This is a genomic window from Pseudomonas alkylphenolica (assembly GCF_016009175.1).
In the GTDB taxonomy this organism is placed as follows: Bacteria; Pseudomonadota; Gammaproteobacteria; order Pseudomonadales; family Pseudomonadaceae; genus Aquipseudomonas; species Aquipseudomonas alkylphenolica_B.
Map to the genome: position 1 here is coordinate 1 of NZ_JADUCM010000016.1, position 56868 is coordinate 56868.

49 protein-coding genes and 1 riboswitch (1 of these 50 only partly in view) are annotated in these 56868 nt (G+C 63.1%); of the genes, 21 read left to right on the top strand and 28 right to left on the bottom strand.

What is annotated here, in order from left to right; all coding sequences use genetic code 11:
- The first annotated feature begins 329 nt into the window (after positions 1-329).
- The 7 genes from I5S59_RS14965 (at position 330) to I5S59_RS14995 (ending at position 7141) form a co-directional block, all read left to right on the top strand.
- Positions 330-1115, top strand: a complete 786-nt coding sequence (locus tag I5S59_RS14965) for an SDR family oxidoreductase (protein WP_128326368.1) — start codon at positions 330-332, stop codon at positions 1113-1115.
- Between the two features lie 10 nt (positions 1116-1125).
- The gene (locus I5S59_RS14970; protein ID WP_197877319.1) at positions 1126-1596 is read left to right on the top strand and encodes a MaoC family dehydratase; all 471 of its coding nucleotides are present in this window, start codon (positions 1126-1128) and stop codon (positions 1594-1596) included.
- A gap of 7 nt (positions 1597-1603) precedes the next feature.
- Positions 1604-2812, top strand: a complete 1209-nt coding sequence (locus tag I5S59_RS14975; protein ID WP_197877320.1) for an acetyl-CoA C-acyltransferase — start codon at positions 1604-1606, stop codon at positions 2810-2812.
- An 89-nt stretch (positions 2813-2901) separates the two neighbouring features.
- Positions 2902-4110, top strand: coding sequence for a helix-turn-helix transcriptional regulator (locus tag I5S59_RS14980; RefSeq protein ID WP_197877321.1), 1209 nt, complete (start codon positions 2902-2904; stop codon positions 4108-4110).
- A 97-nt stretch (positions 4111-4207) separates the two neighbouring features.
- Positions 4208-5620: a DUF1329 domain-containing protein gene (locus I5S59_RS14985; protein WP_197877322.1), complete on the top strand. Its 1413-nt coding sequence runs from the start codon at positions 4208-4210 to the stop codon at positions 5618-5620.
- A gap of 181 nt (positions 5621-5801) precedes the next feature.
- A complete protein-coding gene (locus I5S59_RS14990; protein WP_197877323.1) occupies positions 5802-6842 on the top strand; it encodes a Rieske 2Fe-2S domain-containing protein in 1041 nt (346 codons plus the stop codon).
- Positions 6843-6967: 125 nt separating this feature from the next.
- A complete protein-coding gene (locus I5S59_RS14995) occupies positions 6968-7141 on the top strand; it encodes a hypothetical protein (RefSeq protein WP_164897299.1) in 174 nt (57 codons plus the stop codon).
- 269 nt (positions 7142-7410) lie between these two features.
- Here the strand turns inward: I5S59_RS14995 and I5S59_RS15000 are convergent, their stop codons facing one another.
- The 9 genes from I5S59_RS15000 to cysD all read right to left on the bottom strand — a co-directional run bounded on the left by I5S59_RS15000 (position 7411) and on the right by cysD (position 16358).
- Complete coding sequence (locus I5S59_RS15000) at positions 7411-7866, bottom strand: nuclear transport factor 2 family protein (RefSeq protein WP_197877324.1); 456 nt, start codon at positions 7864-7866, stop codon at positions 7411-7413.
- Between the two features lie 84 nt (positions 7867-7950).
- Positions 7951-8742, bottom strand: coding sequence for an SDR family oxidoreductase (locus I5S59_RS15005; protein WP_197877325.1), 792 nt, complete (start codon positions 8740-8742; stop codon positions 7951-7953).
- Between the two features lie 37 nt (positions 8743-8779).
- Entirely contained in the window at positions 8780-9247 is a 468-nt protein-coding gene (locus tag I5S59_RS15010; RefSeq protein WP_197877326.1) for an SRPBCC domain-containing protein, read from the bottom strand.
- 20 nt (positions 9248-9267) lie between these two features.
- Positions 9268-9723: a nuclear transport factor 2 family protein gene (locus tag I5S59_RS15015; RefSeq protein WP_197877327.1), complete on the bottom strand. Its 456-nt coding sequence runs from the start codon at positions 9721-9723 to the stop codon at positions 9268-9270.
- Between the two features lie 21 nt (positions 9724-9744).
- Entirely contained in the window at positions 9745-10461 is a 717-nt protein-coding gene (locus tag I5S59_RS15020; RefSeq protein WP_197877328.1) for an EthD domain-containing protein, read from the bottom strand.
- Between the two features lie 20 nt (positions 10462-10481).
- Positions 10482-11669, bottom strand: a complete 1188-nt coding sequence (locus I5S59_RS15025; protein ID WP_197877329.1) for a sulfotransferase family protein — start codon at positions 11667-11669, stop codon at positions 10482-10484.
- Positions 11666-12778 carry a DUF1214 domain-containing protein gene (locus I5S59_RS15030; protein ID WP_197877330.1) on the bottom strand — a complete coding sequence of 371 codons (1113 nt, stop codon included), beginning with the start codon at positions 12776-12778 and terminating at the stop codon, positions 11666-11668. The genes I5S59_RS15025 and I5S59_RS15030 overlap by 4 nt, the downstream gene beginning before the upstream one ends.
- 74 nt (positions 12779-12852) lie before the next feature.
- On the bottom strand, positions 12853-14766 hold the full coding sequence (cysN, locus tag I5S59_RS15035; RefSeq protein ID WP_197877331.1) for a sulfate adenylyltransferase subunit CysN: 1914 nt from the start codon (positions 14764-14766) through the stop codon (positions 12853-12855).
- Positions 14766-16358 (bottom strand): sulfate adenylyltransferase subunit CysD, encoded by a 1593-nt coding sequence (cysD, locus tag I5S59_RS26585; protein ID WP_332262081.1) that lies wholly within the window; start codon positions 16356-16358, stop codon positions 14766-14768. Before cysD ends, cysN begins: the two co-directional genes overlap by 1 nt.
- A 437-nt stretch (positions 16359-16795) precedes the next feature.
- Here cysD and cysQ point away from each other — a divergent pair, with 437 nt between their 5' ends.
- Positions 16796-17566: a 3'(2'),5'-bisphosphate nucleotidase CysQ gene (gene cysQ / locus I5S59_RS15045; RefSeq protein WP_197877333.1), complete on the top strand. Its 771-nt coding sequence runs from the start codon at positions 16796-16798 to the stop codon at positions 17564-17566.
- Here cysQ and I5S59_RS15050 read toward each other — a convergent pair.
- Positions 17563-18474: a LysR family transcriptional regulator gene (locus I5S59_RS15050; protein ID WP_197877334.1), complete on the bottom strand. Its 912-nt coding sequence runs from the start codon at positions 18472-18474 to the stop codon at positions 17563-17565. The genes cysQ and I5S59_RS15050 overlap by 4 nt on opposite strands.
- Positions 18475-18565: 91 nt before the next feature.
- On the opposite strand from I5S59_RS15050, the gene I5S59_RS15055 reads away from it, so the two are divergent.
- From I5S59_RS15055 to I5S59_RS15085, 7 genes are all read left to right on the top strand, one after another.
- Positions 18566-19381 carry an HpcH/HpaI aldolase family protein gene (locus I5S59_RS15055; protein WP_197877335.1) on the top strand — a complete coding sequence of 272 codons (816 nt, stop codon included), beginning with the start codon at positions 18566-18568 and terminating at the stop codon, positions 19379-19381.
- A gap of 22 nt (positions 19382-19403) precedes the next feature.
- The gene (locus I5S59_RS15060) at positions 19404-20300 is read left to right on the top strand and encodes an amidohydrolase family protein (RefSeq protein WP_197877336.1); all 897 of its coding nucleotides are present in this window, start codon (positions 19404-19406) and stop codon (positions 20298-20300) included.
- A 57-nt stretch (positions 20301-20357) separates the two neighbouring features.
- Entirely contained in the window at positions 20358-21512 is a 1155-nt protein-coding gene (locus I5S59_RS15065) for a DUF5624 domain-containing protein (RefSeq protein WP_197877337.1), read from the top strand.
- Positions 21513-21589: 77 nt separating this feature from the next.
- Complete coding sequence (locus tag I5S59_RS15070; RefSeq protein WP_197877338.1) at positions 21590-22825, top strand: MFS transporter; 1236 nt, start codon at positions 21590-21592, stop codon at positions 22823-22825.
- Positions 22826-22848: 23 nt separating this feature from the next.
- Positions 22849-23943, top strand: a complete 1095-nt coding sequence (locus I5S59_RS15075) for a hypothetical protein (RefSeq protein ID WP_197877339.1) — start codon at positions 22849-22851, stop codon at positions 23941-23943.
- A gap of 83 nt (positions 23944-24026) precedes the next feature.
- Complete coding sequence (locus I5S59_RS15080) at positions 24027-26207, top strand: malate synthase G (RefSeq protein WP_197877340.1); 2181 nt, start codon at positions 24027-24029, stop codon at positions 26205-26207.
- 123 nt (positions 26208-26330) lie between these two features.
- Positions 26331-27584 carry an OprD family porin gene (locus I5S59_RS15085; RefSeq protein WP_197877341.1) on the top strand — a complete coding sequence of 418 codons (1254 nt, stop codon included), beginning with the start codon at positions 26331-26333 and terminating at the stop codon, positions 27582-27584.
- Positions 27585-27652: 68 nt separating this feature from the next.
- On the opposite strand, the gene atzF is transcribed toward I5S59_RS15085, so the two are convergent.
- The 7 genes from atzF to I5S59_RS15120 all read right to left on the bottom strand — a co-directional run bounded on the left by atzF (position 27653) and on the right by I5S59_RS15120 (position 37240).
- Positions 27653-29413 carry an allophanate hydrolase gene (atzF, locus tag I5S59_RS15090; RefSeq protein WP_197877342.1) on the bottom strand — a complete coding sequence of 587 codons (1761 nt, stop codon included), beginning with the start codon at positions 29411-29413 and terminating at the stop codon, positions 27653-27655.
- Entirely contained in the window at positions 29410-33009 is a 3600-nt protein-coding gene (uca, locus tag I5S59_RS15095; RefSeq protein ID WP_197877343.1) for an urea carboxylase, read from the bottom strand. The genes atzF and uca overlap by 4 nt, the downstream gene beginning before the upstream one ends.
- 196 nt (positions 33010-33205) lie before the next feature.
- A complete protein-coding gene (locus I5S59_RS15100) occupies positions 33206-33832 on the bottom strand; it encodes an urea amidolyase associated protein UAAP2 (protein ID WP_197877344.1) in 627 nt (208 codons plus the stop codon).
- Positions 33833-33843: 11 nt separating this feature from the next.
- On the bottom strand, positions 33844-34557 hold the full coding sequence (locus tag I5S59_RS15105) for an urea amidolyase associated protein UAAP1 (RefSeq protein ID WP_197877345.1): 714 nt from the start codon (positions 34555-34557) through the stop codon (positions 33844-33846).
- Between the two features lie 4 nt (positions 34558-34561).
- Entirely contained in the window at positions 34562-35350 is a 789-nt protein-coding gene (locus I5S59_RS15110; protein WP_197877346.1) for an ABC transporter ATP-binding protein, read from the bottom strand.
- Entirely contained in the window at positions 35347-36162 is an 816-nt protein-coding gene (locus I5S59_RS15115; RefSeq protein WP_197877347.1) for an ABC transporter permease, read from the bottom strand. The genes I5S59_RS15110 and I5S59_RS15115 overlap by 4 nt, the downstream gene beginning before the upstream one ends.
- A 13-nt stretch (positions 36163-36175) precedes the next feature.
- On the bottom strand, positions 36176-37240 hold the full coding sequence (locus tag I5S59_RS15120) for a putative urea ABC transporter substrate-binding protein (RefSeq protein WP_197877348.1): 1065 nt from the start codon (positions 37238-37240) through the stop codon (positions 36176-36178).
- A 68-nt stretch (positions 37241-37308) separates the two neighbouring features.
- A riboswitch (guanidine-I (ykkC/yxkD leader) is annotated at positions 37309-37409 on the bottom strand.
- A gap of 320 nt (positions 37410-37729) precedes the next feature.
- On the opposite strand from I5S59_RS15120, the gene I5S59_RS15125 reads away from it, so the two are divergent.
- A complete protein-coding gene (locus I5S59_RS15125; protein ID WP_197877349.1) occupies positions 37730-38020 on the top strand; it encodes a hypothetical protein in 291 nt (96 codons plus the stop codon).
- Positions 38021-38075: 55 nt separating this feature from the next.
- Here I5S59_RS15125 and osmE read toward each other — a convergent pair whose 3' ends face one another.
- The 8 genes from osmE to I5S59_RS15165 all read right to left on the bottom strand — a co-directional run bounded on the left by osmE (position 38076) and on the right by I5S59_RS15165 (position 44927).
- Complete coding sequence (gene osmE / locus I5S59_RS15130; protein WP_197877350.1) at positions 38076-38438, bottom strand: osmotically-inducible lipoprotein OsmE; 363 nt, start codon at positions 38436-38438, stop codon at positions 38076-38078.
- 157 nt (positions 38439-38595) lie between these two features.
- Positions 38596-39438, bottom strand: a complete 843-nt coding sequence (gene yghU / locus I5S59_RS15135) for a glutathione-dependent disulfide-bond oxidoreductase (protein WP_197877351.1) — start codon at positions 39436-39438, stop codon at positions 38596-38598.
- Between the two features lie 36 nt (positions 39439-39474).
- Entirely contained in the window at positions 39475-40149 is a 675-nt protein-coding gene (locus tag I5S59_RS15140; protein WP_197877352.1) for a polysaccharide lyase family 7 protein, read from the bottom strand.
- Positions 40150-40322: 173 nt separating this feature from the next.
- Positions 40323-41675, bottom strand: a complete 1353-nt coding sequence (locus tag I5S59_RS15145) for a glutamine synthetase family protein (protein ID WP_197877353.1) — start codon at positions 41673-41675, stop codon at positions 40323-40325.
- 24 nt (positions 41676-41699) lie between these two features.
- Positions 41700-42257: a helix-turn-helix domain-containing protein gene (locus tag I5S59_RS15150; RefSeq protein ID WP_197877354.1), complete on the bottom strand. Its 558-nt coding sequence runs from the start codon at positions 42255-42257 to the stop codon at positions 41700-41702.
- 12 nt (positions 42258-42269) lie between these two features.
- Positions 42270-43559, bottom strand: coding sequence for an NAD(P)/FAD-dependent oxidoreductase (locus I5S59_RS15155; protein WP_197877355.1), 1290 nt, complete (start codon positions 43557-43559; stop codon positions 42270-42272).
- Positions 43560-43731: 172 nt separating this feature from the next.
- On the bottom strand, positions 43732-44406 hold the full coding sequence (locus tag I5S59_RS15160) for a S24 family peptidase (protein WP_128326402.1): 675 nt from the start codon (positions 44404-44406) through the stop codon (positions 43732-43734).
- 71 nt (positions 44407-44477) lie between these two features.
- Positions 44478-44927, bottom strand: a complete 450-nt coding sequence (locus I5S59_RS15165; protein ID WP_197877356.1) for a multidrug/biocide efflux PACE transporter — start codon at positions 44925-44927, stop codon at positions 44478-44480.
- Positions 44928-45021: 94 nt separating this feature from the next.
- Here I5S59_RS15165 and I5S59_RS15170 point away from each other — a divergent pair, with 94 nt between their 5' ends.
- A complete protein-coding gene (locus I5S59_RS15170) occupies positions 45022-45882 on the top strand; it encodes a LysR family transcriptional regulator (protein WP_197877357.1) in 861 nt (286 codons plus the stop codon).
- Positions 45883-45892: 10 nt separating this feature from the next.
- Here the strand turns inward: I5S59_RS15170 and I5S59_RS15175 are convergent, their stop codons facing one another.
- On the bottom strand, positions 45893-47488 hold the full coding sequence (locus I5S59_RS15175) for a zinc-dependent metalloprotease family protein (protein WP_197877358.1): 1596 nt from the start codon (positions 47486-47488) through the stop codon (positions 45893-45895).
- Positions 47489-47677: 189 nt separating this feature from the next.
- Here I5S59_RS15175 and I5S59_RS15180 point away from each other — a divergent pair, with 189 nt between their 5' ends.
- From I5S59_RS15180 to I5S59_RS15195, 4 genes are all read left to right on the top strand, one after another.
- Positions 47678-49303, top strand: a complete 1626-nt coding sequence (locus I5S59_RS15180; protein WP_197877359.1) for a LuxR C-terminal-related transcriptional regulator — start codon at positions 47678-47680, stop codon at positions 49301-49303.
- An 86-nt stretch (positions 49304-49389) separates the two neighbouring features.
- Positions 49390-50238: a hypothetical protein gene (locus I5S59_RS15185; RefSeq protein WP_197877360.1), complete on the top strand. Its 849-nt coding sequence runs from the start codon at positions 49390-49392 to the stop codon at positions 50236-50238.
- A gap of 59 nt (positions 50239-50297) precedes the next feature.
- Positions 50298-54020, top strand: a complete 3723-nt coding sequence (locus I5S59_RS15190) for a YadA-like family protein (protein ID WP_197877361.1) — start codon at positions 50298-50300, stop codon at positions 54018-54020.
- A 122-nt stretch (positions 54021-54142) separates the two neighbouring features.
- Positions 54143-55006, top strand: coding sequence for a hypothetical protein (locus I5S59_RS15195; protein WP_197877362.1), 864 nt, complete (start codon positions 54143-54145; stop codon positions 55004-55006).
- Positions 55007-55043: 37 nt separating this feature from the next.
- Here the strand turns inward: I5S59_RS15195 and I5S59_RS15200 are convergent, their stop codons facing one another.
- Together I5S59_RS15200 and I5S59_RS15205 are read right to left on the bottom strand one after the other, a co-directional pair.
- Positions 55044-56222 (bottom strand): amidohydrolase family protein, encoded by a 1179-nt coding sequence (locus tag I5S59_RS15200; protein ID WP_197877363.1) that lies wholly within the window; start codon positions 56220-56222, stop codon positions 55044-55046.
- Between the two features lie 99 nt (positions 56223-56321).
- Positions 56322-56868, bottom strand: partial view of a GntR family transcriptional regulator gene (locus I5S59_RS15205; protein ID WP_197877364.1) — the 3' portion only. The gene runs 143 nt beyond the window's last position; the window shows 547 of its 690 coding nt (coding positions 144-690); its start codon lies off the right edge, out of view — the gene reads right to left on this strand; it ends in the stop codon at positions 56322-56324.

The following is a 56868-nucleotide window of genomic DNA, read 5'->3' on the forward strand; positions in this document are numbered from 1 at the left end:
TTCGGGCCAGAGTGAGAGGTGGATGGCGACTATGCTCCTACTCGTGCTCTAGGGCACTGCTGGCTATCAGTCTGCCATCCACCGCTCTCACCTCTGATTTTAAAGGCATGTGAAGACACAAGCTGGCGCAGCCTGCGATCGAGCGCGCAGCGGTCGCAGAATACTGCCGCCAACTCGGGCCAATGGGCTGCTGTGCAGCCATCGCCGGCTACGCCGGCTCCCACAGTCATTCCCAGCGGTCGTGAGGTTTTCTACCCTATTTTGACGATGCGCCCGCGCAACTCCCTCCGTACAACTACAGCGTACTGATACCTTCGGAGGTAAACGCTGTGAAACAAGCTCCCCCCTATGTCCCGGGCCATCAACTGCTCGCCGGCAAATCGGTGCTGATTACCGCCGCCGCGGGCGCCGGTATCGGCTACTCGGCCGCCCGGCGCAGTGCCGAGGAGGGCTGCCGGGCACTGATGATCTCCGACGTGCACCCGCGCCGCCTCGAAGAAGCCGTAGAGCGCCTCAAGGCCGAAACCGGCCTGCAAGCCATTTACGGCCAGCTGTGCAATGTGACCGTCGAAGACGAAGTGCAGGCCCTGGTGGCAAGCGCTGAAAACCTGCTCGGCGGCGTCGATGTGTTGATCAACAACGCCGGCCTCGGTGGCCAGAAGCGTGTAGTCGAGATGAGCGACGAAGAGTGGCTGCGGGTCCTGGATGTGACCCTGACCGGCACCTTCCGCATGACCCGCGCAATGCTCGGGCCGATGCAGCGCCGCGGCGCCGGCACCATCGTCAACAATGCCTCGGTACTCGGCTGGCGTGCGCAGAAGGAGCAGGCGCACTACGCCGCAGCCAAGGCCGGGGTCATGGCCCTGACCCGTTGCAGTGCGCTGGAAGCCGCCGAATACGGCGTGCGCATCAACGCCGTGTCGCCGTCGATTGCCCTGCACGACTTTCTCAAGAAGGCCTCCAGTGAAGAGCTGCTCGCCAGCCTCGCCGGGCGCGAAGCATTCGGGCGTGCGGCCGAAGTCTGGGAGGTCGCCAACGTGATGATGTTCCTGGCCAGCGACTACGCCTCCTACATGGTCGGTGAAGTACTGTCGGTCAGTTCCCAACAAGCCTGAGGAGCGGGTCATGAGTCATGTTTTCAGCAGTGCCCAGGCGCTGCTCGCGGCCGAAGGCCTGGAGCTGGGAAGCACCGAGTGGCTGACCATCAGCCAGGAGCGCATCGACCTGTTTGCCGAAGCCACGGGCGATCACCAGTGGATTCATGTCGACCCGGTACGCGCCGCCAGCGGCCCGTTCGGTGCCTGTATTGCCCACGGCTACCTGACCCAGTCACTGGTCAACCTGTTCCTGCCGCAGTTGATCACCATCGACAACATGGCGATGGGCGTCAATTACGGCAGCGACCGCGTGCGCTTTCCGGCGCCGGTCAAGGTCGGCTCGCGGGTGCGCGGCAGCGCCACCATCGTGCGCGCCGAACAGCTGGCGGACGCCGTGCAACTGGTGGTGCGCGTGAGCGTCGACGTCGAGGGCCAGTCGCGCCCTGGCTGCGTGATCGACACCATCAGCCGTTACACCTTCAACCCTATTGCCGAGTGAGCCTGTCATGGACCTGAATGAAGTTGTCATCGTTGCCACCGCGCGGACCGCGCTGGCCAAGTCGTTTCGTGGCTCGTTCAACGATACCGAAGCCCCGGTACTGGGCGGCCACGTCGTGCGCGCGGTAGTCGAACGCGCCGGTATCGAGCCCGGTGACGTCGACGATGTCATCATGGGCGCGGCCGTGCAGCAGGGCACCCAGGCCTACAACATCGGCCGTCTCTGCGCCTACACCGGCGGCCTGCCGGACAGCGTGCCCGGCATGGCCCTGGACCGCATGTGCGCCTCGGGCCTGATGAGCATCGGCGTCGCCGCCAAAGGCATCATGACCGGCGAATTGAATATCGCCATTGGCGGTGGCGTGGAGTCGCTGTCACTGACCCAGACCAAGCACAAGAACACCTATCGCGCGCAGTCCCAGGCGGTACTGGAGGTGATGCCCGGTGCTTACATCCCGATGCTGGAAACCGCCGAAATCGTCTCGCGCCGCTATGGCATCAGCCGCGCGGCCCAGGACGAGTATTCCCTGCAAAGCCAGTTGCGCACCGCCGCCGCCCAGCGTGACGGTTTGTTCGACGATGAAATCGTCGGCTTGAGCGTCGACAAGCTGCTGTTCGATGCCAACGGTCAAGCCAGCGGTCACCAGCGCGTGCTGGTCGATCGCGACGAATGCAACCGGCCGGGCACGCGTCTAGAAGACCTGGCGGCATTGAAACCGGTGTGGAAAGACGGTAAATGGATCGAGCAGGGCGAGTTCATCACGGCCGGCAACGCCTCGCAGTTCTCCGATGGTGCGTCGGCCAGCCTGCTGATGAGCCGGGCTGAAGCCAAGCGTCGCGGGCTGACGCCGCTGGGCATCTATCGCGGCATTGCCGTCGGTGGCTGCGCACCGGAAGAAATGGGCATTGGCCCGGTGGTGGCGGTGCCGAAACTGCTCAAGCGCTTTGGCCTGAGCGTGGCGGACATCGGCCTGTGGGAAATCAACGAAGCCTTTGCCTGCCAGGTCCTGCATTGCCGCGATGCCCTGCAGATCCCGGCGGAACGCCTGAACGTCAACGGTGGCGCTATCTCCATTGGCCACCCCTTTGGTATGTCTGGCGCACGCATGGTCGGCCACGCACTGCTCGAGGGCCGCCGTCGCGGCGCCCGTTACGTGGTGATTGCCATGTGCATCGGCGGCGGCATGGGCGCGGCGGGGTTGTTCGAACTGCCGTGATGCCGACCTCGCTGCATCGAGTACTGATCACCCATCATCAATGATTGAATGCGGGCCATGCCGTGCGGGCCCGCTGCTGGGGAGTGTCTATGCAAGGTCGCCTGAGCAATACGCAGGTCCTCTCGGAGATGGGCCTGGAACTGGCCGACTACGAACGGCTGATCGGCAACATGTACGATTCGGCCATGGATATTCGCTGCATGGGGGAATCGCTGCGTCAGCTGCGGTCGCTGTTCAAGGCGAATTTCGTCACCCTGATTCTGCGCGTACAGGAAGAGCCGCTGTTGTCGCCAATGATGGTCGCCGGCGACGTCGAGCTGGAAGAGGGCGGCATCAACCATTACGCCTACTACTCGAAATCGACGCTGTTCGACGGCCTGCCCACCGACACGGTCTTCACCGTCGACGAGCTGATGAGCGAGGCCGAGTGGGTCAGCTCGTCTTTTTACCTGCTGTATTGCGAGCCCTATGGCTGTCACCAGATGCTCGGCGCCGATATTCGCATGCCCGATGGCAGCGCCGTGCGTTTTCGCATCAACCGGCCTCGGGACCAGCCGCGGTTCTCCGCCGTCGACCGGGCCATGTGCGAGATGCTCCTGCCACATTTGCGCCGCGCCTTGCACATGCATTCGCAGCTCGATCGCAGTGAGTCGCTGGGCAGCCTGTACTCGCAAACCATCAGCCGTATGGCGGTGGCGACCTTTGTCCTCGATGAAAACGGCAGCGTAGTGCAGCTCAATTCCGTGGCGCGGGAGATTCTCGACAGCCAGGACGGCCTCAAGGTCGTCGGTGGGCGGCTGGAGGCGACCTACCCGAGTGACAACCGTGAGCTGCTGCGCCTGGTACGCAACGCCTTTCAGCGGGCGCGGCCAGGTGAAGGTGGCATACAGGGTGCCGAGGCCATGTCGATTTCCCGGCCTTCAGGGAAAGTCAGCCTGGGCGTGGTGGTGGAATTGATCCCCACGCAGGAGCTGGTCGAGGGCAAGGGCAAGCCGACGGTGGTGGTCTATGTACGCGACGCCGTCAGCAAATCGCTGGTGAGCAACGTGGCCACCTCGCAGCTGTACAACCTGACACCTGCGGAAACCGCACTGGCCCTGGAGCTTGCCAACGGCCTGTCGCTGGAGGAAGCCTCGGAAATGCTGAACATCCGCCGCAACACTGCGCGTGCGCACTTGCGTTCGATCTTTTCCAAAACCGGAGTACGGCGCCAGACCGAACTGGTTCGGATCATGCTCAACAGTGTCGTGGCGCTGGCGCAACCGCGTGCGCCGGCACCGGTCGAGGAAGCGCTGTAGCCTGTCGCCAAAATGCGTTAGTCCGTGCGGACGATGCTGTTCGATCCTTGGGCTGCTGATACTGGGTGACCGCTATCGGTATCCAAGGAGAATAAAAATGACCGGCAGTAACCTGGCGTCCAGTGGTCTTGTCTCGCGAACTGCCAACACCACACCCACCTGGGTGTTGGGGTTGATTCTGGGATGCAGTGCAATCGGCACGGCGACTGCCGCACCGGAAGATGTCGAGCGTCTGGGCAAGGACCTGACCTGCGTCGGTGCCGACAAGAGCGCCAACGCCGACGGCAGTATCCCGGCCTACAGCGGCAAGTGGCTGGGGGTGCCGCCGCATGTGGACTTCAAAGGCACCGGCAACCACCCGGTCGACCCGTATCCGGACGAGAAGCCGTTGTTCGTGATCACCACGGCCAACCTGGCGCAATACAGCGAGTACCTGTCCGACGGACAGAAGGCTTTGTTCAAGCTGTACCCGACCACCTACAAGATGCCGATCTACCCCACGCACCGGGATTTTCGCTTCGACGACGCGGTGTGTAATGCCACCCGCGAAAACGCCAGCATCGCCAAGCTGGTGGATGAGGGTGAAGGGGTCGTGGGTAAAACCGGCGGCACTCCCTTTCCGGTACCGCGCAGTGGCCTGGAGCTGTTGAAGAACGCCTCGACCTTCACCCTGCGGGCCTGGACCGAGGAATACACCTCCGACAACGCCTATGTGCTCAAGGACGGCAACATCAACTGGGGCCGCGTGCATTCGCGCAACCTGGCGCCGTCGCTGGAGCCGGGCAAGAAGGGCGAGACCGTCGGCAACTCGGCGTTCTACCTCAACGAAACCCTGCTGCCACAACGTGACAAGGGCGAGATCAACACCGGCACCGAGTTCTGGAACGACAAGGCCGAGCCTCGCCAGGCCTGGCGTTACGACCCGGGCACCCGCCGTGTACGGCAGTCGCCGGGTTATGGTTTCGACATGTCGTTCCCTGGCAGCGGTGGCTCGATCACCGTCGACGAGGTGCGTCTGTTCAACGGCTCGGGTCAGCGTTACGACTGGAAGATCGTCGGCAAGCGCGAGATGTTCATTCCTTACAACACCTATCGCCTGCACGCGGCCAACCTCACCTACGCCAACCTGCTGACCCCGGGCCACATCAACCAGGATGCCATGCGCTACGAGCGTCATCGGGTCTGGGAGCTGGAAGGCACCCTGAAGCCGGGTTATCGCCACCTGTACGGCAAACGCAAGCTGTACATCGACGAGGACACCTGGTTCCCGATGCTCGCCGACAACTACGACAACCGTGGCGAGCTGTGGCGCACCTCGATGGTCAACTACTTCTACGCCTACGAGTCCCAGCGGCCGCAAGCGGGGGTAGGGCTGTACTACGACCTCAATGCCGGCAGCTACCTGGCGTTCAACCTGATCAACGAACAGCGCAACGGTTATCAACTGAACAAGCCGGGCTTCAGCCCGCGCGACTTCGGCCCGGAAGCTGCCCGTCGCTACGGCCAGTAACCGGCGGCGTTTCTGCACGCCAGAGGCAAACGGGTGAGCCCGTTGAGAGCAGGTCTCGTTTGATCTAGTCCAAGTGAAGGATGAAACCCTTGCCGGGACGCTCAATGATACCTGCCATGGCTTCACCCTGTTTTATTTGGGGGTATTAACCCCCCAGGTTTCCAACCGAGGAACAATAACAATGACGAAACTCGCTGAGATCAGCATCGAAAGCGCCCAGCGTACCCACCGTTACGCGCGTGGCTGGCACTGTCTGGGCGTGGCAAATGATTACCGTGATGGCCAGTTGCACACCCTGAACATCTTTGGCACGCGCCTGGTGGCGTTTGCCGACAGCAAGGGCACGATCAGCATCCTCGACGCTTTCTGCCCGCACATGGGCGCCGACCTGTCCAAGGGCACCATCGAGAACGACCGCGTGGTGTGCCCGTTCCACCACTGGAAATACGACACCAGCGGCAAATGCGTCGAGATTCCCTACTGCAAGCGCATTCCGCCGAAAGCCAAGACCCGCAGCTGGTTGACCTGTGAGGAAAACAACCTGCTGTTCGTCTGGAACAACCCGGAAGGCAACCCGCCGAAAGAAGGCGTGATCATCCCGCACCTGGCCGAGATGGACGACGAGGACTGGATCCACGACTGGAACATCGACACCATGCTGATCGAAACCAACCCACGCGAGCTGGTCGACAACCTGGTGGACGCGATGCACTTTGGTCCTGTGCACGGCACGCCGACCAAGTACTTCGCCAATATCTTCGAAGGGCACATCGGCCACCAGATTTTCCACGGTGACTCCGAGCGCCTGGGCGGTGACCTGATCGCGCCGTCGGCCTACTACGGCCCGGCCACTCACTTCACCCACATCAGTTCGATGTTCGGTGATGTACGGATTCACGCGATCCTGTTAAACAGTCATGTGCCGGTGACGCCAGACAGCTTCGACCTGCGTTTTGGTTGCATGGTCAAGCGAGTGCCCGGCTGGACTGAAGAGCAGAACCTTGAAGTGGCCAAGGCCTACGTCATGGGTAACCGTACCTCGTTCTACCAGGACGTTGATATCTGGAAGCACAAGATCCGTATCGACAAGCCGGTGCTGGCTGAAAACGACGGCCCGGTGTATCAGCTGCGCGAGTGGTACCAGCAGTTCTTTACCGATGAGGACCAGGTGCCGGCGAGCATGGCGGAGCGTCGCGAGATCATTACGGTCGACGAGCGCTGATTGATTGGCTCCCTGCGAGTGGCAAGCCCTGGCTTGTCACTCGCAGGGGGTGTAGTAGCGGGGCAGCCCGTTGTGAAGGTGTTGCGGTACATAGGTTCGACTTAACGGTCACGAGAGCACTAACAATGAAAACAAAAAGTCTTCTTGCCTATTATGTTTGCTTTTCGATTTTGTCCTTGCTGGTGCTGACGGTTCAGCTGTCGCAGCCGGCAGAGACACCAAGCGTCAAGGCCTGTAAAAAGTATTCGGGCTGCGTCGCGTTTACCCAGAATGCGCCGAACTGGCTGAATTTCCGCTAGGTTGGTAGCTGTTCGGGCGATGAGCTTATCCCTTCCGGGCAGGTGCTGCAGGAGAACAGTGATGTACCTGTAGGAGCTGGCGTAGCCTGCGATGAGCTGCGTAGCAGCTCCGAGGGCGCAGTTGGCTGAAAAACCTGCGACCGCTGCGCGCTCGATCGCAGGCTGCGCCAGCTCCCACTGTTAACCGGGTGAAAGGCAGTTGCGCTCCTGCAGAGACGCCACGAATTAAAAAGGCGACATTCCTGTCGCCTTTTTTTATTCAATCCCCTTTAGTTGATCGGCTTCGAAGTGATGTTCCACTCCGTACCCAGCGGCGCAATCATCTCCAGCAGACGCTTGTACCCGGTGCGCAGGATGCGCCACTCGCCATCCACCTTGATGTATGCATCCTCATAGATCGCGCTGCCGTTCAGCAGGGTCTGCGCATCCAGGTTGATGAATACATCGTTGAGGTACCAGCACCCGGTGGCTTCGTCGCCGTTCACCTCAATCTCCGGCGTATGCCCGTTGTGCATGCCGAAACGGCGGTTGGTGAAGCTGGTGCTGTAGAACGACATGGCCTCGTCCAGGCCGTTGAGTTCGAGCTGATAGGTCGGGCTGTCGAAGCGGATCTTTACGTCATCGGCGAAAAGTGTGCGCAGCAGGTCGAGGTTGCAGGTGTCGATACCACGAAAATAACGGGCCTTGAGCTGTTTGATCTGCTCGATGGCTACGAGGTCCAGCATGTCGGTAGTCTCCGGGGGGGAATGGCTGAATGGCCATGAGGCGAGCCTGGGGATGAGGCGACATCGCTGTCGCCTCGGCGGGGCTCAGCAGGGCAGGAAGTGACCGCCGTTGGCGTCCAGTTGCGCGCCGGTAATGACCTTGGCGTAGTCGCTGGCCAGGAACAGGGCGGCCATGGCGCAGTCGCCGTCATCGGGTATCTTGCGCAAGGCAATCTGCCCGGCAACCTGGTCGACCAGCGTCGCCATCGGCACGCCCTGGCGCTTGGCTTCACCCTCGAAGTAGCCGATCACCGGTGCGCCCCACATCCAGCCCATGAACGTGGAGTTGACGCGGATGCCGTAGGGGCCAAGGTCCTGCGCCAGGTACTGCACGGCTGTTTTCAACGCGCCCTTGGAGACGGCATAGCCGGACTCCAGCTGGTTGGGGGTACGGGTGGCCATGGTGTTGATCATGACGATGCTGCCCGACTGCTGCTTTTTCATCTGCCCGAGCACGGCCTGGGTCATCTGCATGGTGCCGAACAGGTTGACGTCCATCGCCTTGCGCCAGTCGTCCATCGATGACTCGGAGGCACTGCCCCAGGCGCCATGGGCATAAGCCGAGTTGATCAGTACGTCGATCTGGCCGAAGTGCTCGACCGTCAGGTCGGCGAGGGTCTGGCACTGGTCGGCCTGGGCAATGTCGGTGGGGACTTTCAGTACCGGGGTGGTGTAGCCGGCGTCGCGGATGGCCTGTTCGGCCTGGTCCAGCTTGGCCGGGGTACGGGTGGCGAGCACGATGGCCTTGGCCTGGAACTCGGCGGCACGCACGGCCAGCTTGATGCCCAGGCCTGGGCCGATTCCGGAAATGATGACGACTTTATCGTTGAGCAACATGGCAATGTCCTTCTTATTGTTATGACGGGAGTGGCGTTCAGGTACGGCTGGCGTGCAGTGCTTCGGCACGGCGTTTCAGGTCCAGGGCCATCTGGTTGAAGCCGGTTTTTACCCAGGCACCGTGCTCGCGCATGATCGTGTCCTGGTTCAGGCCGAGGAAAATGTCCGTGGTGAAGTAGCGGCAGCGGTTGGCATCGATGGCGGTGATGTACTGGTCGCGGCGTGCGGCATCCATGTTCTCCGGGACCGGGCGCTGCTCCCACGACAACAGCCGCTCCGGGTCGCAGGCCACCAGGTATTCGAAGACCGGGACGGTTTCGCCGGTATCGGGGGTCAGTACCTGCATGTGCACTTCGTCGCCGATCTGCAGGCCGCACTTGATGCTTGGGCAGAAGCTGTTCCACAGGTGGTAGTTGTCCAGGTCGATCAGCACTTCCCAGACCACCCGGGCGGGGGCCTCAATTTCCACCGTGTGCGAGGTCACGATGTTTTCTGCTCTGGCCATGACGGTCTCCTGCTAAGCATTCAGTTGATGGGCCTGGAGGTGATCTGCAGGTGTTCGCTCAAGGGCTGGATCGTCTCGAGCAGGGTTTCGTAGCCGGTCGCGGCGATCAGCCAGCGCCCGTCGCGCTTGATGTAGCGATCCTGGTAGATCGCGCTGCCGTGCATGTGGGTGTTGTCTTCGAGGTTGATGAACACGTAGCTCAGGTACCAGAGGGCGGTGGCCTGGTCGCCATTGACGTCGATCTCCGGGGTGTGGCCGTTGTGGGTGGCCAGGCGGGTCTTGGTGAACGAAGTGCGGTAGAACTCCAGCGCATCGCCCAGGCCATTGAGGTGAAACTCATAGGCAGGGCTTTTGAACGACAGGGCGACGTCCTCGGTGAGCATGCCCTGAAGCAGCTCGAGGTTGCAGGTGTCGATGGCGCGAAAGTAACGGGCCTTGAGCTGTTTGATCAGCTCGATGGCTTCTAGGTCCAACATGGGTAGCCTCCTTGGGGCAGCTCAGGCACTGAGCTGGTACTCGCTGGTCTGGATGCAGTCGATCTTGTCGAAGTCGATGAACCTGCTGGTCGACTCGTACATGGCCTGCTGGCGTTGCGCGCAGGTGTCCGGATCGCCCAGGGCGGCATAGAACCCTTGCGGATTGCCAATGGCCTCGGGCGGGAAGTTTTCTTCGACGATGCCGTGCAGCACCGGTGCGCCGAACGACAGCGCGCGCACCACGGTGTTCTGCCGGTAGCCGAAGATCGACTGCAGCGGATAGGCATTCGGGCCGTGGCCGTTGCGCCAGGTGTCGTGCCACTGCGCGTAGCTCAGGCGGTGCGGCTTGTGCAGCAACGCCACCTGGTTCATACCGGGGGTGCGCTGGCCGAGCGGCACCTGGAAGTTGGCGGCGCGCACCTGGCGCTCCTCGGGGTAAGGCTCGGATTCCACCACCAGGTAAGCCTCCAGGCGACTGCTCAATGGCGCCACCAGCGCCTTGATGGCCAGCCATTGCGAGGCACTGTCGAGCCACACCGAGAGCATCCCGTCGAGCGGCACGGCACTGTTGGTAATGCGCTGGGCAGAGGCGGCGGCCACCGCCTCATCGACCAGCATGACGCGGATGTTTTTAGCGCCGGCAGCTGTCAGAGCGTCGCGCAGGCCGAGCAGGTCCGCACGCCATTGCTCGGCGCTGGGTTGCTGTGGCTTCCACAGGGTCAACATGACTTTTTCCATGCTTGCTCCTCCTCGCGTGATCAGTGAGTGGCTTGCAGATGACGGGCGCGATAGTCCGCGTAGTCGCGGGTCATCTGTGCTTCATCGAGACCGAAACGCTCCAGGCTGTAGTCGTGGCTGGCACGTTTTTCCCGGCTGTTCTGTGCCAGCCAGACCTGCGCATCGGCGCGGGCCTTGTCGGTAAACGGCAGGTTGGCGAAGGCGTAGACCTTCTCCAGCACCTGCAGCGGCTGGGTCACGGTGTCGGCGAAGTGGATGTCGAGGAAGCGCTCGGGCGCCTGTTGCTCACGCACCTGCAGGGTGTGGCGGATACCGCGTGCCATGCGCGTGTTCCACTGCGCGCCGGCGGCCTTCGGGTCCGGGTTGTCGCTGTACATCTGCCACAGGGTGTGGGCCATGCTGGCCATCGACGGGATGGTTTGCGCCGGCTCGCGGTGGGTGAGGATCACCTGCGCCCTGGGGAAGACCTCCAGCAGCAGGTCCAGGGTGTGCAGGTGCTGGGGCGCTTTGAGCAGCCAGCGCTGGCCGGCCGGCTCACCGCGTTGCTGCTTCTGCCACTGCAAGAACTGCAGCATCTTTTTCAGCTGGGTGTAGACCGGCCGCTGGTCTTGCTGGTCCAGCCAGCGGGTGTAGCTGGGCACATTGACGTAGGCGTCCATGGCGCACATGAACGAATGCTCCATGAGCATGAACTCTTCGTCGCAGAGCATGGCGTCCAGCGGGTGGATCGCGAGGATCTGCGGAATCACCTCGGCCATCAGCTCGACTTCGGCCTTGGCCTGGGCGATGCGTTTGTCCGGCGCGGCCAGGGTCTCATCGGCCAGGGGGGCCGGAAAGCGGGTTTCCCACCAGGCGGCGGAGTAGAAGCGGGGGTCTACCGCCAGGGTGCGCTGAAGCATGGTGGTGCCGGTGCGCGGCAGGCCGACGATGACCAGCGGATCGTCGATCGCTATCTCGGTGATGTGCGGGTAACGGCGCAGGTAGTCTTCCATCACCAGGCGGTTGACCAGTTGCCCGACCAGCCGTTCTTCAAGCAAGTACAAGCCGGAAGCAGACAGGTCAGCTTCGCTGGCCAGGGCATCGAGCAGTGCCTGCAGGGAGGCGCGGTAGTTGTCGTCGCCAAAGTTGTTCAGGCCATTGGTACGCGCAATGGCGCTGTTCAGCAGCCTGTCGACGGTCAGGTCTTCAATGCGGGTCGGGGCGTTCATAGCACCTCCGCAACGGCAGCCACGTGTACCACGCGGGTAGTCGGGTGGCATTGCTCATCGGCGCCGACCCAGCGCAGGCACATCGTGCCCTGGCGTACGCCCGCGGTTTGCAGCCAGTTGCTGACACCGGGGTCCTGCTCGCTGAGCACCAGCGTGACGCCGCCGTTGTCGTCGTAGCTGGCCTGGTGCTTGTTGATGCAGATCTGGTGGTAGCGGTAGTCCAGCGACTCCATCCAGTAGTTGTTGATCTGCAGGTTCCAGAAGTCGCAGTCCGGCACTTTGTCGATGTGGATGACCAGCGCCTCGTCTGCGGCCAGCGCCCAGTGCGAGTGGTAGTAGAAAATGTTCGGGTCACCGCCCACCGACTGGCACAGGGCCTGGTTGGCCGGGGGCAGCTGGTTGCTGTGCGGCAGGTAGCTTTGGCTCCAGTCGGCGAACAGCCGGGCGGTGTTTTCGACAAAGCTCGATACCCGCGCCAGGCCCTGCTGGAAGGTGGGCGGGTCAAGGGCCTGCGGCGTGCTGTCGGTGCCGATGCGCTCGATGCTGAGCTTGGCCGGTACTTCGCTGCGGCGGTCAAGGAAGGTCTGGCGCACGATCAGGGCGTTGGTGGCGTCTTCCATTTTCAGCCAGTTGCCCGGTTGCGGCTCGCGGCTGAGGAGGATTTCAAAGTTGCCCTGGGCATCGACCTGCAACTGGCTGGCATCGATGAAGCCGGTCTGGACCAGGGTACCGTCGGTTTCATAGCCGCCTTTCTGGGTGCCGAAACTCAGGTAGGCGACACTGCCGCGCTGGCCTTTGATGCGGTACTGCAGGGTGCCGTCGAGGCGTGAGTACTCGTAGAGGTTGTCCGGGTTGTCGGCGCCGATCTTCGCGGTCTCGTGGGAGGTCTTGAAGAAGCTCGGGAACGCCGGGTCGGCAAACTCGATGTGCATCTCCAGGCCGATGCGCAGCAGGCGCGTGAGGTATCGGAAGCCTTCGGCGCGGGTGGCTGCATCGGCCGGTGCTTCGGGGCGCAGGATCTGCTCGCCGCAGCGCTTGAGGTGGTCGCAAAAGTTGGCCCAGGTCAGGCCGTCCAATAGCTGTTGTTCGTCAATAGAGCTGATTGTCATTGTTAGACTCTCTTGATTGGGCGGGCACCGCCGCAGCGGTGCCCGGTTCAAGCCCGGCATGCCGGGCGACGGGGTCAGAAGTCCTTGCCGATGATGCCGCGCTCGATCAGCACGGTGAGGATGCGGTCCACCGCGCCCTCCGGCGTCAGCTTGCTGGTCTCGATATGGATGTCCGGCTTGCTCGGCACCTCGTAAGGCGAGTCGATGCCAGTGAAGTTTTTCAGCTCGCCACGGCGCACTTTCTTGTACAGGCCCTTGGGGTCACGTTCTTCGGCGACGGCCAGCGGCGTGTCGACGAAAATCTCGATGAACTCGCCGTCCTGCAGCAGCCCGCGCGCCATCTCGCGCTCGGAGCGGAACGGCGAGATGAACGCGGTCAACACAATCATTCCGGCGTCCACGAACAGCTTGGACACCTCGGCCACCCGGCGGATGTTTTCCACGCGGTCGGCATCGGTGAAGCCCAGGTCGCGGTTCAGGCCGTGGCGCACGTTGTCGCCATCGAGCAGGTAGGTGTGCCGGCCACGGGCGTACAGGCGGGTTTCCAGAAGGTTGGCGATGGCCGATTTACCGGCACCCGACAACCCGGTGAACCACAGCAGCACCGGTTGCTGGCCCATCTGTTCGGCGCGGGCCTTCTTGTTCACGTCCACGTGCTGCATGTGGATGTTCTGCGAGCGACGCAGCGAGAACTCGATCAGGCCGGCGCCGACGGTGGCGTTGGTCAGGCGGTCGATGAGGATGAAACTGCCGGTTTCGCGGTTGTCTTTGTAGGCATCGAACGCAATCGGCTGGCTGGTGAACAGGTTGCACACACCGATCTCGTTCAGTGCCAGTTCCTTGGCCGCCAGGTGCTCCATGGTGTTGACGTTGATCTTGTACTTGGGTACCGCGAGGGTGACCGACAGGGTCTTGCCGCCGATCTTCATCAGGTAGGGGCGACCGGCGAGCATGGGCTGCTCGTGCATCCAGATCAGGCTGACCTGGAACTGGTCGGCAACGCTGGCCAGGTCGTCGGCAGTGGACAGCACATCGCCACGGCTGCAATCGACTTCGTCGGTCAGGGTCAGGGTGATCGACTGGCCGGCCACCGCCTGTTGCAGGTCACCGTCGAGGGTAACGATGCGCGAGATCCGGCTCTCTTGCCCTGCCGGCAATACCCGCACGCGGTCGCCAGGACGCACCACGCCGCTGGCGATGGTGCCGGTGAAGCCACGGAAATCCAGGTTGGGGCGGTTGACCCACTGCACCGGCATGCGGAACGACAGCTTTTGCTGGTGCGCCTCGTCGATCTCCACGGTTTCCAGGTAGCCCATCAGCGTGGTGCCGCGGTACCAGGGCATGTGCTCGCTTTGCTCGGTGATGTTCTCACCGCGCAGCGCCGACATCGGGATGGCGGTGACATCGTGCAGGTTGATCTGTTTGGCGAAGGCGCGGTAGTCGTCGACGATGGCGTTGAAGACTTTCTCCGAGTAGTCCATCAGGTCCATCTTGTTGACCGCCAGCACCACCTTGCGGATGCCGATCAGCGACGCCAGGTAGCTGTGACGCCGGGACTGGGTGAGCACGCCGCGCCGGGCGTCGATCATCACCACGGCGACGTCGGCGGTGGAGGCGCCGGTGACCATGTTGCGGGTGTACTGCTCATGGCCCGGGGTGTCGGCAACGATGAACTTGCGCCGTTCGGTGGAGAAGAAGCGGTATGCCACGTCGATGGTGATGCCTTGCTCGCGCTCGGCGGCGAGGCCGTCCACCAGCAGCGCAAAGTCCAGCTCGCCGCCCTGGGTGCCGTCCTTTTTCGAGTCCGCCTCCAGCGCTTCCATCTGGTCTTCGAAGAGCATTTTCGAATCGTAGAGCAGGCGCCCGATCAGGGTGCTCTTGCCATCGTCGACACTGCCGCAGGTGATGAAGCGCAGCAGGCTCTTGTGCTCGTGCGCCTTGAGGTATTGGCCGATATCCTCGGCGATCAGGTTGGATACGTGCGCCATCAGAAATACCCCTCTTGTTTTTTCTTCTCCATCGAGGCTGCCGCGTCGTGGTCGATCATGCGTCCCTGGCGCTCGGAGGTGCGGGTCAGGAGCATTTCCTGAATGATTTTCGGCAGGGTGTCGGCCTCGGACTCGACGGCACCGGTGAGCGGGTAGCAGCCGAGGGTGCGAAAGCGCACGTTGCGGATCATCGGCACTTCACCGGGGTTCAGCGGCATGCGCTCGTCATCGACCATGATCAGCATGCCGTCGCGCTCCACCACCGGCCGCGGGGCGGCGAAGTACAGCGGTACGATCGGGATGTTTTCCAGGTGGATGTATTGCCAGATGTCCAGCTCGGTCCAGTTCGACAGCGGGAACACGCGGATCGACTCGCCCTTGTGTTTGCGCGTGTTGTACAGGTGCCAAAGCTCTGGACGCTGGTTCTTCGGGTCCCAGCGGTGCTGGTCGGAACGGAAGGAAAAGATCCGCTCCTTGGCCCGCGACTTCTCCTCGTCACGGCGTGCGCCGCCGAACGCTGCATCGAAACCGTAGTGATCCAGTGCCTGTTTCAGGCCCTCGGTCTTCATGATGTCGGTGTGGATCTGCGAGCCATGCTTGAATGGGCTGATGCCCATTTCAATGCCTTCGGGGTTGGTGTGGGTCAGCAGGTCGACATTGAGCTTGGCCACCATCTGGTCGCGAAAGCGGTACATCTCCTGGAACTTCCAGGTGGTATCGACATGCAGCAACGGGAAGGGTGGTTTGGCCGGGTAGAACGCCTTCATCGCCAGGTGCAGCATGACCGCGCTGTCCTTGCCGATGGAGTAGAGCATGACCGGGTTGTCGGCTTCTGCGACGACCTCGCGCATTGCCTGGATGCTTTCGGCTTCCAGTCGTTGCAGGTGGGTAAGCGTCATGGATTTTCCTCTCGCTTTTTGTTGTTGTCGTTTTTCAACGTACAACCGCTGCGATTCGGACTTATGCGCGAGTTGATGTTTTAACATCAGGCGCAGCATCTGCAGCATGGGGTCGACGCGTTGGGGGGGAACGGCCGGCGCAGGCGCGTCGTCATGGCTGACACGCGCGGCTTGCTGACTGATATGGGTCGCCAGTTCCTGGGCGCCGCTGAGCATTGCGCTGGCCTCGGGCAGGTGGAACAGGTGCAGCTGTTCGGCACGTTCGCGGGCCCAGGTGGTGAAGGTGGCAGCGCGTTGCCAGTGCATGCCCGAGAGCAGGGCAAACACCTTGCGTTCGGCCGAGCGATACAGGCGGTCGAAGAAATCGCCCAGGTGCGGGGCGCGCAAACCGTCTTCGTAAGGCAGCCACAGCACCTTGCCGCGATTGCTGACGGCGCGCAGCACGCCGTGGCTGAGCTTGCCCTGGGCATTGCGTGCGCCGTAGTCGTCGATCCAGTGGATCTCGCCGTTCTGCGTGCGGGCCTGTTCGAGAATGTCCCGGTAGGTGCTGCGGTACCAGCGCTGCACCGCCAGCGATGCCTTGGCAATGCGCTTTGCCGGGCGCTCGGCATTCAGTTGCCAGCGTTGCAGGTAGTGGGCGGCGGTGCGCTCCGGCAGGTCGATAGCGTGCAGACGCTTGACCAGGGCCTGCATCGCTTCCAGTTGCCAGAGCAAAAACGGTAACTGATGGTGCTCCGGCGCTGTGCTGACCAGCAACAGATAGACGTGCTGCTCCTGCTCGGCCGAGAGACTGCGGCCTTCACCTTGCTTGCGCCCGCGTTCGCGTACCGGCACGGCACTCCAGCCGCCGGCTTGCCAGGCCTTGTAGGCGGCGATAATGGTCGGCGATGAAAGACCGGTGTCCAGGCTGATGGCTTTGAGCGTGCTACCGCCGATGCGCAGTTGCACGGCACGCAAGCGGAGCTGGTTGATCTGCGCAACGGATAACGGATTGCCGTGGGGCACAGGAACTCCTGTTAAACATCCAATTGCTGAGTGGCGGAGGCGTGGATGTAGGTACTGTTCCCGGATCGGCAAAACGGCGCATAGGCCGAACGGACCAGATGAAGAACAAAAACAGGAGAAATTCCATGAACGAATCAATGACGGTTCTGCTTGAAGACGTCATCGCCATTGCGCGTGCCGCGGGCGAACAGGTGATGGCGGTGTACCGCTCGGATTTTGAAGTGCGCGGCAAGGTCGATGCCTCGCCAGTGACCGAGGCTGACGAGCGCGCCGAGGCGTTGATCCTGAAAGCCCTGGCGGCGCGCACGGCGCAGATCCCGGTGATTTCCGAAGAGGCCGCTGCTGCCGGCCAGGTGCCGGATGTGGGCCAGCACTTCTGGCTGGTGGACCCGCTGGACGGGACCAAGGAGTTCATCCATCGCAATGGCGAGTTCACCGTCAACATAGCGTTGATCGATCAGGGCGAACCGGTGCTGGGTGTGGTGTTGGCGCCTGCGCTGGGTCGGCTGTTCGCCGGTGCGCGCGGTTGCGGGGCCTTTATCGAAGAGGCGGGCGTACGTCAGCCCATTCGCTGCCGGAGCGTGCCGGAGGAGGGGCTGGACGTGGTCGCCAGCCGCTCCCATGGCGATGCCGAGGCACTGGACAAATTCCTCGGCGGACGCAAGGTGCACTCACTGAAAAGCGCAGGTTCATCGCTGAAGATCTGCCTGGTGGCTGCCGGCGAAGCCGACCTTTATCCACGCCTGGGGCGCACCATGGAATGGGACATCGCTGCGGGGCATGCTGTGTTGGCTGCTGCCGGTGGGCAGATTCGCACCCTTGCGGGCGATGCACTGGGGTATGGCAAGGCCGGTCTGGACAACCCGCACTTCTACGCGTGCGGGCTGCAGGTTTAGCCCGGACCGGATGTGCAGGTCTGCATGACCAACTGGCGGAACTGATGCACCGTCGGTGATGCGTTGCCGTAGCGGTGGGCAAAGTACAGCGCGGAGACGGCGTCTTCGTCGGCGATACGCTTGAACACCACCTCCGGGAGCGAAAAGTTACGCAGGCCCAGCGGCACGAGGGCGATGCCCAGGCCGGCGGCAGCCAGCCCGATGATGGTCGAGGGTTCGCATGCCTCCTGAACGACCCGAGGCATGAACCCTCGTCTGGCGCAAAGCTGGTTAATGGTTTCGTGGAGTACCACCCCGCTGGCACCAGGGTAGGCGATGAACGCTTCATCGCGCAGTTCTTCGATGCGGATTGAAGGCTCGTGGGCGAGTCGATGGCTGCGTTGCATCGCGATCAGCAGCGGTTCGTCCAGCAGGTGGGTGAGCGCGACTTCCGCCGGTGCATCTCCCCGCAGGCGCAACATGCCGGCATCGATCTCACCGCTGATCAGGGCTTGCATCTGCAAGGTGGATGGCAGTTCCCGCAGCGTGACCGCGACATTCGGGCGCTGCGTCCGGTACTGCTGGATCACCGCCGGAAAGAACGGCATCAGGCTGGTGGCCGAGGTGAAGCCGAGCGTCAGGCGCCCGACTTCTCCGGCCACGGTGCGGCGCACATGCGTACGGGCGTTTTCAACCCGCTCGAAGATGGCCGGTGTGGTGGCTTGCAGGGCTTTTCCTGCTTCGGTGAGTTCCACGCTGCGCCGCGTGCGCTGAAACAGGCGGGCGCCGAGATCCTCCTCCAGGGCCTGGATGGCAAGGCTAAGCGGCCCCTGGGTCATTTCCAGGCGCTCGGCGGCACGACGGAAGTGCAGTTCTTGCGCCAACACCATGAAGAAACGCAAGTGGCGCAGGTTTAGTGATTCATTCATTAAATCAATTTTCTATTGATGTTGAATTGGTTGAATCAGTGTAGGTCGGCATAGTCGCAGTCATCAACCTGTCACTGCCAGATCCTCAGCCATGATTACGACTGCAAGCCATCCTGCGCTACCCGACCTGCTGGAACATCTCTACGCCGCACGCCCGGTTCTTGCCTTGGGTATCCGGGCTTCGCGCAGCCCCGACCTGGTGCGCTGGGCCAGGGCTGCAGGCTATGACGCGATCTGGGTGGACCTTGAACACAGCGGTATTTCGCTGGATGACACCGCACAGTTGTGTGCGACTGCCCTCGACCTTGGCATGACGCCTTGGGTGCGGGTGCCGGAGGAGGACTTTGGTGTCATCGGTCGCGTGCTCGATGGCGGTGCCCTGGGCATCATCGCCCCCAGGGTGGAGACTGTCGCCCAGGCCGAGCGCTACCTCACAGCCTGTCGCTTCGCGCCCCGCGGTCAGCGATCGCAGATCGCCACGCTGGTGCAGGTGGGGTTCCGTCGTCTGCCGGTGAAGGAGATGAACACCCTGGTGGATGATGCAGTGACGGTGAAAATGCTCATCGAAAGCCGCCTGGGTGTCGAGAACGCCGACGCCATCGCCGCGCTGCCTGGCGTCGACATTCTAGCCGTCGGTGCCAACGACCTGTCTGCCGACCTGGGCCACGCCGGTGACCCTGGGCATCCCGAGGTCATCCAGGCCTGCCATCGGGTGATCGAAGCCGCCCTGGCCCACGGCAAGCTCGCCGTGATCGGCGGGCTGGCAGACCCCGCGCAGCTGGCCCAACTGCACCGGGCAGGCGCGGCGCCTTACCTGTTCGCCGGTATCGATACCGACCTGTTTCTCACGGCCCTGCAACAGCGGGCCCAGCAAAGCCTGGACGTTTACCAGGCACATTCCCTTTGAACCTCTCTGCGGAGTTGCAACCATGAACAATGCCGTTCAGGAAGAACCCCTGATCTCTCAACCCATGCGCGAGCTGCAAACCAACAGCCGGCCGACCTTTCAGGTGCCAGCCGGTGCCTGTGATGCCCACATGCACGTGTTCGCCGCGCTCGAGCAGTACCCCTGCGTGACGCATCCGCATTACACCTTGCCCGAAGGCGATGTGGAGCACTTCGAACGCCTGATCGGCTACCTCGGTCTGTCGCGCTACGTCATCGTCCAGCCGAGCTTCTATGGCACCGATAACCGTTGCATGGTGGACACCCTGAACCGTCTCGGCGGGCATGTTCGCGGTGTGGCGATGGTGGAGGAAGACGTCAGTGAAACCGCGCTGGATGAGCTGCACCGCGCCGGCGTGCGCGCCCTGCGTCTGGACCTGTTCAAACGCTCGAACCTGTCCACCGAAGCCATCCAGGCCTACATCCTGCGCATGGCCGAGCGTATTGCTGCGCGGGGCTGGCACCTGCAGTTCTACGTTCCGGGTTGGGTGGTGAAGAACCTGATTCCTTTCTTCGCTACGCTGCGCACGCCCTTTGTCATTGACCACATGGGCTACATGCTCGAAGAGGACGGGTTGGGTGCGGACGATTTTGCCCAACTGCTGGAAGTGTTGAAGACCGGTTACTGCTGGCTCAAGCTCAGTGCGCCGTACCGTATTGCGAAAAAACGTAGCCTGGACGTGGTGGCGCCCATGGCCAAGGCGATTATCGCCGCCGCGCCGGACCGTGTGATCTGGGGCTCGGACTGGCCACACATTCCGGACTCCGGGCGTGATACCGGCGAGTTGCTGAACCTGCTCGGGCAGTGGACCGACGACCCGGAAGTGATCAAGGCGATACTGGTAGACAACCCGCAGGTACTGTTCGATTTCGACAAGTGACACCCGACCCAGAACAACAAAGGCACTTGCATCGACAGGTGCCACAAGGATTGCACCATGACCTATATGCCCGATCCTGCGTTCGCTTCACTGTTTCAGGCCTTTACCTCCGACGCCGACAGTACGGGGCAGCACCTGACCGCCTGCATGGCCCGTCAGCGTGCCGGCGATCCGTTGCTGGTGTATGCCGGCTCGGATGTCGCGCTGTTTCCTGGCAGCGGCGCCGCACCCTTGGTGGAAAGCTTCCGGCGCCGTACCCGGGGGTTCATCGAGTTGACCGCAATCTCCCATTTGCCGCTGGCCTTCGCCTACCTTGGCCGCATGTATGCCCTGGAGCCTCATGCGGATGCCTGGCGAGTTGATGCTGAACGCCTGTTGCAACGTACCCTTGAAGTGCGGGCACGCAACAGCAGCGCATTCTGGCGTGACTATGTGGCCGTGGGCAGCTTTGCGGGCCAGGAGGAGCAGGTCGCGCGGATGACCGACTACCTCTGCCGGGTCTCCATCGACTACCTGCAACGGGTATTGCGCGACCCCACGGCACTCGACCCGGAGATTCTGCGCCGGGAGTACCTGGAGCCCACTGCCAATCCGGCAGTCCCGGTGCCGCTGAACCACTTGATGTTCGCCACCTTCTGCCTGGCCTTCATGGATGTCATCGTGCGCATTACCGGCTGGCTGCGGGAGCATGTCAGTCACTGGGAGCAGCTGATGGTGGTGCTCAGCGGCCAGTCCGGGCGGCCGACCGCAGGCCTCACCTGGGGCTCGAACAATGCCTGCCACCTGATCTGGGCGGCCTCCGATGGCGTTGTCGGCCCTGAGCAGGTCTACCTTGCGCCCTACGCACCGGCATTTGAGGCGGGTATGGAGGCCGATCCGGTGAAGATGGCCGAGCTGGAGACGCAGTACCGCAAGCTCTGGCTGAACACCCGTGCCAGCGTCGAAGTCTCGCGTCTGATGTTCCCTGGCCATGGTTCGATGGAGACACGCGCAGAAGCGCTGCGCATGAGCGACATGCCAGCGCTGGCCAACCGTGAGGACTCGGCTGGAATGGCCGCGCGGTTGCGCAGGATCATGGAAGACCCCACCCAGTTGCTCTCGAACTCGGTTGCGGACCTGCTCATCGACCAGTTGCGTGCCAACGGCAACCGCCCGGAGTTGCTGGAGATTCCCGGTTTCACCCACATCGAGTATCCGCCCATCGAGCGCTGAGCCCAGCCGGCTCCGCCGGTCTTCCTTCGACAATAACAATAAGGGCTGCCCCACATGGAGCAGCGCCAGGAGGCAACATGTCCACATCTGCTCTTGATATCTCTGCTACCGAGGCGCTCGGCGCCCAGCAACTGCGCGTGATCATCGTCTGTTTCGTGGTCGCCATGGTCGACGGCTTCGACACCCTGATGCTGGCTTACATTGCACCCTTGCTCAGCCAGACCTGGGACCTGAGCCACGGTGGCATGGGCAAGCTCTTTGGCATCGGCTACCTGGGCGCGGTGTTCGGTGGCTTCTGCATGGGGCCGATTTCCGACCGGATCGGCCGCAAACGCGCGTTGATCGCTTCGCTGCTGATCATTGCAACCTTCACCCTGTTGGGGTCACAGGCCGGATCGCCCGGTGAGCTGATGATCTACCGCCTGTTTGCCGGCCTCGGGCTGGGTGGGGCAATCCCCTGCATCACCGCGCTGACGGCGGAAAACGTGCCGGCCAGTCGCCGCACCTCCATGGTGACCGCGATGTTTCTCGGGTTTCCGATCGGCGCCGTGGTCGGTGGCGGGATCACGGCATTTCTGTTGACCCGCTTCGACTGGCCGGCAATCTTCATCGTCGGTGGCGTAGCCGCCATAGTCTGCATCCTGTTGACCACCTTCCTGGTACCGGCTTCAGAACCCGGCGCCGGCCGGCATGCGCAATCACCGTTCTCGACGCTTGGCAAACAGTTCGCCGATGGCCGCGGCCCGGCCACGGTGATGCTGTGGATCACCGCCTTTTGCGTAATGACGGTGACCTACTTCATGGTCAGCTGGACACCGACCGTGCTGCACCTCACCGGAATGGACCTGCACAAGGCCGACACCGCCAGCCTGTCGGTGAATATCGGCGGCATTGTCGGGGCATTGCTCATCGCTACCCTGGTGGGCCGCCGCAGCCCCTTCACGTGCGCTGCGTGCTTCCTGCTGGTCGGCACCCTGGTGGTGTGCGCCATCGGCGCCAGCCTGCAGAGCACGGCGCTGGCAGTGATCGCGTTCTTCTTTGCCGGCTTCGGTGTCATTGGCGGGCAACTGATCCTGCCGGCCATGGCAGCCCGGTTGTTCCCGGCGTCGGTCCGTGGTGCGGGCGTGGGGGCGTTGATGGGCATCGGCCGGATCGGCTCCATCGCCGGCCCGATGATCGGTGGCCTGCTGCTGAGCATGGAACTGCCCTGGACCTACATGTACCTGATTGCCGCCATTCCGGTGGCTGTGGCCGCCATGGCCGTGGCCAGTGCCGAAGTATTGCGCCCACGGGAGGCGGACGAGGCCCGCTGAGGCATCGCCCAAGGAGCATTGACATGACACGCGAGCCCATCCTTGTACCTGTGCAGCAGCTGCCGACCCATTGCGCCCGGTGCGTACAGCCGTTTCACATGGCCGACCAGCTTTACCTGGCGGTGGCCCAGTTCGCCCGTGACATACCCGGTGAGTCGCCCGGGATGCATGCCGGCGACAGCAACGTAGCCACGCGGCTGTACCAGTGGGCAGCGGCGGGGTTCACGCCAGTGGACGACATACCTTCTTTTGGCGCTGAAGATGCCGAGTATTTCGTCATCGATGGCCGTCAGTTCCTGGCGATTGCCAACATCCGCAGCGGTATCGGCCCTTATCAGCACGATGTCGAGTCGGTGATCTACACGCGTGACGACGATCGTTGGCTGGCATTCCAGCACGTGGAAAGTTTCGGCGCCAAGCAGTGGCGGCACTTCGAGATCGAAGGGCAGCACTACCTGGCTCTGGCCCAGGGCATCCTCGTGCCGGGGCTGGAAACCCACCACCCGGCCACCTCGCGTATCTACCGCTGGAACGGTGAAGACTTCGAGGTGTTCCAGGTGCTTGAAGGGCGCTGGGGCTACAACTGGACCCACGTCGAGCACCGTGGGCGGCATTTTCTCGCCTACGCCGACCACCTGTTGCATTCACCGGTGCTGGAGTGGCGTGATGGCCGTTTCGAGCCCTGGCTGGAAATGGCGGAAGAGGGCGGGCGGGCCTTTGCCTTCTTCGACGTGGAGGGAGAGCTGCTCGGGGTGTTCGCGAGCATTTCCGGCCGGACCGTGCTCGGCACTTTTTCCGACCAGGGCTTCGACCTGCGCCAGGACCTTGGCGGCCCCGGCGGCCGCGAACTGGCCCTGCTGGAACATGAGGGCCAGCGTTACCTTGCCCGTGTCGCGTTCATCACCGGTGGCCGCGAAGCGCCACAGACGGTTCAGGAGTCCGAGCTGTTTCACTGGCGAAAGGACCGCTTTCACAAGGTGGCCGGGTTCACCACCCACGGCGGCACCTCGGCGGCCTGGTTTCTGGCCGATGGTCATCCCCACCTGGTGGTGGCCAACAGCCTGAGCCCGCAGGTGCGCTTCAGCAACGACTGCCAGGTTTACCGCCTGGACGTCTGAGTCGCCCATTTATCACTCACCCTTACAGCCGGTCCCAAGGGGCCGGCCCGGTAAGGTCTTGCCCGAAAAAGGGGAAAGCAGTCATGACCCGTTACCAACAGGTTGGCAATCTCAAGGTCGCCAGCGTGCTGTTCGATTTCATCAACAACGAAGCGATTCCCGGAACCGGTATTGCCACCGACCGCTTCTGGGCCGGTGTAGAAGCTGTCATTCATGACCTGGCGCCGAAAAATAAAGCCCTCCTTGTAAAACGCGACACGCTGCAGGCCAACATCGATGCCTGGCATCAGGCGCGTGCCGGCCAGGTGCATGATGCGCAGGCTTACAAGGCGTTTCTTCAGGACGTCGGTTACCTGCTACCGGAGCCGGCCGACTTCAAGGTGACGACTGCACAGGTCGACGATGAAATTGCTCGTATGGCGGGCCCGCAACTGGTTGTGCCGTTAATGAACGCCCGATTCGCCCTGAACGCGGCCAATGCCCGTTGGGGGTCGTTGTACGATGCCCTGTATGGCACCGACGCTATCAGCGAAGAGGGGGGCGCCGAAAAGGGCGAGGGCTACAACAAGGCCCGTGGCGACAAGGTGATCGCGTTCGCCCGTGCCTTCCTGGACCAGGCGGTGCCGCTGCAAGGCGCTTCTCACGCCGACGCGTGTGCCTACGCGGTGAAGCATGGCCAGCTCGCAGCAAGCCTTAACGATGGCAACGCCGTTGGCCTGAAGAATGCCGCCCAGTTTATTGCGTTTCAGGGCGATGCCTCCCAGCCAACGGCGGTGTTGCTCAAGCACAACGGCCTGCACCTGGACATTCAGGTCGACCCGAGCAGCCTCGTCGGCCAGAACGACGCCGCCGGAGTAAAAGACATACTGATGGAGTCCGCACTGACCACCATCATGGACTGTGAAGACTCGGTTGCTGCCGTCGATGCCGACGACAAAGTGCTGGTTTACCGCAACTGGCTGGGCTTGATGAAGGGGGACCTGGCTGAAACGGTCAGCAAAGGCAGCCTGACCTTCACCCGCACCTTGCACCCGGACCGCGAATACACCCGCGCCGACGGTTCTGTGCTCAGCCTGCATGGCCGCTCGCTGCTGTTTGTGCGTAATGTCGGCCACCTGATGACCAACACCGCGATACTCGATGCGGCGGGCAATGAAGTGCCAGAAGGCATTCAGGATGCACTGTTCACCAGCCTGATCGCGCTGCACAACCGCAATGGCAACACGGGGCGAAAGAACAGCCGCACGGGCTCGGTGTACATCGTGAAACCCAAGCTGCACGGCCCGGAGGAAGTCGCCTTCGCCGTGGAAATTTTCGCCCGGGTCGAAGACGTGCTTGGCCTGCCGCGCAACACCCTGAAGGTCGGCATCATGGACGAGGAACGGCGTACGTCGGTCAACCTCAAAGCCTGCATCAAGGCCGCCAGCGAGCGCGTGGTGTTCATCAACACCGGGTTTCTCGACCGCACCGGCGATGAGATCCACACCTCGATGGAAGCCGGCGTCATGGTACGCAAAGCAGCGATGAAACGTGAGCAATGGCTGGGTGCCTATGAGGACAATAACGTCGATATCGGCCTGGCCGTCGGCCTGCAAGGCAAGGCGCAGATCGGCAAGGGTATGTGGGCCATGCCGGACCTGATGGCCGCCATGCTCGAGCAGAAAATCGCTCACCCGCTGGCGGGCGCCAACACCGCCTGGGTTCCTTCGCCCAGCGCCGCCACCCTGCATGCGTTGCACTATCACCAGGTCGACGTGTTTGCCCGTCAGGCCGAACTGGCCAGGCGCACGCCGGCTTCGCTGGATGACATCCTGAGCATCCCGCTGGCGCCAGATACCCGCTGGAACAGGCAGGAGATCCAGGACGAACTGGACAACAATGCCCAGGGCATTCTCGGCTTTGTGGTGCGCTGGATCGACCAGGGCATCGGTTGCTCCAAAGTACCGGACATCAACGACGTCGGCCTGATGGAAGACCGTGCCACCCTGCGAATCTCCAGCCAGCTGCTGGCCAACTGGCTGCGCCATGGCGTGGTCAGTCAGGCGCAGGTCGTCAACAGCCTGGAACGTATGGCCGTGGTGGTGGACCGTCAGAATGCCAGCGACCCGCTGTACCGCCCGATGGCGACCGGCTTTGCCGACAACCTCGCGTTCCAGGCCGCCCTGGAACTGGTCCTCGACGGCACACGCCAGGCCAATGGTTACACCGAGCCTGTGCTGCACCGAAAGCGCCTTGAGCTCAAGGCCAGATTGAAGGCCGGGTGATCCTCCCAGCCTGATCCGGCCTGCCTGCAGCCGGACTTCATTACCCAAGCCATCCCGCTTACTCCGCGATTTCGCGGAGGGATTTCATGCACCGACAAAAACGACAAGAAGAGGTACATCACCATGAAACAAGGCCAACCATTGCCGCCGCGTTCAACCTTGGTCTTCCTCCTTCCCCTGCTGGGCCTGGGTGGTCATGCCCATGCAGGGGGCTTCATCGAGGATGCCGAGGCACGCCTGTCCCTGCGCAATTACTTCATTACCCGCAACTATGTGAACGACGCGCGCCAGGGCAAGGCCCAGGCGTGGACCCAGGCGTTCATGCTCGACACCAGCTCAGGCTTCACCCCGGGGCCCGTGGGGTTCGGCCTGGATGTGCGCGGGCTGTTCGCCGTCAAACTCGACGGCGGCCGCGGCACCGGGGGCACCAGTTTGTTGCCGATCCACGATGACGGTCGACAGGCCGACAACTTCGGCCGACTGGCCGTGGCCGCCAAGGCCAAGGTATCGAGCACCGAACTCAAGGTCGGTGAATGGGTACCGCAATTGCCGGTTCTCTATGCGGATGAGTACGGCCGGACCTTGCCGCAGACTTTCAAGGGCGCGCAGGTCACCTCCACGGAAGTGGATGGCCTGACCCTGATGGGCGGACGCTTCACACAAACCAGCCAGCGCGACGACGCCAGCATGGAAGACCTGCCTGCCTTCGGCGCCACCAGCGACCAGTTCAATTTCGCCGCTGGCGAATACGCCTTCAATGGCGGCAAGAGCCTGGTCGGGCTCTGGCATGCCCAGCTCAAGGACATCTACAGCCAGGAGTACATTCAGTTCAAACACTTCCAGGATGTTGGCGACTGGGAGTTGGGGGCACGCCTGGGTTTCTACATCGGGCGTGAGGACGGCAGCGCGAAGGCCGGCGACCTGGATAACCGCACGTACTCGGGGTTGCTTTCTGCGCGGCTGAAGACACACACGTTCTACGTCGGATTGCAGAAACTGGAGGGCAGCAGCGACTGGATGACCGTCGACGTGACCTCCTCGGATGGCGAGTACCTCGCCAACCATAGCTACAGCAGCAAGTTCGATGCGGCAGGGCAACGGTCCTGGCAAGTCCGTTATGACTACAACTTTGCCGGACTGGGTGTGCCGGGCGCCTTTTTCATGGGGCGCTACATCAGTGGCGACCACGTCAACGCTGGCGACAACAGCAATGGCAAGGAGTGGGTGCGGGAACTCGAGGTGGGCTACGTCATCCAGAGCGGCCCCCTGAAGAACCTGGGTGTGCGCTGGCGCAACAACACCGCAAGGCGCGACTGGATGGATTACAACTTCGACGAGAACCGCGTCATTGTCACCTACCCGTTGTCGCTGCTCTGAGTTCACAAAAGCATCAGCGCACCCGTCCTGGCGACGGGTGCCACTGAGTCGTCACAGGCAGCCGGGTTCTACACCTGGCTGTTCAGCCAGGCCCGCCAACCACCCCAGGCGCTGATGTCCACGGCCCCTTCAAGGCCGCTGCCCTCACAGATGAAACCGGTTTCCCAGCGTCCATCCGCCAGCTGAACTTTCCCCAGCCCCAGGGGCGCCGGGATACCTTCAAGGAACGAACCCAGTTCGCTACTCGGGATCTCCCACACCTCGACAGCAATCGCCACGCCGTCTTTCACCCGGACCATGCCCGGACGCTTCACGGCGCCGCCGGGCAGGGCGTACAGGCGATAGTGCGGCGCGCTTTCAGTAGCCTCGATCAACCGGCCAGCACGCTGGGTAAGCTGGCCGTTCAGCGGCAGCCCGGCCAGGTGTGCACCACAGACAACGATCCGCGAGCGGTCGTTGCGCGCCGGGCGACCCACAGGCGCACCACCTTGATAGGCATGCGAGACGCTGAGCAGGTACTGATCGGTGAAGGCGCGCCCGAACAGCGTCACGCCCCACGGCAAGCCGTTGGCCATGAGCGCGCTCGGCACAGCCACGGCCGCATAGTCGAGCAGGTTCATGAAGTTGGTGTAGTAGCCAAGCTCGGCGTTGCGCAGTACCGGCTCTGCTTGCAGTTCAGCCAACGTTACCGGCCGCCCGATGGTCGGGGTCAGTACGCAATCGAGGTCGGCCATGATCCGGTCGCATTCGGCCTTGAGCGCCTGCAGACGGTACTGGGCGCGGAAGGTATCCACTCCTGAAACTTCAGGCGCCTTGCGCAGCACCGCGTGGATCACCGGCAACAGTGCCTCGGGCTGGCGCTGGGCCAAGGCGCCCACCACGCTGTAGCGCTCGGCCACCCACGGGCCTTCGTAGAGCAGACGCGCGGCTTCCAGGAAGGGCGACAGATCGATGTTCACGGCCTCGCCGCCCAGGGCTTTGAGCCGTTCGACCGCAGCAGCGAACAACGCCGGGCCTTCGCTGCAGCCGAAGAACTCCAGCTGTTCGGTGGCCGGTACGCCAAACCGGAACGGTCGCAGGTCGCCAAAGCTTGCGCCCTGGTTCCAGCCCGGATTGCCGCGGCTGTAGGCGTCCGCCGTATCAACCTGGGCGATCAGTGCCAGCAGTGCGCTGGCTTCCTCGGCGGTGGCGGTGAAGGTGGTGACGCAATCGAGGGTCCGGCACGCCGGGACCACACCCGCCGTGGACAGCAGCCCTTTGCTGGCCTTGAGGCCCACCAGGTTGTTCAAGGCGGCCGGCACCCGGCCGGAACCGGCGGTGTCGGTACCCAGGGCGAAACTTGCCAGTCCGAGCGCGACGGTTAATGGCGAGCCGGCACTGGAGCCCCCGGACGGGTAGTCGGGGTGCACGCTGTTGCGGCACGCGCCGTAGGGCGAGCGCGTGCCGTTCAGACCCGTTGCAAACTGGTCGAGGTTGGTCTTGCCCAGCGGGATGGCACCCAGGTCGATCAGCCGTTGCACCACCGTGGCGGATTGCTCCGGTACATAGGCAAAGGCGGGGCAGGCTGCGGTGGTCGGGATGCCGGCAAGGTCGATGTTGTCCTTGATGGCGAACGGCACCCCATACAGCGGCAGGTCTTCCGGGCGACGGGTTTCAAGTGCTGCGAGGTAAGGTTCAAGCTGTTCGGCGCTGAGCAGGTGGATGAACATCCGATAGTCCGGGTTCAGCTGCTCGGCGCGTTCGCGCAGGGTCAGGATCAGCTCACGAGCGGTGGTTTCACCGCTGAGGTAGCGGGCTTTCAGCACACTCAGGCGCAGGTCGGTGTTCATGCGGGTTCTCCAATGCTCACAAGCGCTTCTACAACGACAAGGGTCTGCCCGGCACGTACCGGTGAACCCGGCTCCACGCGGACCTCGCGCACGGTACCGGCACAGGTTGCCAGTACCGGGATTTCCATTTTCATCGACTCGAGCACCACCAGCGTGTCACCGGGCGCGACCTGCTCGCCCGGCGCAACCTGCACCTGCCAGAGGTTGCCGGCAATCGGGCTTTCGACCCCGGCATGACCGGCAGGCAGGGGCAGTTCGTCGGCTGCCGGGGCCATCGCCTCGGTGCTTTCGAAGTGGGCCTGGCCGCTGTCGATCCAGCGTTGGCGTTCGGCCTCGAAGGCGCTTTTCTGCTGGCTGCGGAAGGCGTCGATGCCCTGGCTTTCGCGGGCCAGGAATGCCTGGTAATCCGCCAGGCGCAGCTGGCTGTGCTCGATCGCCAACGGATAGCGGCCCAGCGGAAAATCGCGGCGTATGGTCAGCAGTTCTTCGGCGCTGACCGGGTAGAACCTGATCTGATCGAAAAAGCGCAGCAGCCAGGGCTTGCCATCGAAGGCGTCGACCTGACGGTAGCGGTTCCACATCTGCAGGGTGCGGCCAACGAACTGGTAGCCGCCCGGTCCCTCCATGCCATACACGCACATGTAGGCGCCACCAATGCCCACCGAGTTCTCTGCGGTCCAGGTACGGGCAGGGTTGTATTTGGTGGTGACCAGGCGGTGACGCGGGTCCAGCGGCGTTGCCACCGGAGCGCCCAGGTAGACGTCGCCCAGGCCCATCACCAGGTAGCTGGCGTCGAAGACCGTACGCTGTACTTCGTCGAGGTCCGGCAGGTCGTTGATGCGGCGGATGAACTCCAGGTTACTCGGGCACCAGGGGGCGTCCTTGCGCACGGTGGTCATGTACTTCTCGATCGCCAGCTGGCAGGCCGGGTCATCCCAGGACAGCGGCAGGTGCACGATGCGCGAGGGCACCTGCAGGTCCTGCGCAGTGCATACCGCTTGCCAGTGCCCCGAGACTACGGCGAGCAATGCCTCCAGTGGCAAGGTCTCGGGCTGGTAGTGCACCTGCAGCGAGCGAATCCCCGGGGTCAGGTCGATGACGCCTTCGAGTGCGCGGGCTTCGAGGGCCTGCATCAGCGCGTGGCCACGAAAGCGCAACACCAGGTCCAGCTCTGGCGCACCGATTTCCAGCAGCAGGTGGGTGTCGCCGGCCAGGCGGGCGACCAGGCGGGTGTCGTCCTGTCCGATGTCCAGCACGATTGGCGACTGCAACGGGCAGCCGAGCACGGGTGCGCTCAAGGGCGCGGTGACCGGCAGGGTGGCCAGCTGGCGCGCTTCAGCCAGCGGGGTGGGGATGAAGCGGACCTTGTCGCCGGCCTTGAGCTGGCCGAGTTGCCACAGGTCGGCCTCGATGACCGTGACCGGGCACACGAACCCGCCCAGGCTCGGGCCGTCCGGGCCGAGGATCACCGGCATGTCACCAGTAAAGTCCACAGCACCGATGGCGTAGGGGTTGTCGTGAATGTTGGAGGGGTGCAGACCGGCCTCGCCACCATCGGCGCGTACCCACTCGGGTTTCGGCCCGATCAGGCGCACACCGGTGCGGCTCGAGTTGAAATGCACTTCCCAGTCGGTGGCGAAAAACGTCGCGATGTAGGCTTCGGTGAAATACTCCGGTGCCGCGTGCGGCCCATAGATCACCCGGACCTGACGCACCGGCTCGAGCGCGGGCGGGGTGTCGAGTGCGTGGCCGAACGAGAAGTCGGTCAGTGCGTTCAGGTGCAGGATGTCTCCGGCGCGCAGTGCCCGGCCGCCATGGCCGCCGAATTGCCCGAGGGTGAAAGTGCTCTTGCTGCCCAGGTAGTCCGGGAGCTGCAGGCCGCCGCGCACGCACAGGTAGCTGCGCGCGCCGGCACCGCTGACGCTGCCCAGGCTCAGCACCGAACCCGGGCCGACATACAAGGCGGTGTTCAGCGGCGCAGTCTGGCCGTCGATTGCCAGCGGTAATGCCGCACCCGTCACGCAGACCACCGCATCGGTGTTGAATCGCAGGGTGGGGCCGCTCATGGTGATTTCCAGGCCCGCCGCCCCTTCGGGGTTGCCCAGCAACAGATTGCCCTGGCGCAGCGCGCGGCTGTCCATGGGGCCTGACGGCGGTACCCCCACGGCCCAGTAGCCGAGGCGGCCGGGGTAGTCCTGCACGCTGGTTTGCGTGCCGCCGCTGAGTACTTCGAAGGTCTCGGCGCGATAGACCAGGCCTTCCAGGCAGCGGGTCCACGGTGTTCCGGAAGCAAAGGGGGCGTCGGCAATGATCTGGCGCAAGTAGTTGCGGTTGGTCTCGACACCGTACAGCGCGCTGCGGGCGAGGGCATCGTCGAGTTGCTGGCAGGCCTGTTGGCGATCGGCGGCCCAACAGATCACCTTGGCGATCATCGGATCAAAGTACGCGGGGATCTCGCAGCCGGCTTCCACCCAGGTATCGATGCGCAACGCCTTGCCGTCGGCAGGCGGAAAGTCGACATGGGTGAGCAGCCCGGGGCTGGGTTGAAACGCCTTGCCCGGGTCTTCGGCATACAGCCGGGCCTGCACCGCATGGCCGCTGGGTGCAAGCCCGGCGCGCAAGGTGGCGAGGGGCGGCAGGTCGCCGGCCGCGAGCTGGATCATCCAGGCGACCAGGTCGACGCCCCAGACCTGCTCGGTCACGCCATGCTCCACCTGCAGCCGGGTGTTGACCTCGAGGAAGTAAAAGCGCTGTGCGTCACTGTCGAAGACAAACTCGACGGTACCGGCGCTGCGGTAGTTCACCGCTTTGGCCAGTTTTACCGCGGCTGCGCACAGGGCCTCGGCCATGCCTTCCGGCAGGTTGGGCGCGGGTGTTTCTTCCAGCACTTTCTGGTTGCGACGCTGCACCGAGCAGTCGCGAACACCCAGGGCCAGCACCTCACCGGCGCCGTCGCCGAACACCTGCACCTCCAGGTGGCGGGCGCGCTGGATGTACTTTTCGATGAACACCCCGGCATCGCTGAAGTTGTTCTGGCCCAGGCGTTTAACCGTCTCGAAGGCCTCTTGCAGTTCTTCGGCGGTGTAGCACACGCGCATGCCGATACCGCCGCCACCGGCGGTGCTCTTGAGCATGACCGGGTAGCCCACCTGTGCCGCAGCAGCGAGCGCTTCGTCGATGCTGTCCAGCAGGTCGGTGCCTTCCAGCAGCGGCACACCCTGTTGACGTGCCAGGGCGCGGGCAGTGTGCTTCAAACCGAATACCCGCAAGTGCTCGGCGGTCGGGCCGACGAAGGCGATGCCGGCAGCTGCGCAGGCTTCGGCGAAGGCGGCGTTCTCGGACAGAAAGCCATAGCCTGGGTGAATGGCCTGTGCGCCGCTGGCTTTTGCCGCGGCGAGGATCTTGTCGACCATCAGGTAGGTGCTGGCGGCTGCGCCTTCGCCCAGGCTCAGTGCCTGGTCGGCCTCGGCCACGTGGCGGCTGGCAATGTCAGCCTCGGAATAGACGGCGACACCCTTGATGCCAAGGTCGCGCAGCGTGCGCAGTACGCGGCAGGCAATGGCGCCGCGGTTCGCGATCAGTAAGGTATTGAACATGACACGTCCCCTGGAGGCGCTTGAAGGCCCCGACTGGGTTGCGGGCCGTCCCGCAGTTTTGTAAATGTCTCAGGGTCGTCCCCGGACAACAGTCAGGTTCACTCGCTGCGGCGACCCGCAGGGTTTGAAGGGCGCTGGCCACTGCGGAACAGGCAGGCTGCGAACAGGCTCAGGCGCAGCCGGGTGATCAATGCTTTCAGTCCCATATCAGCAACCCCGCTGGCGTCGGGTTGTAGCCGTTGCAGGGGTTGTTGAGTTGCGGGCAGTTGGAGATCAGCACGATGACGTCCATCTCGGCGCGCAGCTGCACGTACTTGCCAGCCTCGGAAATGCCGTCTTCAAAGGTCAGGCCGCCTTCCGGGGTCACCGGCACGTTCATGAAGAAATTGATGTTCGGGCTGATGTCGCGTTTGCCCAGGCGGCCATCGTGGCAGCAGGCGCGCAGGTAGTTGTCGCGGCAGCTGTGCATGTGCCGCGTGTCGAGGGCATAGCGCACGGTGTTGCTTTCCTGCGCACAGGCGCCGCCGAGGGTGTCGTGACGGCCGCAAGTGTCTTCGGTGATGGTCAGCATCGGCCGGCCAAGGTTCGAGTACAGCACGCTGCCGGCACCGAGGTAGACATTGCCCTGGCGGCGCAGGGTGCGCTGGACGTCGTAGCGCTCGCGCGGGTTGGTGGCGCTGTAGAACAAGGTGTCGATCGCCTGGTTGCCCTCAAGGTCGAGGATGCGCAGGGTTTGCCCGGCTTTGACTTCGGTCAGCCAGGGCTCGCCCGCGGGAATGATCGACTGCGACACAGCACTGTCGGCGTGCAGGGTAGGGTTCATGGTCCGGGTCCTCAGGCAAACAGGCGTTGGGTGTTGATGAAACCGCGCACGTTCTCCGGGCGCGAGGTGCGGCAGTGCTCGGCAACCGCTGCGTCGGCTTGGGCGAAGCGCAGGTGCACGGGCTTTGGTGCGTAACCTGTGTCCGGGTCCAGCGGATGCTGCAGCGCGGTGACCACGAACAGGGTGTCCATCGGCGCGTAGAGTTCGATGTAGTCACCGGCCTTGGCGTTGCCGCTGGCAAAGTGCAGCCCGCCATGGGCGTCGACATCCACCCGGCTGAACAGGTTGAGGGGCATGGTCAGGTCGGCCAGCTGCAGGTCCCACTTGCCCATCTCCACCAGCAGGTTGTCGTTGCCGTTGCGTACGAAGGCATTGCGCCGTTCCTGGTAGCGGCCCTGGCCGTACTTTTCCGTCACCTCCTGGGCGTTGAGCACGCCGCCCAGGCTGTCGCTCCAGCCGCAGGTGTCATGGGTGATGGCGGCCAGCACCCGGCCCATGTCGGAGTACAGGCAATGGCCCGCGGTGAGCTTGGCGGTGTGCTGGCACTTGAGCGTGTCGGGCAGGTTGAGGCGTTCGCTTTTTTCGTTGGCGTTGAACAGCATCAGGCTGACATTGGCGCCGCCTTCCAGGTCGGTGAAGCGCACCAGCTGCCCGCGCTTGAGGACAAAGGACAAATGCCCGCCACCGGGCAGGTGTTCGTCGGCAAAAACATGCGTTTCGGTCATGGGGTCAAATTCCTGGTTGCGGTTGAAGTGTGCGCAGGGGCGCGGCCTTGACGGCGCTTGGCTGTGTCTGGGCTTTGTTCGCCAGCGGCAGGTCGTAGGTCACCCGTGAGCCAAACGCGTGGGGGGCGTGCGGGTCGTAGCGGGTTTTGTCGAACACCAGCAGGCGGCTGCCGAGGCTGAAGCCTTCGCTGAGATCATGGGTGACCATGAACACCGTCAGCCGGGTTTCTTGCCACAGCTCAAGGAGCAGGGCGTGCATGTCTTTGCGGATGCCGGGGTCCAGGGCGCCGAAGGGCTCGTCGAGCAACAGCACCTTCGGTTTCATGATCAGCGCCTGGGCGATGGCCAGGCGTTGCTGCATGCCGCCGGAGAGTTGCGCCGGGTATTTGTGCTGCGCCGGTCCCAGCCCCACGCGGGCCAGCAGGTTCGCCGCCTGCTCGCGCGCGTCGCGCTTGTGGCGGCCGCGCAAACGCCCAAGCAGCGGTGCGCGCGACAGTTCCAGGCCGATGGCGACGTTGTCCAGCACGCTCAGGTGCGGGAAAACCGAATAGCGCTGGAACACCACGCCGCGGCTCGGGTCGGGCTCGGCGGCCAACGGCTGGCCACCCAGCAGGATCTGCCCGCGGCTCGGCCGTTCCTGGCCCAGCAACAAGCGCAGGAAGGTGGATTTACCGCAGCCCGAGGCACCGACCATGGTGCAGAACTCGCCTTCGGCAATGCTCAGGTTCAGGCCTTCGAGCACCACGTGGTCGTCGTATTGCTGCCAGACGTTGCGCACTTCGATAAAGCTCATGGGCGTGCTCCCTCGTACCAGGGGAAGGCGAGCCGGGTGAGGGTTTTCAGCGACCAGTCGGTCAGCCAGGCCAGCAAAGTGATCCACACCACGTAGGGCAGGATCACGTCCATGGCCAGGTAGCGGCGCACCAGGAAAATCCGGTAGCCGAGGCCATCCTCCGAGGCAATCGCTTCGGCGGCGATCAGGAACAACCAGGCCGAGCCCAATACCAGCCGCAGGGAAATCAGCAGACGCGGGGCCAGTTGCGGCACCACCACGCGGACGATGTAGGTCCAGGTCGAGGCCCCGAGGGTCAGGGCCTTGATGCGCAGCTCGGTGGGGATCTCACGGGCGCGCTGCTCCAGGTCACGGGCCAGAATCGGGGTGATGCCGATGACGATCAGCATCACCTTCGACAGCTCGCCCAAGCCGAAGACGATGAACAGGATCGGCAGGATCGCCAGCGGCGGCACCATCGAGACCACCACCATCAGCGGCGACAGGGGCGCGGCGAACAGCGGCAGCGTGCCGGCGATCACGCCCAGGCCCAGGCCGAGGGCGGCACTGATCAGCAACCCGCTGCCCAGCCGCTTGAGGCTGGATGCGGTGTCTTGCCAGAGCAGGTAGGCGCCGCTGCGCTTGTCTTCGGTGAAGGCCATCTGCTTGACCGCTTCGCTCATTTGCGCAGCGCTGGGCAGCAGCTTGTCCCGTGGGTTGTCGGCCAGCCGCTGCGCCGAGCCGATCAGGTAGGCACAGAGCAGCAGGGCAAACGGCAGCATGACCAGGAACAGGCGCGTGGACCGATCCGGGTGACGATTCAAAAGTCGCATGGCCAATCCTCGATCACAGCGTGCCGTCGGCAGCCATTTGCACGTAGTCGGTATCGAAGCGCAGCTTGAGGTTGCTCTGGTCACCGACGGTCACGCCTTTGGCGAAGCGCATGCCGACGGCGCCGCTGTCCTGCGCGCTGGCGCCGAGCAAACCGTGGCTGAAGGAGAACGTAGCGACCCTTTCCATGGTGCCTGGCAGCTGCGCGCTGCTGACGAAGTCCAGGGTGGTTTGCGCGGTGGCGAACAGGTGAGTAGTGGCGAGCTGGCGCTTGAACCCGGCAAGGTCGGTACCCGAGGCTTTGGCCATGTGCTCAAGCGACGCCTGGCCTGCGGGCGAGTCTTGCGCCATCAGCGCCATGACTTCGTACCAGGCGCCGGTCAGTGCCTTGCCCAGTGCGGGGTTGTCGTGCAGGGTCTGGGTGTTGACCACCATCAGGTCGAGGATTTCCCCCGGGATCTTGCTGGAGTCGAAGACCTGGGTGACCTCGGGCCGGGCGTTGATGTCGCCGAGCATCGGGTTCCAGGTGGTCACCGCCTGCACGTCATCGGTGTTGAAGGCGGCAGCGATATCGGCGTCGGAGGTGTTGACCACCTTGAGGTCGCGCTCGCGAAGCCCGGCCGTGTCCAGGGCGCGGGCCAGCAGGTAATGCGAGACAGACAGCTCGACCAGGTTGACGTCCATGCCCTTGAGGTCGGCCAGGGTTTTACCGCTGCCCTTGATCACCACGCCGTCGTTGCCGTTGGAGAAGTCGCCGATGATCAGCGCGGTGCTGTCGACGCCGCCGGCAGCCGGGATGGTCAGCGCATCCATGTTGGTCATGGTGCAGCCGTCAAACTGGCCGGCGGTGTATTGATTGATCGATTCGACGTAATCGTTGATCTGGGTGAGCTTGATGCGGATGCCGTATTTGTCGGCCCATTTATCGACGACGCCCTGCGCCGCCGCGTATTCCCATGGCATCCACCCGGCGTAAATGGTCCAGCAGATGTTGAAGTCGTTCTTGATGGCGGCCTTGGAAGAGAGGCTGGTCAACAGGACGATGCCTGTCAGGATCGCGGTCAGCAGTGGCTTTCGCATGGCAAGACTCCAGTTGGCGGTAGACGGTCGAGGAGCAGCGTGACCGCCCATTGCGTTGGGTGGTCTCTGTCTCCCGGGCTTTTATCCCGCCGTGTAACCTCAACTGGAGGTCGTCAGCTCTCGGTCCAGGCACTTGCCTGCGCAAGTCGGAACCCTAGCCAACCATTTACGAATTGTGGTGCGATAGCGCTCGCTACTCCTGCACACCCAGTGCTATGCCAGAGGCATGCCAGAAACGCCTGGCGTCTCGGGTAATACGCTGCAGCGCCCTGATTACGCGGCCCGCAGAACGAGAGGTGAGAGTCGCACGACGAATGGGCCGGGCGGGTTAAACGAGTGTGGTGCGTTCAATTGGTGCGTGGCGCACCTGAAGGGAGCGCAGGGGCGGGATCGGAGTTGATCAGCGCGAGAGGCGCAAGCGCCGGTCCGGTCAATGCCAGCACACAGCATGAGCTACGATGTACGAAACCGATTCTGGGAGGTGTCTTGATGAAAAAAATGCTGTTGGGCGCGTTACTGGTTTCTGCCACCGGCCTCGCCAATGCCGGCATTCCATTGGTCAATGCCACGTGCCCGGGAAACATCGAGGTCCATGCCGATGAGGGAGGACCGATTTACATCAACGGCAAGGAAAGCAAGCTGAAGAAATTCAACGATAACTATTTCGAAGCCAAGGGCAGCGGGGTCACCATCTCGTTGTCGATCAATCCCGATGGTTCGGCGAGCGTGTCGTACACCGGGAAGAACAAAGCCAACGGGATCTGCCAGGTCAAGGGATAGTGGCGAGGGGACTTGCGCTCTGGTCGGCTCCGACTGAGCGCAAGCATGGCCTGCCTCAATAGCCGCCACCGCCCATGCCCCCCATATTGGAAGGAGGTTCCCTGTTTTTTTGCTGGGCGCGACTCCATTCGTTACAGGTCATGAAGCTCTTGTGATCCACTTTCCCGTCGTCATCAAAGCTGACGCTATAGGGTTGCTTTTCACCTGACTGGGTAAGCATGTAGTCGAAGCAGGTACCGGGTACCACGGTTCGCTCGGAGGCGGTCAGGGGCTTGCCGCCAATTTGCAGGACTTGCTCCTTGCTCATGCCGGTTTCGACCTTGGCGACCAAGGGCTGGCTGCGATAGACATAGGAATCGGTCGAGCAGGCGCTTACGGCTGACAGCACGGCGATCAGCGCGAAAACAGGTTTGTTCATGGCAGTGCTCCCGGTGGAGAGTGTCGGGAAGAAACACCAGGGGACATCAGTAAAAGTAAAGTCGATGTGGGAAGCAGCCGCAACTGTTGGTCGGGCAACAGCAAGCCGACTGACTCAGCGCCCGGTGATGAGCCTGTTCATCGCCGGGCACAGGCAATCAGTCCAGGTCGCTCGCCGCGTGCCGCTCCGGCAGCTGGCTGGCTTCGTCGCCCCAGGTGCGGTTAACCCGTTGCCCACGCAGCACCGCAGGGCGCTGCGCAATAGCCTCTGCCCAGCGCCGTACGTGGGTGTATTGCTGCACGTTGAGGAATTCGCCGGCCCCGTACAGGTTGCCGCGAACAAGCTGGCCATACCACGGCCACACCGCGATGTCGGCAATGGTGTAGGTGTCACCGGCCAGGTAGGTGCTGTCGCTCAAGCGGCGGTCGAGCACGTCCAGCTGACGCTTGGCTTCCATGGTGAAGCGGTTGATCGGGTATTCGAGCTTTTCCGGCGCGTAGGCATAGAAATGCCCGAAGCCGCCGCCCAGGTAAGGCGCCGCGCCCATTTGCCAGAACAGCCAGTTCAGGGTTTCGGTGCGTCCGGCGGGGTCGCCGGGCAGGAAGTGGCCGAATTTTTCGGCCAGGTACAGCAGGATCGAGCCTGATTCGAATACGCGGATCGGCGGCTCGACGCTGCGGTCCAGCAAGGCCGGGATCTTCGAGTTGGGGTTGACCTGCACAAAGCCGCTGGAGAACTGGTCACCGTCATTGATGCGGATCAGCCAGGCATCATACTCGGCCGCGCTGCAGCCAAGCGCCAGCAGCTCCTCGAGCAGGATCGTCACCTTGACGCCGTTGGGCGTGGCCAGCGAGTACAGCTGAAGCGGGTGTTTGCCCACCGGCAGCACCTTGTCATGGGTCGGCCCGGCCACCGGCCGGTTGATGTTGGCGAACTCGCCACCCGAAGGGGCATCGTGCGTCCACACCTTGGGTGGCACATAGGCTGCAGCTTTGCTCATGGGGTAATCCTCCTGATTGGCTGGCTGTACTGTTGCTCAGCTGTGCAGCAACTGCAAGGTACTGAGCACGCACACCGAGGCATCGCTGGCGGCGGTGGCGCTGGTGTAGTCGACCTGGTTGTAGACCCCGCCATGGAAATTGAAGGTTTGCGTTTTCCAGTTGCTGTTCATGTGCAGCGAGCCGGTGCTGGCGCTGATGCCCTTGCATTTGGCCTCCAGGGTCAACACCCCGGTGTCACTGACCTGCACGGTGATGGCGAACACTGCGTTCAACGGCACATTGCTCAGCAGGGTGACGCTGGCCGGGGCCGCCTGGTTGAAGCTGGGGCGAAAGCCGTAGGTGATCTTGCCTTTGTTCCAGAACACCTTGAGCACCGGGCTGTCATCGTCTTTGACGTGCATCTGCGCGATCACCACCTTTTGCGCGTGGTTGACCTGGGTCAGGGTCATGACCTGGTGGCAACGATGGCGGTCGGCACTGGCCAGCGTCCAGTACTGGGCTTCTTTCCATTCGCAACGGGTGCGGTGCGTGCTTTTGCTGGAGGCGCCCTTGGTCGGTGCGGTGAAACGCACCGAGCCGTCGGCGAGGGTGCTGATGACCTTGGGGAAACGGGCCAGGGCCTGGGCGCCGGTGAGCTCCAGGGCAACAGGTTCGGCGGCGGAGGTGGCCACCGGGGTGGTGATGATCAGCTTGTCGATGTTGACGGTCATGGATGTTCTCCCGAACAAAAGTGAGACCTGAGTGTCTGTACGCTGCGACAAAATGTGTCGCAGGCGGAATCGAACTTATCGGCAAGCTAAATTTTCGTCAATGCTGGCAGCTAAATTAAATTAGCTTGCCGCGAAAAAGCCCGCACACGGCGGGCTTGTCCACTATGGCTTGATCACATGAACCAGCGGTACTCCCGGGCGCTGACGTCGTGCATGAAGGCCAGGTGGTCCTGGCGCTTGTTCTCGCAGTACACCATCACGAACTCGCTGCCCAACGCCTGGTTGACCACCGGGGGCTGGCGCATGGCGGCGACGGCACTGAGCATGTCCTTGGGAAATTCGATGCCGCTGCTGCGGTCTTCGTTGAGCGGGGCGATCGGTTCGCGGGCGGCATCCAGGCCATGTTCCATGCCGCTGAGGATCGCAGCCAGCACCAGGTACGGGTTGGCGTCGGCACCGGCCAGGCGATGCTCGATGCGCAGGTTGCGCGGGTCGGATTCGGGGATGCGAATGCACGCATCGCGGTCCTCGAAGCCCCAGCTCGCGCGGCTGGCGGCATTGACCATAGCGCCGTAGCGGCGGGTGGCGTTGTGGTTGGCGGCGAAGATCGGCATGCAGTGCGGCAGCAGCTCCAGGCAGCCGGCTACCGCATGGCGCAGGGGTTGCTGCTGATCAGCGGCGAGCAGGTTGTTGCCGTCGCGGTCATACAGGCTGACATGCACGTGCATGCCGCTGCCCGGTGCGTCGAGGTAAGGCTTGCTCATGAAGCTGGCGCGCATGCCGTGCTTGAGCGCCACGCCGCGGGTGCTGCGGCAGAACAGCGCCGCCCAGTCGGCGGCACGCAAGCCGTCGTCGCAGTGGCCGAAGTTGATTTCGAACTGGCCGGGGCCCAGTTCGGCGGTGATGACGTTGGCGTCCACCCCTTGTTCGTTGGCTGCCTCGACCATTTCACGCAGCACGTCGGAGTACCGTGACAGGCGTTCGATATGCATGTTCGGCTGATCGTCGGGGTCATCGCTGAACGGGTCGCGGGGGAACTGCGGCAGGCCGTCCTTGAGGCTGCGGTCGAACAGGTAGAACTCCAGTTCGAACGCCACCACCGGGCGAATGCCGCGTTTCTCCAGGCGCTTGAGCACCTGGGCGAGCACTTCCCGAGGCTCGAACTCGATGGGCGCCGAGGTGCCATCGGAGCTGATCAGCATTTGCCCCAGTGGCTGGTTTTCCCAGCGCACCGGCTTCAGCGTGCCGGGGATCAAGCGCCGTGGCGCATCCGGGTCACCGTCGTTGAAGCAGTAGTCGCCGATCGGGAACAGCCCGCCTTGCACGCCCAGCAGCACACAGTTCTGCGGGAGTTTCAGCGGGCTGCCGGCGGCGACTTTTTCAAGCATGTCGATGGGGTAGCGCTTGCCATAGAAATGCCCGGGAATGTCCAGGCTGATCAAGTCGACATAACGCACCTGAGGATGCTTGGCGCGAAACGCGCGAACTTCACTAAGCAGATCAGGGCAGTCATTTGTTGTTGTCATTACGTGCGATCCTGCGGCTTGTTTTCAACGGAATACCCAGAGCACCCGGGTCGTGTGTACGGTAAGGTTGGCGTAGCGGAACTGGCTGTGCGGCGGTAGCTGAAAACTGTCATTGACCCCGAGCGTGACCGGCTCGGGGTTGTCATCGAGCCAGATGCTCAGCTCGCCTTCGAGGACAAAGCCGCCTTGCTCGGAGCTGTCATCGAGGTGGCCTTCACCACTGCTGGCGCCCGGGGCCAGCAGGCTCTCGAGCATCGAAAAGCCGCCGGTGAGCTTGGGCGAGACCAGCACGTCGGTGATGCCGCTGGCGTAGTAAAGCGTGCGCCGCTCGCCAGGACGGGTCACCCAGTCGACTTCCCGCGGCTTGCTCAGGTTGTAGAAGTAGGTGGTGGGCACATCCAGGGTTTCGCTGATGGCAGTCAGGTCGGCCACGGTCGGGCGCGACAGGCCACGTTCTACCTGGGACAGAAAGCCCACCGAGCGGTCGATGCGCTGGGCCAGTTCGCCCAGCGTCAGGTTGCGGTGTTTGCGCAGGTCACGGATCAGGATCGCCAGGCCTTCGATTTCATCCTGCATGTCCATGGAGCTGTCCTCTCAAAGGTTGTCTCGCAGGCGGTACCAGGCCTTGGCCGCGGCTTCCAAGGGGGCTGCGAGCAGATCGCCGCCGGGGAAGCGGCCGTTGTCGATGGCCTGGTACAACGCCAGCAAATCGGTGTCGCCAAGGATGGCATCGCTGACCGCGCGGGCGCCAGCCAGGGTGGGCAGTACACCGTGCCCGGAAAAGCCCTGCAGCCAGTAGCGCTGGCCGCTGCGACCGATGTCCGGCGTGCGCCGCAGGCTGCAGTCGATATGCCCGCCCCAGGCGTGCTCGATGGCGACGCCGCGCAATTGCGGGAAGGCGCGTTCGAGCACCGGCCGGGTGGCCGCCGCGACATCCTCGGGAATGCCGCCCAGGTAGGTGCAGCCGCCGCCGAACAGCAGGCGGTGGTCCGGGGTCAGGCGGAAATAGTCAGGTACGAACTGGTTGTCGATCACGCAGCTGTTACGTGGCAGCAGCGAACGGGCCAGGGCCGGGTCCAGGGGCGCGGTGGCCACCTGGTAGGACCCCACCGGCAACAGGCGGCGCGACAGTTGCCGGTCGAGGCGGTCGATGTAGGCGTTGCAGGCCAGTACCAGCACATCGCTGCGCACGTCGCCGTGTTCGGTACGGGCGACGAAACCGTTGGCGGTTTCACGGTAACTGAGCCCCCGGGTCTGTTCATACAGGCGCCCGCCGGCTTCCTCGATGGCGGTGGCCAGCCCCTGGGCCAGTTTCAGCGGGTTGAGGTGCGCGCCTTCGGGGTCGTAGAGCGCGGCCTGGTAGCGCGGGCTGTCGATCCACTCGGGCAATTCTTCACGTTCGATCAGGCGCAGCTTGTCGTAGCCCCATTTTTCCACCGCCTCACGCTGAGCCTCGCGCAGCATGCCGACGCGGCGGGGCAGCACGGCGGTCCACAGGCTGCCTGGCCGGTAGTCGATGTCGAAACCGTGGCGGCCGGGGAGGGCACGCATTTCGTCGGCGGCCCAGCACATGCTGTCCCAGAGGCGGCGGGTGCGTTCCTGGCCCAGGGACTTTTCCAGCGGCCCCATGTCGCACGACCACCCCAGCAAGGCCTGCCCGCCGTTGCGCCCGGACGCTGCCCAGGCGACCCGGCTGGCCTCGAGCACGGTGACCCGTTTGCCCGCCAGCGCCAGGCGCAGGGCCGTGTGCAGGCCGCTGAAGCCGGCACCGATGATCAGCACTTCGGTGTCGAGCGAGGTGTTCAGGGTCGGGCGCAGGGGCAGGGGGCGGGGAAAGGTTTGTGCGTAATAGCTGGCGACATGCTGGGCGGATTGCTTGAACATGACGGGCCTCGTGAATTTTTATTGGTATATTTTCATGAAAAACTACCAGATAAATTTCACGAGTCCAACCCCCCACGGTTTACCCCAACCTGTAGGCGCGTGGCTTGCCCGCGAAAAACGACGCGGTGCATCAGGGGCTCCGCGGTGCCAGGTTCGCCGGCAAGCCTGGCTCCTACAGCCGCCGCGCGTTCCACACGAGCAACACCCGCGCCTGGATATGTAATTTCTCCAGCGCCGCCCCCTCGATCATCAACGGCGGATACAACGGATTATCCGAAATCATCCGCAACCCCCCGCCCGTCATGCGCTGCAAGCGCTTGACGAACAGATCGCCCTCCAGGCTGAACACATACACCGCATCAGTGCGCACCTCGTTGACGCCACGGTCTACCAGCAGCGCATCGCCGTCGTTGAACGTTCCGGCCATGCTGTCGCCGTCGCCGCAGATGATTGCCAGGTTATTCAGCCCCGAGTAACTGATGCCCTGGCTGCGCAGCCAGTCCTGGTGCACGGTCAGGTCGCGGATCACCTCGACATGCCCGGGTGGCGTGGTGCCGTTGCCCATCGAGCCACGAATATCGAAATGGGGAATGGTGACAAAGCCCGTCGGCAGCGCCGGGTCAACCAGCGGTACCTGGCCCTGCAGCACATCCATCCAGCCGCCGGGCAGGCCTTCAGCCGCTTCGATGCGGCGGGCGACTTCGTCACCGAGGTTCTTTTCGGTCTTGTGCGACAGGATCTGGCTCAGGTGAGCCGGGTTGATGCCCCAGCGTTCGGCGCAGGCGGCCTTGCGCTGGCTGCCGATCAACTGCAGCAGGTTGGTTTTGCGGATGTCGTGGATATTCATGGGCGCCGGCTGCCATTATTTAGCTATGTGCTAAACAGGCTAAACCAAAAGCGCCCACAGACAAAACCCGCTTACTGCACTTGCAGGCGCTGGGCCTGGGCCTTGAACAGGCGCTGACGCAGCAGGTCGTAGGCCCAGTTGTAGGCCATGGTGTAGGGCAGCATGAAGACGAAGAATCCGATCTCCAGCATGAACGCCTGCACCAGCGACAGGTTGAGCATGAACGCGGCAATCGGCACGCCGATGACGATAAAGCCGGTTTCAAAGCCACCAGCGTGCAGGGCCCGGACCTTGACGCTGCGGACCACCTTGTCCGCTGGCCAGAGGCGATCGAACACAGCGTTGTAGAGCATGTTCCAGAGCATCGCCACGCTCGACAGCACCAAGGTCAGGGCGCCCACTTCCAGCACCGAGCGGTTCATCAGCCAGGCGCCGATCGGGGCGCAGATCAGTACGGCAATGGCTTCGAACCCTACGGCGTGGACGACACGCTCGGCGAAAGATTTGTTGGACGCAATCATGACAACACCTGGGTGGTTGGTTTTGATGGGGTGATTGTCATCGGTTTTATGCGTATGTTAAAAATGGATTCCATCGATAAAAGCGATAGACGATATGCGTTACTCACCCGAAGCGTTGCACGCCTTCGTCGAGGCGGTCGCGTTGGGCTCGTTCTCGGCGGCGGCGCGCAAGTTGCGCAAAAGCCAGTCCACGGTCAGCGCGGCGATTGCCAACCTTGAGGCTGACCTGGGCGTCAGCCTGTTCGATCGGCAAAGCCGCCAGCCGGTGTTGACCGAGGCCGGGCGCAAGGTGCTGGGCCATGTGCAGGAGATTCTGGCGGCCAGCGAACGCCTCGACGAGCTAAGCATTCGCCTGGCCGATAATGTCGAGCCACGCCTGACCATCGTCCTCTCGGACATGTACCAGCTCACCCCGGACAACCAGGTCATGCGTCAGTTCGAGCAGCGCTATCAGGACATCGAGCTCGAATGCATGATTGCCGAGGCGGGGGATGTCCTGAGCCTGTTGCAAAGCGGGCGGGCGCACCTGGGGTTGCTTGCGGCGCAACCGCTGTACCCGCCGGACATCGCCACCCGGCGCTTGCCGCATCAGGCGCAGATGGGCATTTTTGTCGCCCGCGCGCACCCGCTGGCCGCACTCCAGCAGCCGACCCAGGCGAACCTGGCCAGCCATCGTCAGCTGTACCTCAATACTTACGCCGACAGCGAGTACAAACCGCAGGGGCGGGTGTGGTCTGCGCCTGATTACCTGCTGCTTTTGGAAATGACCGAACAGGGGTTTGGCTGGGCCGAACTGCCCCACGGGCTGGTGCAGCAGTATGGGCATGGCCAGCTGGTGGAGTTGCGCCTGGACGGCTGGCCGCGACCGATTGCCGTGGACGCGGCCTGGTCACGGCTGACCCCGCCGGGGCCGGCGGGGTTGTGGTTGCTGGATTGGCTGGGTCGCGAGGACTAGCAGCTCCTTGTCACTGCTTGAGTATCTCTACTTGACTAATACGTTTGGTCAGATTGCCCGAGTTCGGCTGAAGCGTCATGCCTTCCGGCACATCGTGAACATTCCCAGTCAACGTAGGCACATCGAAGTCACCACTATAAGAAGTGCTGATATAGGTATGCCAGGCGAAGGCATTACCCAGTCGCAACGTTGCACCTTCAGTCATGTTGGTTACTTTGGCGGACCACACTTTATTCGTCCAACTCGCTCCGCATTCCTCTTCGATCAAGGTAACGCGCTTCGCAGGTTGAATATCGAATGTACACCTATTGCCTTGCATGTTGACATTGTCAAACACGGTGATACTCATCAGCATCGGTGGATAGAAATTTTCTACTGTGGTTCGGTAGTCATCAAACTGCCGCGCAACATCATGGTTTTGAACTGTGCCAATGGGTACACCCTGATGTTCCAGGCGCGGATTGGAAAAATAGGGAATCGCACCGTGTGAAGTGACCTGGATGGTATGGAAATTCGGCGAACGATGCCGGTAGCCGTGATTGTAGTGTTTGGTTGGGTCCGGTACCTCCAGCCCATGGCCGCCCCCCAGGTTATGACCCAGCTCATGCGCCAAAGCGACTGTGCAACTGATTGTGTTGTATCCCGTTGCTTTGGTCGACCATCCAAAAGCGTTTCCACATACTGCACCGTTGGTGTTAAACAGAGAAACCAAATCAGCTCTGAGCGCGTCGCGGTGGACATAAACTTCTCGTGCCAGCGCTGTGTTGGGCCCCGCCATTTCTTGAAGCATCGCCCACTGGCTTTTGTTTGCTTCGCTATAGTCCGGGGCGAAAAAGCCGGCCAGTTCGTACGTCAACGGCACATGACTGTTGATCAGGTACTGGTTGGCGTTTTGCAGGGCTTGCACTAATGCTGCGCGGTAGTTTGGTGAGACGGCACGTCGCTCATTGGACGTCACGAAAAGCACTCTGATAGTACTATGAGCGGGCTTTTGCGCCTTGTTCGACGCCGCTGTTTGCACTGTATTCACCTTCAGAACCGGCTCACCATTGGGCGGCATTCTGGACTCATCGACTTTGATCAATACATGGCGGCCAGCGCCAACAGGCTCCAGTCGATAAAGTTTCCCTTTGATGTGGATATCCCCGGTCAGTTCATCGCCATCGCGGACCAATGAAATCCAGTTGAAGGGATCGAAGTCCACTTCCGCGGCAGAAGTGAAGCGCTGCTTTCGGTCCGACACCACATCGCCAATCCATCCGGACATTGCCGCGACGTCACTGAAGCGCGTGAGGTCAAAGCGGACGACGTCACCCTCAGGTGACGGGACCGATAGCGCAGGGACACCTGCATCAATAAGTGCGGGGTTGACCTTTACCTCCCAGGCCTTTTCCGTGGAAGGTGCATCCAGCAATGCAGAAAGCGAGGGATAGATGCCTTGTGTCGATAAAAGCTTATGCATCGCCTGTGTATCTGCTGCGGGACGTTCAAACAACATTGCAGCCGTCCCTGTTTCATCCATTGCAGCGTGAGAAGAGGACGTGCAGGCCGTCAGTAGCAAACTTGCCACAATCAAAAATTCAGACTTCCATTTACCGTGCATCATGACGTTGAGTCTCGTGAAGGGTCGAGACTCCATTGAATGCAGTTTTATCCACCCGACCAACTGGCATAACTATTAGTTGCCCGCGTCCACACAGCAGGCAGGTCAACACCCAAAGAGCGCCCATAAAGTGGGCGCTGTTCGGCCATCGCCTATGCTTTGAGCACTTAATGGACGAGTCAGGATTATCTGATGGCTACAGTGCCCATTGCCGATGCCATGCCGATCGTGCGCAGCGCGCTGCGCAACCTGTTGGCAGAGATGGGACACCAGGATGTCCACGAGGCCGCTGATGTACCCACGGCGCTGAGCTTGGCGCGCCAGTGCAATCCGCAATTGGTGATCCTCGAAATCGCCTTGCCCGGGCCGGGTGGGCTGGACCTGTTGCGCCGCCTGCGCGCCCGCGACAGCACGCAGAAAGTGCTGGTGTACAGCCTGCAGAACCCCGCGCACTTTGCGCCGCTGTGCTTCAAGGCAGGCGCCAGTGGTTTTATCGGCAAGCACGAGGACATGCCCAGCCTGCGCAAGGCAATCGGGGATGTTGTGGCCGGCCGTGGCCATTTTGCCCGCGAGTACATGCAGCCGGGTGGCGGCAGCGAACTGGAGAGCCTCACGCCACGTGAGGCGGCGGTGTTGCAACTGATCGCCGAAGGGCGCTCCAACCTGCGCATTGCCGAAGAGTTGCGCATCAGTTTCAAGACCGTCAGCACCTACAAGGCGCACCTGCTGGAAAAGCTCCATGTCAGCTCGAACGTGGAGCTGGCCGAGATCGCCCGCCGCAACGGCCTGGTGGCGGGCCAGGAACCTGCAGCGGGGGCGTTGACCGCCGAGGCGATTCCGACGGAGCTGGGCCTGCTGCGCAATCTGGTGGACGCCGCGCCCAACCCGATGTTCGTACGAACCACAGAAGGGCGACTGTTGTTCTGCAACCAGAAATTCCTCGATTACTACCGTATAACCGCCGAAGAAGCCCTGGGGTCGGGGTTTGCCGAGGCCCGCTGGTTTTCCCAGGCGGTGCGCGAAACGCTGCCCGAAGGCTTTGCCCGCATTGTGCTTGAAGGTGTGCCGCTGGCGGTGACCACGCGGGTGGAGATTTTTGGCCAGGCGCGGGTGATGCATTACTGGATGGTGCCGTACCGTGATAGCCAAGGGCATGCGTGTGGCGTGCTGGGCGGGTTGCAGGACATCACTGACAGTGAAGGGCAACTGGTGACCCTGCGTGATCAACTGCTCGCCGCCGAAGCGCAGGTACGGCGGCAGGCGGATTTCTACGAGGCATCGTTGAGCGAGCTGGCCGGGTGTATCGACGCACTGGCGTTGCATCCCGCCACGCCGGGGCTGTCCAGCCTGACCGGCCGCCTGCAGCGGTTGGGGCGTCTGCATCAGTTTCAGGAAAGTGCGCGCGTGCCGCTTGCTCAAGCCTGCGACCTGCCTGCGTTCATCAGTCGTTGCCTGATTGGCTACCCGCAGTCGCTGTTTGGCGTGCAGCGCATCGATACCCGGCGGGTATGGCTGGACACCGAGGTTTTCAGCGACTGGATGACCACCGCCATTGGCCTGTTCCGGGCCGACAGCGAAAGCCCTGCAATGATTCATCTGGACATGCGCGTGCGTGGCCAGGGGCAGGTTCAGGCGAGGCTGGAGATGGCCGGGCAGGCCGCAGTGCAAAGTCTCATCGACCTCAACCACTGCCAGCGTGTGGCCGAGTACCTGCACGGGCGATTTGCCCATGGCTACCATGAGCAACACCTCGCGATCGAGCTTGAGCTGACCCTGCCCCAGGCCGGTTCACCCGGAACGAATGGAGAACAACTCTGATGGCGGCTGCAGGAGGACTCTGAGTTCTTTCCGGCAGGGGGCCCCATAGCATGTGAGCAACTCGAATCCTTTCAGGAGTTGCCACCATGATCCACTCTTCGCACATCTCCAGCCGTTGCCGCCCCGGCGTTTTCAGCGCGCTGGCCCTGGCCCTGCTCATTGCTGCCGGCGCGGCCACGGCAGGTCCCGCCAGTACCGTGCCAGCGTCGCCGGCTTCCAGCGTGGCGGCCCAGCCGCTGGTGCTGCAGGCCCATGCACAACTGCTGGCAGGTGATCTGATCGCTGCGCAGGCGCTGCTGCAGCAAGCCGGCGCGCAAGGGCAGGGCGGTAACCGCGCCCTGGCCGAACAGGCCTTTATCGAGGACGCCAGTGGCCGCCACATGCGTGCGCGGCAATTCTATGACGCCCTCAAGGGTAGCGATCAGGCACAGGTGATCGCCGTTCCGGCGGCCATAAACCTGGCTGAACTCGGTCGCTTCGACGCCTCGCGCAAAGCCTTCGAGCAGTTGCGTCAGCAGTCGGCCAACGCCCAGGTAAAAGGCTATGCAGGCCGCTGGAGCCTGTGGCTGGCGGCACGCACTGCCAGCGACGCCGGGGTCAAGCCCGAGGTCATCCGCGCCCGCTTGCAAAAACAGGCCCGGGCCATCCAGCCGGCCAGCGCGCCACAGCGCGCGTTGCTGGCCCTGTATCAAGGCAAGTCCGATATCTCTGCAGTGTTTGCCGACATCGACGAACTGCAGGCCCCCGACGCGGTGAAGCGTGATTTGCGCACCGAAGCCGGGCTGTTTGCCGGTGGCTACCTCGACTACGTCCGCCAGGACCACAGCGGCGCGCTGCGCACCTACCAGCGAGCGCTTCAGCAGTCGCGCCCCACGGCGGTCGAGCGGCCGCTGCTGATCCAGACCAGCCGCGCCTTGCAGCTGTCCTCGCGCTGATCCATTCCCCCGATTTTTTTACTACTCAGCCCAGGGTTCAGCCCTGGCGGGAGCCTCTCATGAACAGGATTTATCGTCTTGTATGGTCCAGAACCCAGCATTGCTGGTGTGTAGCCTCTGAATACGCCCGCAAAGCCGGCAAGGGTGGCCGTGCATTGGCCGTGCTTGGCCTCTGCGCTGTGAGCGGGCTCAACGCCATGGACGCTGAGGCCGCCGCCGGCCTGTACGTCAACGACAGCAGCGACTCGGCATGCGTGTTCGTCAACGACACCGATGTCAGCGGCGACATGGGCTGGAAGTACGACGGCAACAACAGCAATTGCGACGCCAGTGACAAGGCGGGCCAGACCGGGCGCGTGCTCTTTTACGGCAACGGCACGCAGGGCAGCGATTCGCTGACCCTGGGCAACGAGCTGTATGTCAACGGCGGCCGTATCGGGCTGAACAACCGCATCGATGGCAGCAACTCGCTGGCCATCGGCAATGTGGCCACTGACGCGCTGGGCACTCAACTGGGTACCCGGGCCCTGGCCCAGGATTCGGTAGCGATTGGCAACGATGCCCTGGCCAGCGAGCAGAATGCCCTGGCCCTGGGCAGCAAGGCGCAGGCCGTGACCCAGGACAGCGTGGCCTTGGGGGCCGGCTCGGTGGCGAGTACCGCCGGGGGCGTTGCCGGTTATATTCCCGGCGGCGCCGATGCGCAGCAAGCAAACGCCGTCAATGCTACCCAAAGCACCCTGGGGGCCATCGCCGTGGGTGATGCTGCCAGTGGTCAGTTCCGCCAGATCACCGGCGTTGCCGCCGGCAGCCAGGACAGTGACGCGGTGAACGTGGCACAGCTCAGCAGCGTGGGCAACACGCCGATGACCTTCGTTGGCAACAGCGGTGCGGTGGACAAGAAGCTGGGCGATACCTTCGTTATCCAGGGTGCTGCGCTCAGCGCAGGAAACTACTCGGGCAACAACCTGAGAACCGAAGTGGACGGCAATGGCAGCCTGCAAGTGCAAATGGCCGACAACCTGGTGCTCGACTCGGTGACCACAGGCGATACCTCGGTTGCTACCAACGGTCTGACCATCGCTGGCGGCCCGAGCGTAACCAACAGCGGTATCGATGCGGGTAACCAGAGAGTCGTCAATGTCGCCGAGGGCGCTATCAACGTAGGCTCCCTCGACGCCGTGAACGGTTCGCAACTGGCTACGACCAACCAGCAGCTGGACCAGAACACCAGCCAGCTCAACTACTTCACCACCAACATCAGCAACGGCAGCATCGGTCCGGTGCAGCGCACCGGTACGGATCAACTGTCGCTGATTGCGGCGGGTGGCGATGCGTATTCGCCGGGTGTCGTGCAGACGCTCACCAACGTGGCCAACGGCGGGGTGTTCCAGACCTCCACCGATGCCATCAACGGTTCGCAGCTGCATACCCTGGCAAACGCCACCACCAACGCACTGGGTGGCGGTTCGGCGGTCAACCCGGACGGCTCGATCTCTTCCCCGGTCTACAACCTTGACGGTACGTCGTTGAACAATGTCGGCGATGCCCTGATCAATCTCGATGGCCGCGTCATTCAGAACACCAGCAATATTTTTGCCCTGCAGCAGGACGCGCTGCAGTGGAACGGTATGCTCGGCGCTTACGATGCCAGCCACAGTACCGGTGATGCGCAGAAGATCAGCAATGTCGCCGCCGGTGAAGTCAGCGACCTCTCCACCGACGCGATCAATGGCTCCCAGCTGCACGCCACCAACCAGCAGGTGCAGCAGAACACCACCGACATCAGCAACGTCACCACCAATATCAACAACATCAGCAATGGCTCGCTTGGTCCGGTGCAGCGCACGGGTACCGATCAGCTGTCACTGATTGCCACGGGGGGTGATGCTGCTTCGCCAGGCGCTGCGCAAGTGCTGAACAACGTCGCCGCCGGCGCGGTGAGCGACACGTCCACCGATGCGGTCAACGGCTCGCAGTTGCACGCCACCAACCAGCAAGTGGATGCCACGGTCACCAATGTCACCCAGCTTGACGGTCGAGTGACCAACGTAGAAGGCAACGTCACCACCCTGCAGGGCGATGTCACCAACCTTGGTGACCATGTCGAGAACATCTACAACAAAGGCACCAAGTACTTCCACGCCAACTCCACCGGTACCGATTCTTCCGCCACCGGTGCGGACGCGGTGGCTATCGGCATGGGCGCAACTGCAAGCCATGACGGCAGCGTGGCCCTGGGGGCCGGCGCCGTTGCAAATGGCAGCACGCTGGGTCATCAAGCCTACCTGGTAGGTGGCACCGCCTCGGGCGAAGTCAACATCGGCAACCGTCGCCTGACCGGGGTGTCGGCCGGCGCGGAGGACACCGACGGTGTCAACGTCGCCCAGCTCAAAGCCATCACCAGCGGTGCGGTTGCAGATGCGGTGCTGTACGACAACAGCAGCCACGATCGCATTACCCTCGGCGGCACGACCTATAACAGCGTGACCAAGAGCGGTGGCAGCAAAATCACCAACGTCGCCCGCGGTGAGGACGACAGCGATGCGGTGAACCTGTCTCAGCTCAACGAAACCAACACCCGGGTCACCAACATCGACGGCCGTGTTACGGCAATCGACGGCACCATCACCACCATCAACAACGGCGGCGGCATCAAGTACTTTCACGCCAACTCGACCCGGCCTGATGCAGTCGCCAGTGGCGTTGATGCAGTCGCCGTGGGCCCGAACGCCCAGGCCAGCGGCAGCGGTGCGGTTGCGATGGGCGAGGGCGCCAGTGCCTCGGCGGATGGCAGCGTGGCCCTCGGGCAAGGCGCCAGCGACAACGGCCGGGGTGCCCAAACCTACACCGGCAAGTACTCCAATGCGGCCAACGCCAGCGTTGGCACTGTCTCGGTGGGCAATGCCGCTACAGGCGAAACGCGTACCGTGAGCAACGTAGCCGACGGCAAGGAAGCCACCGATGCCGTCAACCTGCGTCAGCTCGACGGTGCGGTTACCGAGTCCAAGCAGTACACCGACGACTCCATCCACAACGTCAACAGTGAAATCGCCAACGTCACCACCAACGTCAGCAACCTCGATAACCGCGTGGGTCAGGTCGAAGGCGACGTAAGCAATGTGCAGAACGGCACCGACGGCATGTTCCAGGTCAACAACACCAGCAAGCAACCCAAGCCGCGCGCCACGGGTGCCGACGCGGTTGCCGGTGGTGCAGGGGCGCAGGCGTCGGCTGCCAACAGCGCGGCAATCGGTACGCGTGCGCGGGCCAGTGGCCGCAACGCCACGGCGGTGGGCAGCGACGCCCAGGCCCAGGCCGACAACTCGGTCGCACTGGGCGCCAACTCGGTGGCCGAACGCGCCAACAGTGTCTCCGTCGGCAGCGCCGGCAACGAGCGGCAGATCACCCATGTGGCTGCGGGTACGGCGCCGACCGATGCGGTCAACGTCAAGCAGTTGCAGCAGAGCATGGGCGACATTTCCAACCAGTTCTATGACTACACCGACGCCCGCTACAACGCGTTGCGCCACGACCTGAAAAAACAGGACGACATTCTCAGCTCGGGTATTGCCGGCGCGATGGCCATGGCCACGCTGCCACAGCCTTACTCGGCGGGGGCCAGCATGGCTGCTGCAGGGATTGGCAACTACCGCGGGCAAAGCGCGCTGGCAATTGGCGTGTCGAAGATTTCCGACAACGGCAAGTGGGTGACCAAGCTGCAAGGCAGCACCACCAGCCAAGGGGATACCGGCGTGGCCGTCGGCATCGGTTACCAGTGGTGAATGTTCCTGCCCGGGCCCGGCTACGGCCGGGCCGTTGCGAGGTGATCAAGATGAGAACGCTGAACCCGATTGATACCCGAGACGCCCACGTGGCGACACCCGATTCCAGAGAGGAACGCACCATGAATACCCCACGCAAATGGCTGGCCAGCCTGCTGCTGCCGATCTGCCTGCTGGCTGGTTGCAACGGCGTCGACCACGCCGCTGTACAGGCAGCAACGGCGCCAAAAGCCGAAAGCCTCGGCAACCTCGACTACCCGGCACTGCCGGTCATCCGTAATGCCGTGTTCAGCATGACGCCCCTGGTGGACGGCAAGCGCAATCCGGCGGTGATGCAGCAAATTTGCGGGCTGGCACGTGGCGAGGTTGATCGCGCCGAGGTTGAACGCTTCGTGGCCGGCAGCGGGGAAACCGTCGAGAGTCTGAACAGAAAAGGCGGCGTAACCGCTTTGCTGGTCAACGACAACCAGAAGGGCCGGGAAATCGCCTGCGCCGCGTACCTGGCCACTGCACCGCTGGTGCAGGTCGATGGCAGCGAGTTCATCAGTGCGAACAAAACGGCCGACGGCAAGCTGCAGGTCGACCCGGCGCGCCTGAGCGAAGTGATGGCGGTGCGTCTGGCCCTGTCCCGTACCGACGCCGAGTACTTCACCCTGATTGCGCAAAAGCTGCAGCAGTCACCGGGGCTGAGCGACGCGCAATACCATGCGCGCACCCGCGAGTTGTTTGCCGAGCTGGCCCCGGCCTTTCTCAAACGCGTGAAGCAGCAAATGCCGTTGCCCGGCACCCACTTCAAGCTCAAACAGCTGGATAAACAGCGGTTCGCGTTCAGCTCCGCCAATGGTGCCGAATATGAATACAGCACCGACGGTATGGTGCTGCGTCAGGACAACATCACCTGGTACGGCGAAGGGCAACTGATGGGCCAGCGGCGGGCGCTGAACATCGCGTACTACCCCGAGGACGTCACCCGGCGTGTCAGGTAGCCAACGGCCTGCCTGACCCGCCCGTGAGTGACTCGCTTCAAATGCCGGCGCGTGTGTCCTGAATCACCCCGCGACGCACCCGCACACGCCCGGCCGGCACACCTGCCACCGCCGCTGCAGCATTCGGGGCATCGAGCAGCACGAAGGTGGCCTCGTTGCCGACCTTCAGGCCGTAGTCCTGCTTGCCCATCACCGCCGCGCCGGCGTGCGTGGCCATGTCCAGGGCCAGCTGCAGTTCTTCGTCCCGGTAGAAGCCCGAGCGATAACCGATCAGCATGGCCCGTTGCAGCATGTCGGCGTTGCCATACGGCCACCAGGCATCACGAATATTGTCATTGCCGGTAAATACCCGCACCCCTGCTGCACGCAAACGCAGGATCGGCGGAAAGGCGTGATCGCCCGGGGCATTGGTCATGATCGAAATGCCCGCCTCACCCAGCAGGGTAGCGATGGCCAGCAGGACATCGTCGCTGACCTGGCCCAGGGCGTAGGCATGGCTGACGCTGACACGGCCCTGCAAGCCGGCGGCGCGGGTGCGGGCGGCGATGCGTTGCAGTTGCTCGACGCCTTGCAGGCCGGGCTCATGCAGGTGGATGTCGATCTTTACGCCATGGCGTTCGGCAATCCCGAAGACCACATCCAGCTGACCGTCGGCGTCACCATCCAGGGTGGTCGGGTCGATACCGCCAATCACCTCGGCGCCGTCGCGGATAGCCGCCTCGAGCACATCGGCGGTACCCGGGCAGGACATCACCCCGGCCTGAGGGAAGGCCACCAGTTCAATGTCGACGATGCCGCGCCATTTCTCCCGTGCCTCCATCACTGCATGCAGATTGGTCAGGCCGGTAGTGGCATCGACATCGACGTGGCTGCGCATGGCGACAGTGCCGAACGATACGGCCTGACGGATCAGCGCGTCGGCGCGTTCGACAATGGGGGGGGCCAGGGCCAGTTCGCGTTTCTCGATGGCCAGCCGCTCACGCAGGCTGTCAGCCGGTTGGTGCGGGTGCCAGCGGTCGCCGACAAAGCTCTTGTCCAGGTGGATATGACCATCAACGAAACCGGGCAGTAGCAGTTGCCCACCCAGATCGATGGACTCCACGCCTGCTACGGCGCCGACCTCGGTGCCCAGGCGGGCGATACGGCCGTCGGCAACGGCGATGGACAACGGGCTGCCGTCAGCAGCGACGGCATTGACGAACACACGATCAATCATTTCACGACCTCTAGGGGGAGGCCGCGTACCCTATAAAAACCGCGGCTCATCGGCCAATTAAATATCGGGATCGATAGCAGTGGCTTAGTGAATGTGCGCTCAACCGCCGATCAAGTGCTTGAGTGGATGGTAGTCGGCCTTGAGGTTATGGGTGGCCTTGAGGATGGCCTCCTCGATACCGCTCAGGTGGGTGCACACCAGGTCGATGGCAGCGGGCTGGTCGCCGGCCTCCAGGCATTCGATCAGGCGCAGGTGCTCGTTGCCCCGGCAGGCTTCGTGACGCTCGTCATCGAGGGTCGAGGCGTACAGCGAACCGCGCTCGATCAGCTTGCGGAACCAGTCCATCAGCACCGGGTTGTCGAGCACCTCGGCCAGGCGCAGGTGAAATTCGCCCAGCAGGTGCACATAGCGGGCGTGGTCACCGGCATCGGCCGCGGCTTCTTCTTCTGCAACATGCAGGCGCAGGGGCTGCAGCAGGCCTTTGTCGGCGCGTCGGCACAGCTCGGTGACAATGCCGATCTCGATCAGGCGCCGGGTCTCGAACACCGAGCGGATGTCGTCGTCGCTGGGCAACGACACCCAGGCACCCTTGTTCAGTTCGGTGGACACCAGGCCATCGCCTTCCAGCTGCTTGAGCGCGGCGCGC

What these genes read in the sequence shown, in the direction of transcription:
- I5S59_RS14970 (WP_197877319.1), top strand. Translation starts at nt 1,126, where the DNA reads ATGAGTCATGTTTTCAGCAGTGCCCAGGCGCTGCTCGCGGCCGAAGGC.
- I5S59_RS14975 (WP_197877320.1), top strand. Translation starts at nt 1,604, where the DNA reads ATGGACCTGAATGAAGTTGTCATCGTTGCCACCGCGCGGACCGCGCTG.
- I5S59_RS14980 (WP_197877321.1), top strand. Translation starts at nt 2,902, where the DNA reads ATGCAAGGTCGCCTGAGCAATACGCAGGTCCTCTCGGAGATGGGCCTG.
- I5S59_RS14985 (WP_197877322.1), top strand. Translation starts at nt 4,208, where the DNA reads ATGACCGGCAGTAACCTGGCGTCCAGTGGTCTTGTCTCGCGAACTGCC.
- I5S59_RS14990 (WP_197877323.1), top strand. Translation starts at nt 5,802, where the DNA reads ATGACGAAACTCGCTGAGATCAGCATCGAAAGCGCCCAGCGTACCCAC.
- I5S59_RS14995 (WP_164897299.1), top strand. Translation starts at nt 6,968, where the DNA reads ATGAAAACAAAAAGTCTTCTTGCCTATTATGTTTGCTTTTCGATTTTG.
- I5S59_RS15000 (WP_197877324.1), bottom strand. Translation starts at nt 7,866, where the DNA reads ATGCTGGACCTCGTAGCCATCGAGCAGATCAAACAGCTCAAGGCCCGT.
- I5S59_RS15005 (WP_197877325.1), bottom strand. Translation starts at nt 8,742, where the DNA reads ATGTTGCTCAACGATAAAGTCGTCATCATTTCCGGAATCGGCCCAGGC.
- I5S59_RS15010 (WP_197877326.1), bottom strand. Translation starts at nt 9,247, where the DNA reads ATGGCCAGAGCAGAAAACATCGTGACCTCGCACACGGTGGAAATTGAG.
- I5S59_RS15015 (WP_197877327.1), bottom strand. Translation starts at nt 9,723, where the DNA reads ATGTTGGACCTAGAAGCCATCGAGCTGATCAAACAGCTCAAGGCCCGT.
- I5S59_RS15020 (WP_197877328.1), bottom strand. Translation starts at nt 10,461, where the DNA reads ATGGAAAAAGTCATGTTGACCCTGTGGAAGCCACAGCAACCCAGCGCC.
- I5S59_RS15025 (WP_197877329.1), bottom strand. Translation starts at nt 11,669, where the DNA reads ATGAACGCCCCGACCCGCATTGAAGACCTGACCGTCGACAGGCTGCTG.
- I5S59_RS15030 (WP_197877330.1), bottom strand. Translation starts at nt 12,778, where the DNA reads ATGACAATCAGCTCTATTGACGAACAACAGCTATTGGACGGCCTGACC.
- cysN (WP_197877331.1), bottom strand. Translation starts at nt 14,766, where the DNA reads ATGGCGCACGTATCCAACCTGATCGCCGAGGATATCGGCCAATACCTC.
- cysD (WP_332262081.1), bottom strand. Translation starts at nt 16,358, where the DNA reads ATGCAGGCCCTGGTCAAGCGTCTGCACGCTATCGACCTGCCGGAGCGC.
- cysQ (WP_197877333.1), top strand. Translation starts at nt 16,796, where the DNA reads ATGAACGAATCAATGACGGTTCTGCTTGAAGACGTCATCGCCATTGCG.
- I5S59_RS15050 (WP_197877334.1), bottom strand. Translation starts at nt 18,474, where the DNA reads ATGAATGAATCACTAAACCTGCGCCACTTGCGTTTCTTCATGGTGTTG.
- I5S59_RS15055 (WP_197877335.1), top strand. Translation starts at nt 18,566, where the DNA reads ATGATTACGACTGCAAGCCATCCTGCGCTACCCGACCTGCTGGAACAT.
- I5S59_RS15060 (WP_197877336.1), top strand. Translation starts at nt 19,404, where the DNA reads ATGAACAATGCCGTTCAGGAAGAACCCCTGATCTCTCAACCCATGCGC.
- I5S59_RS15065 (WP_197877337.1), top strand. Translation starts at nt 20,358, where the DNA reads ATGACCTATATGCCCGATCCTGCGTTCGCTTCACTGTTTCAGGCCTTT.
- I5S59_RS15070 (WP_197877338.1), top strand. Translation starts at nt 21,590, where the DNA reads ATGTCCACATCTGCTCTTGATATCTCTGCTACCGAGGCGCTCGGCGCC.
- I5S59_RS15075 (WP_197877339.1), top strand. Translation starts at nt 22,849, where the DNA reads ATGACACGCGAGCCCATCCTTGTACCTGTGCAGCAGCTGCCGACCCAT.
- I5S59_RS15080 (WP_197877340.1), top strand. Translation starts at nt 24,027, where the DNA reads ATGACCCGTTACCAACAGGTTGGCAATCTCAAGGTCGCCAGCGTGCTG.
- I5S59_RS15085 (WP_197877341.1), top strand. Translation starts at nt 26,331, where the DNA reads ATGAAACAAGGCCAACCATTGCCGCCGCGTTCAACCTTGGTCTTCCTC.
- atzF (WP_197877342.1), bottom strand. Translation starts at nt 29,413, where the DNA reads ATGAACACCGACCTGCGCCTGAGTGTGCTGAAAGCCCGCTACCTCAGC.
- uca (WP_197877343.1), bottom strand. Translation starts at nt 33,009, where the DNA reads ATGTTCAATACCTTACTGATCGCGAACCGCGGCGCCATTGCCTGCCGC.
- I5S59_RS15100 (WP_197877344.1), bottom strand. Translation starts at nt 33,832, where the DNA reads ATGAACCCTACCCTGCACGCCGACAGTGCTGTGTCGCAGTCGATCATT.
- I5S59_RS15105 (WP_197877345.1), bottom strand. Translation starts at nt 34,557, where the DNA reads ATGACCGAAACGCATGTTTTTGCCGACGAACACCTGCCCGGTGGCGGG.
- I5S59_RS15110 (WP_197877346.1), bottom strand. Translation starts at nt 35,350, where the DNA reads ATGAGCTTTATCGAAGTGCGCAACGTCTGGCAGCAATACGACGACCAC.
- I5S59_RS15115 (WP_197877347.1), bottom strand. Translation starts at nt 36,162, where the DNA reads ATGCGACTTTTGAATCGTCACCCGGATCGGTCCACGCGCCTGTTCCTG.
- I5S59_RS15120 (WP_197877348.1), bottom strand. Translation starts at nt 37,240, where the DNA reads ATGCGAAAGCCACTGCTGACCGCGATCCTGACAGGCATCGTCCTGTTG.
- I5S59_RS15125 (WP_197877349.1), top strand. Translation starts at nt 37,730, where the DNA reads ATGAAAAAAATGCTGTTGGGCGCGTTACTGGTTTCTGCCACCGGCCTC.
- osmE (WP_197877350.1), bottom strand. Translation starts at nt 38,438, where the DNA reads ATGAACAAACCTGTTTTCGCGCTGATCGCCGTGCTGTCAGCCGTAAGC.
- yghU (WP_197877351.1), bottom strand. Translation starts at nt 39,438, where the DNA reads ATGAGCAAAGCTGCAGCCTATGTGCCACCCAAGGTGTGGACGCACGAT.
- I5S59_RS15140 (WP_197877352.1), bottom strand. Translation starts at nt 40,149, where the DNA reads ATGACCGTCAACATCGACAAGCTGATCATCACCACCCCGGTGGCCACC.
- I5S59_RS15145 (WP_197877353.1), bottom strand. Translation starts at nt 41,675, where the DNA reads ATGACAACAACAAATGACTGCCCTGATCTGCTTAGTGAAGTTCGCGCG.
- I5S59_RS15150 (WP_197877354.1), bottom strand. Translation starts at nt 42,257, where the DNA reads ATGGACATGCAGGATGAAATCGAAGGCCTGGCGATCCTGATCCGTGAC.
- I5S59_RS15155 (WP_197877355.1), bottom strand. Translation starts at nt 43,559, where the DNA reads ATGTTCAAGCAATCCGCCCAGCATGTCGCCAGCTATTACGCACAAACC.
- I5S59_RS15160 (WP_128326402.1), bottom strand. Translation starts at nt 44,406, where the DNA reads ATGAATATCCACGACATCCGCAAAACCAACCTGCTGCAGTTGATCGGC.
- I5S59_RS15165 (WP_197877356.1), bottom strand. Translation starts at nt 44,927, where the DNA reads ATGATTGCGTCCAACAAATCTTTCGCCGAGCGTGTCGTCCACGCCGTA.
- I5S59_RS15170 (WP_197877357.1), top strand. Translation starts at nt 45,022, where the DNA reads ATGCGTTACTCACCCGAAGCGTTGCACGCCTTCGTCGAGGCGGTCGCG.
- I5S59_RS15175 (WP_197877358.1), bottom strand. Translation starts at nt 47,488, where the DNA reads ATGATGCACGGTAAATGGAAGTCTGAATTTTTGATTGTGGCAAGTTTG.
- I5S59_RS15180 (WP_197877359.1), top strand. Translation starts at nt 47,678, where the DNA reads ATGGCTACAGTGCCCATTGCCGATGCCATGCCGATCGTGCGCAGCGCG.
- I5S59_RS15185 (WP_197877360.1), top strand. Translation starts at nt 49,390, where the DNA reads ATGATCCACTCTTCGCACATCTCCAGCCGTTGCCGCCCCGGCGTTTTC.
- I5S59_RS15190 (WP_197877361.1), top strand. Translation starts at nt 50,298, where the DNA reads ATGAACAGGATTTATCGTCTTGTATGGTCCAGAACCCAGCATTGCTGG.
- I5S59_RS15195 (WP_197877362.1), top strand. Translation starts at nt 54,143, where the DNA reads ATGAATACCCCACGCAAATGGCTGGCCAGCCTGCTGCTGCCGATCTGC.
- I5S59_RS15200 (WP_197877363.1), bottom strand. Translation starts at nt 56,222, where the DNA reads ATGATTGATCGTGTGTTCGTCAATGCCGTCGCTGCTGACGGCAGCCCG.